Origin of the sequence: Mycobacterium sp. UNC410CL29Cvi84 (assembly GCF_000686745.1) — a bacterium.
GTDB classification, from domain to species: Bacteria; Actinomycetota; Actinomycetes; order Mycobacteriales; family Mycobacteriaceae; genus Mycobacterium; species Mycobacterium mucogenicum_B.
The window spans coordinates 1-55,614 of the sequence record NZ_JMLM01000025.1; the positions used below are offsets into that span (position 1 = coordinate 1).

Genomic DNA, 55,614 nt, shown 5'->3' on the forward strand with positions numbered 1-55,614 from the left:
CCGCGATGGCCTGCTCCTTGACCTCATCACCAAGTGTCGACGGACTCGACTTCGGTCGCCGGGTCCTCGGTTCAAGCACCGCAGCCTGACCATCTGTCACGGCCCGTTTACGTAACGCGTAGAACGACTTTCGAGAAATTCCATGCTCGACGCAGAACGTCGAGACCGCCCCACGAGGCGCGTCATCGGGCCACTGCGCGATCGCCAGACGGACACGAGGATCGATGGGTTCATTGACAGCCACCGCCCGAGCCTGGTGGCAGAAGTGTCACCACCAAGACCACCGGAACTGTCACCGATGTCCTGATGCAGAACTGTCACCGATGTCTTGAGACATAACACCCCCGACAAGTGCCACCGCCACGATCGGTTTCCCGAATCGTTGACCACATTGAACAAATTTCGTTAATGTGTGCAAATGCCCGCAAAGCCGCCGACACCGCGCACCATCTCGCCGGCACTACTGGAAGCCACCGCGGAGACGCTCCATCGTTTGGGCCCAAGGCAATTCAGCCTCACGGCCGTGGCCGAGGCCGCCGGCGTCTCCCGCGGCACCGTCTACAACGCGCTCGGCGGTCGTGACCACGCCATCAGCGTCGCGCTGGACCATCTGGCCTCGACGTTCGTCGACGGCATGGCCGCCGAGATCGACAAGCAGTCCACACTGGCCGACCAGGTCGCCGCCGCGGCCGTCCTGATCTGCGCGCACCGGCAGAGCTCGCCCTCAGCGCCACAGAAGGGCATCAACGAGGGCATCGTCGTCCTGCTGCTGCGCAACATCGGTGAAGACCTGATGAAGCGCGCCGTCGAGCTCTGGAAGCCACGCGTCAAGGCCGCGCAACGCGACGGTGAGATCGGCCCAGGCGTCGACCCGGCGCGCGCCGGCGAGTGGATCGTCCGCGTGCTGCTGAGTTTCGAACTGCTCCCGCCCATCGGCGTCAATCTCGACAATCCCCGCGCCATCCGGCGCTTCGTCACCGACCACATCATCAATGGACTCAACGGAGAGGCACCATGACCGCACCCGACCACGAAGTGGTCATCATCGGCGCTGGGCCCGGCGGCATCGCCTCGGCTCACCTGTTGCAGCAGAAAGGGATTCACGACTTCGCCATCGTCGACCGCGGCGACGACTTCGGTGGCACCTGGCGCGACAACCACTACCCCGGGCTCGCCGTCGACATCCCCTCGCTGTGGTACCAGCTGTCGTTCGCGCCCAACCCCCACTGGTCCCGATTCTTCGCGCCCGGCCCGGAGATCTACGCCTACCTGCGCGACACCGCCGACAAGCTCGGCCTGCGGCCGCACCTGCGCGCGAACTCCGAGGTGCTGCGCCAACAGTGGGACGACGACGCCGGCCTGTGGCGGCTGTCCATCCGCAACCAGCCGGATGTGACGGCCCGGTTCCTGATCAGCTCGGTCGGTGGATATGTCAACGCCAAGAACGTCATCGACATCGACGGCATCGAAGACTTCCAAGGCACCATCCTGCGCCCCAACGACTGGGACGACGACTATGACGTCCGCGGCAAGCGCGTCGCGGTGATCGGTACCGGCTCCAGCGGCGTGCAGATCACCGGGGCACTGTCCGGGGTCGCCGCCAATCTCGATGTGTACCAACGCACTCCGGCCTGGGTACTGCCCAAGATCGACTTCGACATCCCGCCGTGGATGCAGCGGCTGCTCAAGGTGCCCGGTGTGGTCAGCGCCGCCAACGCATTCGGTCGGCTGCTGATGGACGTGACGATGGTCGTGCCGATCGTCCACGTCTTCTCCCGGCTGCCCCGCAAGGTGCTGACCAGGCTCATGCCCCTCTACGACGGCAACAGCCGCAATCTCTACCGGTTGCTGCTGCGGTCGACCGTGCAGGACCCGACGACCCGCAAGGCGCTGCTCCCCCGGTACGGCATCATGGCCAAACGGCCGGTGATCTCCAGCGATTTCCTGCCGGCGCTCAACCACCCCGACACGCACCTGATCACCACGCCCATCGCGCGGATCACCCACGACGGCGTCCGCACCGTCGACGGCGTGGACCACCCGGCCGACCTGCTGGTCACCGCCACCGGCTATGAGTTGTGGATCGATCCGGAGACCTACCGGCCCGGAACCATCCTGGGCTCCCATGGTTTCGATCTCGCCGAGTACTACCGCGCCCACGGACTGCATGCCTACGCCGGTACGGCGCACCCCCGGCTGCCGAACCGCTGGGAGATCGTCGGCCCGCTCGGGTTCGTCGGGTTCGCGTGGATGGACTACGTCGAAACCGTTGCCGCCCATGCGGTTCGGCTCATCGCAGAAGCCCGGCGCCGCGCCGGTGCCCCCGTCGTCGCAGTGAGCAACGATGCGTTCCACAAGTGGAACGCCCTGATGGAGCGGCGCGGCCGGACCGCGCACACCTACTACACCCGTAAATCGGAGCTGCGGACGTACTTCGTCAACTCTCAGCACGAAACGCCCTACTACCGACCGCAAACCATCACCGGCGCAAGGATTTTCGCGCGGCGATCGCCGCTGACGGACTACGAGTTCAGCAATGTGCAGGCCGCCACGATGAGTGAGGAGCTCAGCGCATGATCGATCAACCACTGGCCGGCAAGGTCGCCTATGTCACCGGGGCGGCGCGCGGACAGGGCCGTTCGCACTGTGTGCGGCTGGCGCGAGCCGGAGCCGACATCGTCGCCATCGACGCCTGCGCGCCCGTCGCGGAAGCCAACGGGTACGAGCCGGCGACTCCCGCGGATCTGGCCGAGACGGTGAACCTCGTCGAAGGCGAAGGTCGCAAGATCTACGCCAAGCAGGTCGACGTCCGGGATGCCGAAGGCCAGCAGCGCGTGGTCGCCGAGACCATCGAGCAGTTCGGGCGGCTGGACATCGTGGTGGCCAACGCGGGCGTGCTCAACTGGGGACGGCTCTGGGAGATTTCCCCACAGCAGTGGCAGGACACCCTGGACATCAACCTGACCGGCGTGTGGCACACCATCCGGGCTGTCGTGCCGGCCATGATCGAGGCCGGCAACGGTGGGTCGATCATCGCCACCAGCTCGGCGGCCGGCATCAAGGCGGTGCCGGGTTGCGGGCACTACTGCGCTAGCAAGTTCGGTGTCGTGGGCATGGTCAACGCGCTGGCCGTCGAGCTGGGCGAGTTCGGCATCCGCGTGAATTCGGTACACCCGTACGGCACCGACACCCCGATGGGCAACGACGTGTCGATGTACCAGGTCCTGCAGGATCATCCGCAGTACATCCACAGCTTCTCCCCCGGCGCGCTGCCGACGGATTCACTCATCAAGCCGGACCAGATCTCGGACATCGTGGTGTGGTTGGCGAGCGACGCATCATCGTTGGTGACGGCGGCGCAAATCCCGGCAGACAAGGGTTATCTCAAGATCTGACCGGGTAACCTCAGTCGCCATGGCGAAGTCGAACGCCGAGGTGGCAAACAACAGTCTCGACGCGCAGGCGCGCGCCACACAGTTCATGCGCTCGGCCCTCGACATCCTCGGTGAGACCGGCCGCACGGAGTTCACGGTGCTCCAGGTCGTGGAGCGCTCGAAGACGTCGTTGCGGGCCTTCTATCAGCACTTCGCCACCAAGGACGAGCTGGTGCTGGCGCTGATCGACGCGATGCTGACCGAGTTCACCACGACATGGCAGGCCGAGGCGGCCGAGCTGAGCCCCGCGGACGCGCTGCGTGAGCTTGTCGACCGCATCTGCGTGCCGCCCGCGTCGAGCACCCAGGACCGCATCAATCGCGGGCTGACCTTCTACCACGACCGCCTGGCCGAAACGATGCCGGACGACTACGGCCGGGTGCTCACACCGTTGCACGCGCTCATCGTCAACATCGTCGAACGCGGAATGACCGATGGCACCTTTGCTTCCGGCCTCGACGTCGAAGCCACGGCGGCGCTGGTCATGCAGACCATCTTCGGCGCCCTGCGACTGCGTGCACTGGGGCCGGGCCTGGACCTCACGCCGATCGGCAGCGAGCGCATCTACGCGTTCTGCCTGCGCGCGTTGGAAAACTGATGACTTCTGGCCCTGTCTGAGCCGCTTCGCGGCGGGGCAATGTGAGCACATGATGAAAACCGCCGTTGCGCTTGGGGAGATCGAGGACGCAGTTCATTCGGCCTGCCGGGCACCGTCGTTCCACAACAGCCAGCCGTGGATCTGGGTGCTCGAATCGACAACCTTGCGGCTTTTCCTCGATCCCGATCAGTTGGTGGACACCGACAGCTCCGGCCGTCAGGCCTTGCTGAGCTGCGGCGCGGCCCTGGACCATCTGCGCGTGGTCATGGCCGCGCGCGGCTGGGAGATCCTGGTGGACCGTTTTCCAAATCCGAACAACCGCCACCACCTGGCAGATATCGAGTTCCGCCAGTCGGCCGGCGTCACAACTGCCCAGCGCCGGGACGCCGACGCCATAGCGCGTCGACGTTCGGACCGGCTGCCCTACGACCCCGTCGAGAACCTGGCGGCGTTCGAGATGCTCCTGCGACTGGCCGTCGAGGACCGACCCACTCACGTCGACCTGATCACGCCGCAGCAGCGGGACAAAGTAGCCGAGGCCTCCCATCTCGCCGAGGCGCTGCGCATGTACGACACGTCATACCATGCTGAATTGGCTTGGTGGACAGCTCCTTTCGGGGCAACCACCGGAATTCCGCACAGCGCACTGGTTTCGGCCGCGGAATCGGATCGGGTCGAGGTCGGACGGACCTTCCCGGTGACGCATACCAAAGAAAGACGGCAGCACAGCGGCGACGATCAGGCCACCATCGTGGTGATCTCGGCGTTCGACGACACCCCGCAGAGCATCCTGGCCTGTGGCGAGACGTTGTCGGCGGTGCTCATCGAAGCCACCGCCGCCGGGCTGGCGAGTTGCACCCTGACCCATGTGACCGAGCACCCTGCCACCCGCGACATCATCGGTACGCTCACGGGCCATCCGCTACCGCAGGCGCTGGTCCGGATCGGCGTCGCGCCCGAATTCGACGATGTGCCACCGCCGACACCGCGCCGCCCCTTGTCGGACGTCTTTCACGTCCGGGCCGGTTGACCCCGACGTAGGCTGGGTTCATGCGCGCATGGCGAGTGCGTGAGCCCGCGCCGATAGCGCGCGGTCCACTCGAATTCGACTCCGTCGATGTCCCCGCGCCCGGTGACGGTGAAGTGCTCATCGCCGTGCGGGCGTGCGGTGTGTGTCGCACCGACTTACACATCGCCGAGGGTGACCTGCCGGTGCACCGACCGCTCGTCATCCCGGGCCACGAAGTGGTGGGCGAGGTGGTGGCGGTCGGCGAACACGCCCATCCGCAGCTCGCCGTCGGTGATCGGGTCGGGGTGGCCTGGCTCCGCCACACCTGCGGCAGCTGCCGATTCTGCCTCCGCGGCGCCGAGAACCTGTGCCCGCATTCCCGCTACACCGGCTGGGACGCCGACGGCGGCTACGCCGAATTCATCACGGCACCAGCCGATTACGTCCACCGGCTGCCCACGGGATACACCGACGCCGAACTGGCACCGCTGCTGTGTGCCGGCATCATCGGCTATCGGTCGCTGCTTCGGGCCGACCTACCCGCCGGTGGCCGGCTCGGAATCTATGGCTTCGGCGGCAGTGCCCACATCACCGCGCAGGTGGCGCTCGCCCAGGGCGCCGAGGTGCACGTCATGACCCGCGGCGAGGCTGCCCAGCAACTCGCGCTCGCCCTCGGTGCCGCCTCGGCCCAGGGCGCCACGGCGCGGCCACCGGTCGCCTTGGACGCCGCGATCCTGTTCGCGCCCGTGGGTGATCTGGTGTTGCCGGCGCTCGAAGCCCTCGATCGTGGCGGCACCCTGGCGATTGCCGGCATTCATCTCAGTGACATCCCCGAACTGAATTACCAGCGCCATCTGTTCCAGGAACGCCAGGTGCGGTCGGTGGCATCGAACACGCGCGCCGATGCCTGGGAATTCCTCGCCTTCGCCGGCACCCACCACATCGATGTCACGGCCCCGATCTACCCTCTCGACCAGGCAGACCGTGCCCTGGGCGATCTGGCCGCCGGACGTATCTCGGGCGCCGCGGTCCTCCACGTCGGCTGACTCAGAACAACGCAGGCTGCACCGCCCCGGCGGACACTGCCGCCGGGGCGGTACGCACGGTGTCAAGTCTGTTCGCCCGGCCGCCGAGGCCGTATCGCGCGACCAGTGGCGCGGCCCGATTACGCAACCGTTCGCGGTACTCCGGTCCGAGATACGCACCGCGCCCGTACAATTCGCGATACTTGGGCAGCAGTTCGGGATACGTCGAGCCCAGCCACGCCAGGAACCAGCCACGCGTCGCGCCGCGAAGATGCAGTCCGAAGACCGTCACACCCGTGGCACCGGCCGCCGCGATGCGCGACAGCAACGCCTCCAGATGCGCCTCCGAGTCGGTCAGGTACGGCAGCACCGGCGCCACCATCACGTGGCAGTCGAGCCCGGCCGCCGTGATGGCCGAGATGAGCTCCAATCGTGCGGCCGGCGTGGGGGTCCCGGGTTCGACCGACCGGTGCAGATCGGGGTCGAGCATCGCCAGCGACACCGAGACGCTGACCCCCACGCGGGTGCCCGCGTCGACGATCAGTGGCAGGTCGCGGCGCAGCAGCGTGCCCTTGGTCAGGATCGAGAACGGCGTTCCCGAATCCGTCAGCGCCGCGATGATTCCCGGCATCAGCGCGTACCGGCCCTCGGCGCGTTGATAGGGATCGGTATTGGTACCGAGTGCGACGGCGTCACGCGTCCACGACCGCCGAAAGAGCTCCCGCCGCAACACTTCCGCGACATTCGTCTTCACGACGAGTTCCCGGTCGAAGTCATTTCCGGAGTCGAAGTCCAGATACTCGTGCGTGGGCCTGGCGAAGCAGTACCGGCACGCGTGCGAGCAGCCACGGTAGGCGTTGACGGTGTACCGGAACGGCAGATTCGACGCTTCCGGCACTTTGTTCAGCGCCGACTTGCAGAGCACCTCATGGAACGTGATGCCGTCGAATTTGGGAACCCGGACGCTGCGCACCAGACCGAGCCGTTCCAGGCCGGGTAGCGCGCCGTCCGCCTCGGCCCGCGCCACCGTCTGCCCGTCCCACCGCACACTTCATTCGAACAATTGTTCGACGCTTTGTCAAGCCTCGCTGGGTCCGTCGACTAGCAACAGATGGTCGATCGCGCTGACGGTGTCAGGGGCGAGTCCTTCGCGAATGACGGCGTCCAACAACCGGGCCGCGACGGTCCTGAGCTTCACCTGGGTGGCTTGCGAGCGCCATTTCAGAATCTCGAAGGCACGGTCGGCGTCGATGCCGTACGCCGCCATGAGGACGCCCTTGGCCTGGTCGATCACGGCGCGCGACTCCACCACCGAGGCCATGGCCGTGGTGAGGTCGGACTGGATGCCGGCGGTGACATCGATGTAGTAGCCGTGCGTGCCGGTGACCTCACCGTCGTCGTCGGTCATCCGGTCACTGACCACCACCACCCAGTGGATCCTCCCGTCGGCGTCGACGATGCGGTGCCGGCTGCTGAACAACCCACCCGTCTGCACCCGCTCGAGAATCTCGGCGACCTTGGCCCGGTCGTCTGGATGCTTGTGACTCAACAGCAATTCGGTGGTGGGCTCCACTTCCCCCAGCGCGTAGCCGTGCATGCGGGCCACCTCTTCAGACCACACCCACCGTTGTTCGGCGAGATTGAACTGAAAGCTGCCGACATGCTGCTCAGCGCCGCCGCTGAACACGGCGGCGACGTCCCAGGACTCGGACTCGGCGATTTCGCCGTCGGTTTCACTCATGTCGTTATGTGGTGGCAGGTGGCCGTAATCATCGTAACTCCCTAGCGGGATTGTCCGCCTCACTTGCCGGGTACGCGGCCCACATGACGCATATCGGTTACTTCCTCTGCTGTGAACAGTTCAATCCCCACGACCTGATCGCTCAGGCCAGACGAGCCGAGGAAGCCGGATTCCACGCGCTGTGGGTATCAGACCACTTCCACCCGTGGAACGACGAACAGGGCCAAAGCCCCTTCGTCTGGGGCATTCTGGGCGCGCTGTCCGAGGTGACGGCACTACCCGTGACGACCGCCGTCACGTGCCCGACGTTCCGGATACATCCCGCGATCATCGCGCAGGCCGCCGCGACAGCCGCCGTGCAGCTGCGCGGCGGCTTCCGGCTCGGAGTCGGCAGCGGAGAGGCGCTGAACGAGCACATCCTCGGCGACCCGTGGCCCTCGGCCGGTGAACGGCTGGACCGACTCGCCGAAGCGGTCTCGCTCATCAGGGCTCTGCACCGCGGCGAAGAACTGAACCACGACGGCCGCTACTTCCACGTCCAGGACGCGCGCATCTACACGCTGCCGGACCACCGCATACCGATCTATATTTCGGGTTTCGGCCCGCAGGCAACCCGGCTGGCAGGGCGGATCGGTGACGGCTACTGCATCACCATGCCCGACGCCGATCGCGTTGCGCTGTTCCGCGAGGCCGGCGGCGGCCGCAAGCCGGTGCAGGCCGGGATGAAGGTCTGCTGGGACCTGGACCCGGAATTCGCGGCCGACACGGCGCACCGTTTGTGGGCCACCGAGCAGCTACCGGGACAACTCAACCAGATTCTGCCCAGGCCAACGGATTTCGCGTCCGCCGCGAGCCTGGTGACGCGCGAGGCCGTCACCGACGCGATCGTCTGCGGACCCGACATCGACGCCCATGTCGCCCAGTTGCGCAAGTACGTCGACGCCGGCGTCGACGAAATCTACGTCCAACAGATCGGCCCGGACGTGGACGGCTTCTTCGACGCCTGGGGGCGCGATGTACTACCGGAATTCCAGGAGTCGGCTTACGCCTGAGCCGCGGCCTGGCGCTCGGTGTGCGCACCGCCGGTGGCCAGCTCGCCGCCGGCGGATTCCAGGTGGGCGCGGACGAACCACTGGAACTTCTCCAGTTCGGCGACCTGACCGATCAGCATGTCCTGCGTGACCAGATCGAGCTCGTCCAGTTCTTCGATCGACTTACGCGCGTCCTTGATGACGCCGTCGTAGACCAGGTCGAGCGCCGCGAGGTGCGCTTGCGCGGTGTCACGGCCGATCGAGTAGTCGTCCCAGGTGCGATGTTTGAGAATCGCCCCCGGCGTACCGTCGGGCGACGCGCCGAGCGCCGCGACGCGTTCGGCTGTCTGATCGGCGTAACCCCGCACCAGCTCGACCTGCGGATCGATCATCTCGTGCACGCCAATGAAATTGGGGCCCACAACATTCCAATGCACGTGCTTGAGCGTGAGATGCAGGTCGTTGTACGTGCTCAGTTGGATTTGCAGCAGTTCTCGGATCCGGCTGCTCTGCTCTTCGGAAAGCCCTGGAATGGTGAATTCGCTCATTGGTTGCCTCTACCCCTACGGCATCGGGGGCAAACACCGTTTAGTACCAGGGCGACCCGGGTACCGCCCCGGGGTGACTGCTGTCGAAGTGCCGTTGACGCCGCAGCGGCCGTTCCCGGCGCGCCGCAAGAGTTTGGGCGCTGTCCTGTACGGACTCGTCAGCACGACCGATCACAAGCTGATCGGCCAGATGTACCTGGCGGCGTCGTTCGCGTTCTTCTTCAGCGCCGGGATCATGGCATTGCTGATGCGCACCGAGCTCGCCACGCCCGGTCTGCAGTTCTTGTCCAACGAGCAGTACAACCAGCTGTTCACCGTGCACGGCACCTTGATGCTGCTGCTGTACGCGACCCCCGTCGTGTTCGGTTTCGCGAATCTCGTGCTGCCCCTGCAGATCGGCGCACCGGACGTCGCCTTCCCCCGCCTCAACGCGCTGTCGTTCTGGCTGTTCCTGTTCGGTGGGCTGATGGTGCTGGCCGGATTCGTCGTGCCCGGCGGCGCAGCGGATTTCGGGTGGACGGGGTACACCCCGTTGTCCGACGCTGCCCATTCGCCGGGGTCCGGTGGGGACCTGTGGGCCGTGGGCCTGATCGTGTCCGGACTCGGCACCATCCTCGGTGCGGTCAACATGATCACCACCGTGGTCTGCATGCGCTGCCCCGGCATGACCATGTTCCGCATGCCCATCTTCACCTGGAACATCGTGGCCACCGGCGTGCTGATCCTCCTCGCCTTCCCGATCCTGACCGCGGCGCTGTTCGGTCTGCTCGCGCAGCGTCACCTGGGGGCGCACATCTACGACGCGGCCAATGGCGGCACGATCCTGTGGCAACACCTGTTCTGGTTCTTCGGGCACCCTGAGGTGTACATCGTCGCGCTGCCGTTCTTCGGCATCGTCACCGAGATCATTCCGGTGTTCTCGCGCAAACCGATATTCGGTTACACCACACTGATTTACGCTACGTGGGCCATCACCGTGCTGTCGGTCGCGGTGTGGGCGCACCACATGTTCGCCACGGGTGCCGTGCTGCTGCCGTTCTTCTCGTTCATGACGTTCCTGATCGCGGTCCCCACCGGCATCAAATTCTGGAATTGGATCGGCACCATGTGGAAGGGGCAGTTGACCTTCGAGACGCCGATGCTGTTCTCGGTCGGTTTCCTCGTCACCTTCCTCTTGGGCGGACTCTCCGGCGTGCTGCTGGCCAGCCCGCCGCTCGACTTCCACGTCACGGACTCGTATTTCGTTGTGGCGCACTTCCATTACGTGCTGTTCGGCACCATCGTGTTCGCCACCTATGCCGGCATCTACTTCTGGTTCCCGAAGATGTGCGGACGGCTGCTCGACGAGCGCCTCGGCAAGCTGCACTTCTGGTTGACCTTCATCGGCTTCCACACCACGTTCCTCGTGCAGCACTGGCTGGGCGATGCGGGCATGCCCCGCCGCTATGCGGACTACCTGCCCGGCGACGGCTTCGACGCCCTCAACCTGGTCTCCACCATCGGGTCCTTCATCCTTGCGCTGTCGGTGCTGCCGTTCGTCTGGAACGTGTTCAAGAGCTGGCGCTACGGCGAGCCCGTCGTCGTCGAGGACCCCTGGGGCCACGGCAACTCGCTCGAGTGGGCCACGACCTGCCCGCCGCCGCGGCACAACTTCACCGAGCTGCCCCGAATCCGTTCGGAGCGGCCGGCTTTCGAGCTGCACTACCCCCACATGACAGAACGGATGCGTAACGAGTCGCACGTCGGCCGGTGACGGTCACCGTCAGCCGGTGCTTTCGCGTTCTTCGAGACCGACGGCCTCCCGCAGTTCTTTCTCGTCGTCGCGAATGCTGTCGTTCTCGTCGCCCAGGTGGTGCATCAAATCTGCCAGGGCGTCGGCGACGGCGTTGAGCTTGTGCTGAATCGCGTCATCGGAACGCCGCTGGGTGTTCTGCAGCAGGGCGACCAACAGGAACGTGATGATCGTCGTGATCGTGTTGATGACCAGCTGCCAGGTGTCGACGGTCATGAGGGCGAACGTCGGCGCCCAGACGATCACCAGCAGCACGCAGGCCAGGAAGAACCAGGCCCGGGAAACGATTTCGGCCGTGCTGGTGGCGAATCGGTCGAACGGGGACACCTTGCCGGTGACACCGGACGGCATCACGTCAGCGACGGCATTATCGGAGGCGGTCATGGCGCGTCCTTTCCTGAGCACCGTTGTTTACCCCGGAAGGTTCGGAGACAAACTCACCAGGAACTCCACCAACATGGCCATTCGACTTGGCATGGGACGCATCGGATTCGAATGCACCCAGCGATCGTCGGTCAGCGGGCGCTCGAGATCACGTCCCGTACCCGGTCCAGCATGGCTGCAAACGGCCCGACGATGAGGTTCGCGACCGGGGACTCCACACCGGGGTGTGGCCTGGTCGGTGCGACCGCTTCGGCGAGTTTGGCGATTTCACCCATGCGCTGAAGTTCCGTCTGCGACAGCTCGGTTCCGAGCTTGGCGAACTCCTCGGCCTCCTCGTGCTCGGCGTGCGCGATCACCGCGTCGCGGAGTTTCGTCAGCTTGGTGGTGAACTCCTTGCTATCGACATCGAGCGATTCCAATTCGGCGAGAAGCTTTTTCGCCTCGTGCTCCTCTTCGAGCCTGGCGTCGACAACCTTCTCGCCACCGGGCAGCTTCTGCTTCGCGCGCGGATGGACGATCTCCTCCTCTGCAGTCTCGTGCACCGCGAGGAGCCGGCGCAGATCCCGGAACGACCTCGCTCTCTCGTCGCCGGTCAGCACCAGGGTCTCGGTGAACAGTGACTTGATCTGCTCGTGCTGATCAGTGAGGAGATCGATCACATCAGACGGGGATTTGAGGGCGTGAGAAGCCATATTTCCTCCTGTGGGAACGTCTTACGCGCCCGGGCTGTGAGCGCGTCCCCCACCGGTTACCCGGTGCGCCGGAGGTCAAACGGGCCAGTGGTGCAGCGACGGGCACCCCGCCGCCCAGCTGGACAGCATGTGATCGGCGAGCCGTCCCTCGATCGCGTCGAAGGCCCGGATGCCGAACACGATGTCCAGTTCCAGGCCCGGCTCACGCGACAGCAGGTCTGCCACGACGTCCTTGCGGACCACCTGTTCGTGAACCGCGTCGGCCTCGACATGCTCGCGATAGAAGTCGACGCACGGCCGCGGGGCGCCAAGTCGCCTGAGGCCCTTGACTATTCGCTGCGATGCCGGCGACGAGGTCAGTTCGGTCGCGGCGAAATGGCCGACGGCCGCGCCGCGCAGGTGACGATGCAGACCGAACATCGACATGAGGTTCACCGCGGCCAGCGTGCTGCCCGTCGCGTTGCCGAGGTAGTGCAGGTAGTCGCTGCGCAGATCCGCGGCGTCGAGCAGATCGGCGAACAGGCGCTGGTGCATGGTCGCGTAGCCGCCCCGACCGCCGTATTCGTCGTATTCCACTGCCACCAGCGCGGCTTTCGCGCGTCCGGTCAACCGCGGAATGATCCACGACTGCGGGTCGGCTTCCTTCAGGTGGTACAGCGACCGGTGGACGAAGTACTCCTGCATCTGCGGCCACGTCGCCTGATCTTGCAGGTACACAGACAGACTCGAGTCATCGACAGGTTCGGTGTCACAGCGATTCAGCTCGGCGTGCGCCGTACTGTCGGGGCTGATGTCACCGACGAGCTCCCGGACGGCGGCGAGGAATCGCTCCTCGAGACGATGGCGAACATCGAGGAGCGCGGGGTTCCATTCCCACTTCTCGTCGGTGCCGGTGAAGCCCCGGTAATGCAGCTCGTAGCAGACATAGAGCGCCAACTGGAGGTCGAGTCCGAAGGGATCGGTGTTCGCGAGTAGTGGTAGCTGTATCCGCGCCAAATACTGCGTGGGCAGTCGCTCCCCCAGCAGTCCGGTCACCACACTCGACAATGGACCGCGCGGATCCGGCAGCAAAGGCTGAACAAGTTCTTCTGTGCACATGAGACCTCCCCGATACCCGCAGGCACGGGCAGCTAAACCCGCTGGCACTGCGGCTCACGGGGTGTAGGCGTCGGCACGGCGGGTGTAGAACCGCGCTGCGCCGGGCATTAGAACGTCGAGGACTTATCCCCAGGAGGCATCCCATGAAAGACCCCGTCGACCATGCTCGCACCACCCGGCCGCATGCCGGCGAATCCTTCAAGGACGGCACGAATGCTCCGGGTCTGGTGGCTCTTGCCCTCGCAGTTGCCACCCTGGTCGTGAGCCTGTACTTCTTCGCCGAGGCTCAACCGGACACAGGTGGAGTGACGCTGGCAATCGCGGCCGTGCTGGCTGTGGTGGGTGGCGCGTGGCTCTTCACGCGGCACCGCCGCATCCGGCGCCGTGAGCTCGACTATCTCCACTCGCATCCTGGTGAGCCGCGGACGCCGCCGACGAGCTGACTCGGAGCCGGGATATCTCCCCTTGCCGCGCAGTCGATCTCGCCCGGCCCCTTGAACACGAAGTGTTTTCCGGCGGGCGGGCCGGGTATCTGCTCTGTCATGACACCACAACAGTTCCCGGACGCAGTTCCCGACGCGGACGCCGTCGAGCAGTCGCGTGACGTCCACGAACAGGTCCTCGACGATGAAGCAGCGGTCACCGGCAGCGACAACCCACCGACGGAGGCCGCCCCGCACGATTGGGTGGAGCAGACCACGGACGTCGAAATAGACGCCGATGAAGACGATTTCGGACGCGACGCCTGAGATGGACACGCCGCTCGCCTATCCCGCGCCAGGATGATGTTTGGGCGCAAGCCGCACGGGAAATCCCTGCTCCATGATCATTCGTAGGATCGCCCGCCCGCTTCTTGCCACCGCGTTCATCGGACAGGGCGTCGAAACCCTGTTGAACACCGACTCCGGCGCCGAGGCCGTACAGCCGGCGCTCGACGGCCTGAAGGACATGCCGGATCCCGTGGCACGCAACGTGCCGTCCAACGCCGTCGCCGTGGCGCAGGCGACCGCGGCCGCCCAGGTCGCCGGTGGGCTGCTGCTGGCCACCGGACGCATCCCACGCGTGGCGTCGGCGGTACTCGCCGCGACGGTGATTCCGGCAAACCTGGGGCACCACATGTTCTGGACCGAGAACGATCCCGAGGCGAAGGCCGCCAAGCGCCGCGGCTTCCTGGCCGACCTCAGCCTGCTCGGCGGTCTGATCCTCGCCTCGGCGGATACCGCCGGAAAGCCGTCGCTGGGCTGGCGGGGACGGCGGGCCGCGCAACGGGCAGCCGAGGCCCTCTCATCGACCGTCCCATCGCGGACGGAAGTCGCGCTCGAGCACGGCCGTGAACTCGCCGGCGTCGCGCGCGAGAAATTGGAGGACGGACTGGAAAAGGCTGCCCCCTATGCGGAATCGGCCTACCGGAAAGCCAGCGCACGTGCTTCTGAATTGGCCGACACCCTAGGAGACGGCTTGGAAAAGGCTGCCCCGTATGCGGAATCGGCCTACCGGAAGGCCAGCGCGCGTGCTTCGGAGCTGGCCGACACCGCAGTCACTACCGCGAAGAAGGCGAAAGCCCGGGCCTGAGGCCCGGGCTTTCGCCCCCTCGCGTTGTGTCAATACCAGTAACGGCGTCCGGCGACGGCGTGACCGGCCGCCCCGAGGAGCCAGAAGACCGCGCCCACCACGACGAGCACGATGCCCAGGACCCACAGCAGATACACGTTGAAGACGAAGCCCAGGATGAGCAGGACTACTCCCAAAGCAATCATGATGATCGTTTCCTTATCTCAGACGCGGCTTACCGCATCGCACTTGGTTGTGGCAGTCGGCAATCGACGACCTTCGGATTGACCCCGGCGTAGTTCAACGGCCCGGCGACCACGGTCAGCGCGATACGCCCTGCCGAGCCGCAGCTGGTGTCGCCGCCGCGGAAATAGTCGCGCTGCCAAGCTGCCAATACACCGATCAGCAGCCAGACCACCACGATGACGCCCACGCTTCCTCGCAACATGGCTCCTCCTACACAGACTTCTCTGGTCTCATGAAAAGAAGTACCCATGGGCGCGTGATGGCAAACTAACGCGCGGGAAAGCCGTCACTGGTCCAGCCGAAGACGTGTCGCCAGCTCAAGGAACGCCATGGCGAAGTCGTTCCCGGCCACCAGCTCTCGAATGCGCGGCCAGTCGAGCTGCTCACGGACGGCGCGCACCGCCGGCAGCAGCGGCGCGAAGTCACAGTGATGCTCATTGAGGGTCAGCAGCTTCTGAGTGATCACCGCATCGGGGGTCAGCACCGGCATCGAAATGGCCAGCACTTCACGCACCACGGCGCCGGAGAGCAGGGCGGAGTCCACCGGCACACCGTTGAGCCGGTGCAGGACGTCGACGAGGACGCCGTCGACGTGCGCCTTGAACAGCCAATCCTCAGGTGTCCGCTCGATGTCGAAGCCGTTCTGCCCCAGGATTTTCACCGCCGACTCGGTGTCCTCCTCAGGCACGACGAAGTCGACATCGTGATCGGGCTCCGGGGCGCCGTGGACCCACAGGGCGTAGCTGCCGGCAAGGGCGAAGCTCTGGGCATTGGCCTTGAAGGCACTCGCCGCGGCGCGCAGTGCATCTCGCAGTTGGGTGCGCTCAGGACACATGACGGACCGCGCGATCAAAGCCGGTATTCGCGGGTATCGAGACATCATGACTTCGATGCGCCTCGCGACCTTCAACATCCTGCACGGCCGCACCGTCGGCGACGGCGTCCACCTCGACAGGCTGCGCCGCAGTATCAGCATTCTCGACCCGGACATCCTGGCGCTGCAGGAAGTGGATTTCGACCAATCGCGTTCCGGCCGAGCGGATCTGACCGCCATCGCGGCTGAAGTGATGAACGCGGTCTCGCACCGGTTCGTCGCCGCCATCACCGGAACGCCGGGCGCCACCTGGATCGCGGCCACCGGCGAGGAACATCCGGAATCGGCGGCATACGGCATCTCGCTGCTCTCGCGCTATCCGGCGACCAGCTGGCAGGTACTGCGGCTGCCGCGGATACCGACCCGCTTTCCGATGTATCTGCCGGTCCCCGGAAAAGTGATGATCGTGCACGAGGAGCCCCGGGCGGCGGTGCTCGCACGGCTCGATACGCCGTTGGGCGCCATGACGATCGCCGGTACGCACTTGTCGTTCGTGCCCGGCTGGAATCGGCATCAACTGCGGCAGCTGGCCCGTACCGTTCGCGCCCTGCCGGGGCCGCACATCATCGCCGGCGACTTGAACATGGCGACGGGGCCGGCGGTGCGCTGGACGGGCATGCGCCCGCTCGCGTGTGCCGACACCTTCCCGGCCGAAGAACCGACTCAGCAGCTCGACCACCTTCTCACCGACGACCGGCAGCTGACCGTGCTCCGACATGCCACCCCGCGGGTGGAACTCTCGGATCACCGTCCCTTGGCTGTCACCGTGACCCGGCATTGACGGTAGTTACCCGTTCCGGCGGCATCAAAACCGTTCACCTCGAGCCGCGTTACCGATTCGATGCGTTTGCCGATACAACTTCGCGGCTATATCGGAGAGGTTGAATCCAGAGAGGAAGCCCGATGCTGAGCTCCGAAATCTCCCGCGAGTGCGCAAACGTATATCTGCCGCAACATGATTCGCGACTGCTGATCGATACCATGCACCGCTGCTGCCACCCGGCGGGTATGCGCGTCGCGGACCTGTGTACGGGAAGCGGGGTGGCAGCGATTGCTGCGTCCGGTGCCGGAGCAGACAGCGTCGTCGCCTTCGATACGTCACGCGCCGCCATCGCGGCGGCCCGCGCCAATGCTCGACTCGCCCAATCCCCGATCGATGCGCGGCTCGGTTCCTGGTCGGCGGCGCTGGAACTCGAGCCGTTCGACCTGGTGCTGTGCAACCCGCCGTACGTGCCGGAGCCCGCCAGCCGGGAGCCGGTGATCGTCGGCGCCGGCGGCCCGCCCACATCGTTCAATGCCGGTCCCGACGGCCGACTCATCCTCGATCCGCTCTGCGCCGCGGCACCCGCACTGCTCAAGCGCGGTGGCACACTGCTCATCGTTCAGTCCGAGTTCGCCGGTGTCGCGAGCAGCGTCACCGCCTTGCGGGACGGCGGACTTCAGGCCGCTGTGGTGGCGCGCCGGACCATCCCGTTCGGGCCCGTGATGACCGCACGGGCACGCTGGCTGGAAGACACCGGTCGCTTGACGCCCGGACGACGCACCGAAGAACTGGCCGCCATCAAGGCGGTGAAGCCATGAGCCCCAGCCGAAGAACCGTGCGCATCGTCCCCCGCGGCCCGATGTTGATCCAGGGACCGGTCGAGGTCGAACTGGAAGACGGCACCCGGGTCTGCTCCGACAGATTCATGGTCGCCATCTGCTGCTGCCAGCGCAGCAAAACCTATCCGTGGTGCGACACCAGCCATCGGCGACAGAACCGTTCTGCCGCCGATGGCCGAAAGTCCGGCGTCGATCAGGCGCAACCCACTTGAGCTCGCAAATCGCGCAAGGTGCGGTCCAGTATCCGTGACACATGCATCTGGGAAACGCCGATCGAGTCGGCGATCTGACGCTGCGTCATGGCACCGAAGTACCGCAGATAAAGCACCTTCTGCTCGCGTCGAGGCAGCGCCGCCAGCAGGGACCGTACCGATTCGCGATCCGTCACTCGGTCGAAGCCGGCGTCCATCTCACCGAGCGAGTCACCCAGCGCCTGCGCGCGCGCATCGTCGTCGCTGACGTTCACGTCGAGCGACTGGGGCTGATACGCCTTGGCTGCCACGATGCTCTCGACGACCTGGTCACGGTCTATCTCCAGTTCCTTGGCGAGCTCCTCGATACTCGGCGCCCTTCTCAGGTCACTCGTCAGATATGCAGTAGCACAGGCAATATCGTGCTGCCGATCGCGAATTCGCCTGGGTACGTGCACTTTCCAGCCATAGTCACGGAAGTACCGGCGCAACTCCCCCATCATCGTGGGAAGGGCGAACGCGACGAATCGTGATCCCCGCGCGGGATCGAACCGGTTGACCGCCTGCAGCAACCCCACCCGGGCCACCTGGATCAGGTCTTCGAGGTTCTCGCCTCGGCGGTCGAAGTGGCGGGCCACCCGGTCCGCCAGCGGGCAGCACCGCAGCACGATCCGTTCGAGTTGACGCGCGTAGGCGTCCGAGTCGGGCGGTAATTGACGGAGCACCGCGACCATCGCGACCACGTCCGCGTATTCGTCAGGACTTTGATCCGAGCCCGCCTCAACCGGCTCGCTCGTTTCGCGAAAGTCGTTTTCCAACACAGAAACTGACATGCAGCACCCCTTCCAGGGTGTGACAGCACGCACGACACCACCGATTGACGGCATACACAATTACGGGGTCCGCGACGTGCTGGCTTCCGCCGTGGAGGCGGAACGGCAATCTGCCGAAGTCGAGCCCGACCGCAACCGGCGAATCCTGAGAATGGAGGCCCCGCTCTGGACCGGATTCACGCGCCGAGCTGCAGTCTCTCGACCGACGCCGCTTTTGGCTAAGCGGCCACGCTGTACAACAGCGTCGTGCTTCTCACACTACACGGGGCTACCCGGCGCCACCACCAGAACGGGCGATGTATTCCTGCGCCTTGGTCTTCATCCCCTGATACACCAGGTGCCAGCCGTTGGGATCGCCCTTGAGAATCGCGGCCGTCAGATCTTTGATCTGTTCGTAGGTGGCGTGCGGCGGGATCGGCGGCACTTCGGGGTCGCACCGCACGTCCAGCACCACGGGGTGGTCGGCACCCAGCGCCCGATCCCAGGCCTCGCCGAGCCGCTCGGGGTTGTCAACCGCGATGCCATCCAGCCCCATGGCACAGGCGATTTCGGCATACGAGACGTCCGGTAGCGATTGTGACGGCACGAACTTGGGCGCTCCTCCCATTGCCCGCAACTCCCAGGTGACCTGATTGAGGTCACCGTTGTGGAAGACACACACCACCAGGCGCGGGTCGGACCATTGCTCGGCGTAGCGCTTGATGGTCAGCAGCTCGGCCATACCATTCATCTGCATCGCGCCGTCTCCGACGAGCGCCACCACGGGACGGTCCGGATGCGCGAACTTCGCACCGATCGCGTATGGCACCCCGGGTCCCATGGTGGCGAGCGTGCCCGATAGCGAACCCCGAATCTCACCACGGAACTTCAGACACCGCGCGTACCAATTGGTGGACGAACCGGAGTCGGCCGTCACGATGGCGGTCGACGGTATCCGCCGCGAAAGTTCCCACGCGATCCGCATCGGGTTCACCGGTCGGGCCGACAACATGCACTGACGCTCGATGGTGTCCCACCAGCGAGAGACGTTGTGCTCGATGGTATCTCGCCATGTCCGGTCGGTTTTCGGCTCCACCAGCGGCAGGAGCGCACCGAGCGCGGCACCCGCGTCGGCGACGATGTTCACCTCCGTCGGGTAGCGCATACCGATCGCGGTTCCGTCGATGTCGATCTGAATCCCCCTGGCCTGGCCGAACTTCGGCAGGAACTGGCTGTACGGAAAATTCGATCCGACGATCAGCAGGGTGTCGCAGTCGCGCATCATCTCGTAGCTCGGCCGCGACCCGAGGAGCCCGATGGATCCGGTGACATACGGCAGGTCGTCCGGCAGCACGTCCTTGCCCAGCAGCGCCTTGGCGACCCCGGCGCCTGTCTTGTCGGCGAGTTCGCGCACCTGGTCGGCGGCCCGGCGGGCACCCTGACCGACCAGAATCGCCACGCGCTCACCGGCATTGAGTACATCGGCGGCCTTGCGGACCTGTTCGTTCTGCGGATACACCGCGGGTGGCACGTACTCCGGATCGCTCGACGGCACCTGCTTGAACTCGTGTTGCGGCGGTTCGTACGGCTGCTCCTGCAGGTCCGACGGGATCACCAGGGCCGTCGGCGCCTGCCTCGCCAGCGCGATGCGGATCGCCCGGTCGAGCGCGTTGGGCAGCTGGTTGGCGACATTGACCTCGACCAGATAGTCACTGGCGACATCCTTGTAGAGACTGTGCAGGTCGACTTCCTGCTGATAACTACCGCCCATCGCGCTGCGCGCCGTCTGGCCCACGATTGCCACCACCGGAACGCGGTCGAGCTTCGCGTCGTACAGCCCGTTCAAGAGGTGGATGGCGCCCGGACCCGACGTCGCCATACAGACACCGACACCCCCGCCGAATTTGGCGTACCCCGTGGCGCCGAACGCTGCCATCTCTTCGTGGCGGGTCTGAATGAATTGCGGCTCATCGTCACTGCGGCCGAATGCGGCGACGATCCCGTTGATACCGTCGCCCGGATAGGCGAACACGTGACGCACATGCCATTGCCTCAGCCGCTCGAGCAGGTAATCCCCAACAGTCATCGTCATCCCGGCGTGGTACCCCTGAGGTACCGGACGAAACAGGCGTTTCGCGGTTCGGCCGCCCGGGTACGCCCCCAGCAGGACAGTACGAAGGAAGCCGCTACCACCCGGGAGGTGTCGATGTCTGAGGTCCAGGCCGGGGCGATCGCGCAACACGATGCAGACGCACAGGAAGCCGGACACCGGCGACGCACCGTCATCAACTGGGTGCTGGCCGGCCTCACCGTGCCAGGCGCCTTCGCGATCATCCTGTATCAGTACGCCCAGGTCCTCGCGACCGCGGGCTGTTCCGAACGGACCTGCGCCAAGCCGGGCCCGAGCCCGTTCGTGTTCGGCCTCATCGAGTACGGCGCGCCGGTGGTCGCTGTGCTGGCCATCGCACTGTCCTTCGTGACGGCGCGCACGCGACGCGGCATCGTGGTACCGCTGGTCGCCTGGGCCTTGTTGATCGCCGGATTCATCGTCCTCACGTTCACCTTCGAAACCCCCTGAAAATCAAGGGGTTCCGATGACCATTGATACCAACATCGAAGCCGTCCGACCTGCGGACGTGACGAAGGGTGACATCATCGAGGACCCGGCCGGTGGCCGGTGGCTCACCGTCCGTGAGATCCGGGTGGACTCCTCGCGCTACCGAGACGTCTTCAGTTTTTACGGTTCGGGGCCCGACGACCGCGTCATCGTCGTCGACACGGAAAAGGTTCGACGCAAGAGCGATGTATCCGATGACGGACGAGCACGGTGACCTGGGACCGTCCGACCAGAGGTGGGACCGGATAGCCCGTCACGAGACCGAAACTCAACGGCTGGACCGCAATTGGTCGAGTCTGTTGCAGGAACTGCGTGTCGCACAGACCGGAGTACAGCTGCTCACCGGTTTCCTGCTGACCCTGCCGTTCCAACAGCGGTTCAGCACGCTGGATGACCAGAGCCAGACCGTCTACCTCGCGACCGTCGGCTTCTCGGTCGCGTCGACGATTCTGCTGATCGCCCCAGTCGGCATGCACCGCATCCTGTTTCGGCAACGGCGCATGCCGCTGATCGTCGCCGCGGCACATCGATGCGCCTTCTACGGCCTGTTGTTGCTCGGGATCGCCCTGACCGGCGTGACCGAGTTGATCTTCGGCACCGTCGCGGGCCAGGTGGCGGGCTGGGTCGCCGGCGGCATCGGGCTGGCCGGCTTCTGCACGTTCTGGGTATTGGTGCCGTTGGCGATGCAGAACAGCAGACGCAGCGATACCGCTCGCGCACAATAGTTTTCGAACACGAAGCGGCCCGGCCTCCCCACGGTTGAAGGAGGCCGGGCCGTTCTGGCTTACTGGTTCTGCTGCTGGCGCTTCTCAGCGGCCGCCGCGCCGGCACGGGCCGACTCAGCTTCCGCCTCACGCTTGGCCGCATCGCGTTCGGCGTCGGCCTTGTCCTGCTGTGCCTGTCCCTCACGGACCAGGTCATCCCGGCCGACGACGCTGCCTGCGGCTTCCTTCAGCTTGCCCTTGACACCCTCGACGGTGCCCTTGATGCCCTCTTCGGGACCACTCTTGTGCTCTCCCACTGCATTTCCTCCTTATATTGCGGCTCTTGATCTCCGGCACTACCGACATACCTGGTCTGTACCCATCGGAAACCTCCTCTGACGCAACGTTTCACCAAAATCTGGCACGGGTACCCGAGTGTCCAGGAGTTGATCACCATGCGAAATACCCGGCGTGACCAGGGAGTACGGCATCACCATCGCCGACGCAGTCCGCAATCTCAGGCGATCGGCGCCGTCTGTCGGGTGTTCGTGAAGAACGTGGTGCGGATGTGGGCCCTGCAACCGAATCTGCATTGGCCCTTCAGTTCCATCGATCAGGTCGCCGCGCTGGCCCCCCTGCCGAGATCGACGACTGTGCAACGGGTCCGCCTGCCGTCCTGTCCGGCCGAATTGATCGGCACCGCAGGCTCGTCGGCGCGTCGCGCCATCCTCTATCTGCACGGTGGGGCGTTCCTCACCTGCGGCCTCAACACGCACCGATCCCTGGTGGCGCGGCTGGCCCGCAGCGCTGAGGCCGAGGTGCTCAACGTCGGCTACCGCATGCTGCCCGACCACGGGCTGTCGGCGGCGCTGGCCGACGCGGCCGACGGGCTCCGCTGGCTGCTGCACCGCGGCTACCGCTGGTCCGAGATCGTGGTGGCCGGGGACTCCGCGGGCGGCTACCTCGCGCTGCAGACCGCTGCGGAACTGCTTCGGCACGGTCACCCGCCGACCGCCGGCGTGGCGGCCATCTCTCCCCTGACGACGCTGAACCCGCGCGACAAATCCCCCGGTGGCAAGGACCGCTGCGCCATGTTCACCGCGCGTGCGATGACATCGTTCATGCGCTACGTCGCCACGCACGGTGAGAAGAGCCAGTCCGGGCAACCCATCGCCTCACCCGTCGACGCGGACCTGCACCAGATGCCGCCGGTGTCGATCCACGTGAGCAGCGACGAGTTCCTCCGGCCTGACGCGGAACTGATGTACGAACGCCTGACCGCAGCGGGGGCGCAGTGCGAACTTCATATGTGGGACGGGCAGATTCACGATTTCCCACTCGCCGCCGCCGTCCTGCCCGAAGGACGCCGGGCTATCCGCTACATCGGCGACTTCGTCAAGGAGGTCACCCCCGTGGCGGACAGCGACACACCGGAATATCCGTCGGCCGCCTCGCTGTGAACCAGGGCCGCCAACCGCCGCGTTTGTTGGCCATCGCCTTGGGTAACCAGACACGGTGGACGAAACATCGAATGCGAAGCACGAGCAGCTCGACGCCGCGCGGGTCGACAACAACGCGGGGTACCTGACCACCCAACAGGGCGTGCGGGTTCCGCACACCGACGACGCCCTCACCGCAGGTGAGCGCGGTCCGACCCTGCTGGAGGATTTCCATGCGCGGGAGAAGATCACACACTTCGACCACGAACGCATTCCGGAGCGCGTCGTGCACGCGCGCGGCGCAGGGGCCTACGGTTACTTCGAGCCCTACGACGACTCGCTGGCCGACTTCACCACGGCGAAATTCCTGACCACGCCGGGCCTGCGCACGCCGGTGTTCGTGCGCTTCTCCACCGTCGCCGGCTCCCGCGGCTCCGCCGACACCGTGCGTGACGTACGCGGCTTCGCCACCAAGTTCTACACCGAGCAAGGCAACTACGACCTCGTCGGCAACAACTTCCCCGTCTTCTTCATCCAGGACGGCATCAAGTTCCCCGACTTCGTGCACGCGGTGAAGCCGGAGCCGCACAACGAGATTCCGCAAGCCGCGTCCGCCCACAACACGCTGTGGGACTTCGTGTCGCTGCAGCCGGAAACGCTGCACACGATCATGTGGCTGATGTCCGATCGCGCCCTGCCACGCAGCTACCGGATGATGCAGGGCTTCGGTGTGCACACCTTCCGGTTGGTGAACGCCGCCGGCCAGGGCGTCTTCGTGAAATTCCACTGGACGCCGAAACTCGGGGTGCACTCACTGCTGTGGGAGGAATGCCAGCAGATCGCCGGTAAGGATCCGGACTTCAATCGCCGTGACCTGTGGGACGCCATCGAGGCCGGCCAGTTCCCCGAGTGGGAGCTGGGTGTACAGCTGATCCCCGAGTCCGATGAGTTCGCCTTCCCGTTCGATCTGCTCGATGCGACCAAACTCGTTCCCGAGGAACGGGTTCCGGTGATACCCGTCGGCCGGATGGTGCTCGACCGCAACCCCGACAACTTCTTCGCCGAGACCGAACAGGTCGCCTTCCACACCGCCAATCTGGTACCCGGTATCGACTTCACCAATGATCCCCTGCTGCAGCTCCGTAATTTCTCGTACCTCGACACCCAGCTGATCCGCCTGGGTGGGCCCAATTTCGCGCAACTGCCGGTCAACCGGCCGATCGCGGCAGTCACCAACAATCAGCGGGATGGCTACGGCCAGCACACCATTGCCCAGGGGACCACGAGTTACCTCAAGAACAACCTCGGCGGTGGCTGTCCGGCGCTGGCGGATGCGGACGCCTACCGGCACTACACCGAACGCGTCGACGGTCAGAAGATCCGTAGCCGCGCAGAGAGTTTCAAAGACCACTACAGCCAGGCCCGGATGTTCTGGCTCAGTATGTCGACCGTCGAGAAGGACCACATCGTCGCCGCGTTCTCGTTCGAACTCGGCAAGGTCGGACCCGAGACCGGCATCCGGCCCCGAGTCATCGCACAGCTCAACATGATCGATCACGAGCTCGCCGAGCGGGTCGCCGCCAAGCTCGGACTGCTTGCGCCTGACGAGGTCGCCGTGCCCGACCACGTGACGCCGTCGCCGGCACTGTCGCAGATGAATACCGCGACCGATTCCATTGTCAGCCGCCGAATCGCCGTCCTGGCCGCCGACGGCGTGGACCTGCGCGGCACCGAGCGGACTGCCGCCGCGCTCAGGGAGCAGGGCGCCACCGTCGACGTCGTCGGCCTCATCGGGGGCGGCACCATCACGACCGACACCGGCCAGGAACTCGGCGTGGATCTCGGGCTCAACACCACGTCGTCGACGCTCTACGATGCCGTGCTGGTTCCGGGGGCGCTGGACTCCGTCGAGCTGCTCGCCCAGGACGGTTCGGCGATCCATTTCGTCGCCGAGGCCTACAAGCACCTGAAGCCCATCGCCGCGTTCGGTGCGGGCGTCGGCCTGCTGCGCGCCGCGGGCATCAATCCCGAATCCGCCGGGCTCACCGAAACCCACACGGACAGAGGCGTTGTCACCACGACCTCACACGGCGGCGCGCTTGACGCGCTGTTCATCGAGGCCTTCATCGACACGATCCGGCGGCACCGGACCTGGAACCGGGCGACGGAGGCGGTGCCGGCCTGATGTCTACGCCCCGCGACCGAGTCGTTCTTTCCCGTCGTGGACGACGATTCGGACACCAATCAACCACCGTGAGGAGGAGTGGCATGCCGAAGACCACGAAGCAGGGGCAAGCCACTCGGCCGCCGAGGAATACGGCGAAGGTGAACGTGCCCACCGGGTCGCGTACTCAGCCCTGAAGCACAGCTATGAGAAGGTCGGCGACCACTGGGAGAAGAAAGACCACAAGGGCCCGTCCGACGAGCGGGCGCGCAGCGGCGGGCCCAACGCCCGCGGCAAGTCCGCCGAGGGCGTGGATACCCAGGCCACCAAGAAACACCTCATGGACGTCGCGCGCCGGCTCGACATCCGGGGCCGGTCGACCATGAACAAGGGCGAGCTGGTCGAGGCGATCGAGAAGGCCAACCGGCGGGCGAGCCGCCGCTAGCGAACTACCACTGACCGAGCTGGCACTGCACGTTGTACGGCGCGGTCTGGTGTGCTGCCGACTGCCCGTCGACCGCGATGTCGCACGTCGAGTCCGGGGCGGCCTGGCCACCGTGCGTGGTGCTGCTGACGGTGAAGATGGCCCACTGCGGGTCGGCGAGCGTCGTGGTGAACACCCACGGGGCGTCCGGTCCGACGGTGACCGTCTCGCGCTTGAGGTAGGCGTAGGCGTCGGCGTTGTACGCGGCCTTGTTCGCCGGCTGATTGACCAGGTAGAGCAGGTCGAAGGTGGCAGGGCCGCCGACCGACAGCGTGTACCGGACCTCGTGGCCGGCCGGGGCGGCAGACGCCACCGGCGCCATCAGCCCAGCGGCCGCCACTGCTGCCGCGCCACACACCACTGACAACTTGACTGTCGCTTTACGCATGCCGGTCATATCGACTGACCGTACCGGACCGTTACACCCTGCATCAGCCGTATCACCCCGCCTGCAGCTCCAGCAACACCGTCACCGGCCCGTCGTTGACCAGTTCGACGTGCATGTGGGCGCCGAACTGCCCGGTGGCGACCTCGGCCCCCAGCGCCCGCAGCGCCGCCGCGAACTCGTCGACGAGTGGCTCGGCAACCGGACCGGGCGCCGCGGCATTCCAGGACGGCCGGCGCCCCTTGGCGGTGTCGGCGTAGAGGGTGAACTGACTGACGACGAGGATCGGAGCGCTCGCATCGGCGGCGCTCAGCTCGCCGTCCAGGATGCGCAGCCGCCACAGCTTGTCGGCCATCTTGCGCACCACCGCGGCGTCGTCGGTGTGGGTGAGACCGACGAGCGCCACCAGGCCCTGAGGGTTCGGGGTGATCTCACCGACGGTCCGCCCGTCGACCGTCACCCGCGCCGACGTCACCCGCTGCACCAATACCCGCACATTCGCAGATGCTGCCACAGCAGTTTCGTGGTACCTCTGGTGGTCATGGACGGCCCATCCTGGCGCGGTACTCCCCTGACCCGGCGTTCGATCCTGGTCGGCCTCGGCGCCGTCGGGGCGTTCCTCGCCGTGGACCTCGGACTGGTCGCGTACACCAGCCGCGCCGGGACGCTGACCCGCCAGACGTTCCTGGACGGCTTCCGGAGCGTCTTCGGCGCTCACCCCGGATTCCGGAAGAACCATGCCAAAGGCGTCTCGGTGGTCGGCCACTTCATGAGCAACGGCAACGCGGCCGCCCTGTCCCGTGCCGCGGTCTTCGGGCCGGGTGAGACGCCCGTCGCAGGTCGCTTCTCTCTGGCCGGTGGGGACCCAACGGTCGCCGACACCCCGGGCGCAGCGCGCGGGCTCGGGCTGGCCATCGGCTTCCCGGGCGCCGGCCAATGGCGTACCGCGATGCTGAACCTTCCGGTGTTCGTCGACAATTCACCGCAGGGCTTCTATGACCGACTATTGGCGTCCAAGCCGGTGGCCGGCACGGGGAAGCCCGACCCGCAGCTGATGGCCGACTTCCTCAGCCGGCATCCCGAGACCGCGGCGGCGACTGCACTGGTCAAGAAGAGCCCGCCCACACCGGGTTTCGCCGACAGTACGTTCGCGGGTCTGCACAAGTTCTATCTGGTGAACCATTCCGGTGTCCGCACGCCGGTCCGGTGGTCGTTCGTGCCGCAGCAGACGGCGCTGCCACCGAAGTCCGACGATCCCAACGCGTTGTTCGACGCGCTGATCATTCAGTTGAAAAAGACTCCGCTGCAATGGAATCTGCGACTGACGGTCGGGCGCGACGGCGACCCGACCGACCCGACGCTGCCCTGGCCGGCCGACCGGCAGGTCATCGACGCCGGCGTCCTGACCCTCACCGAAGCCCAGACCGACGCCGCCGGCAACGCTCGCGACATCAACTTCGATCCGCTGGTCCTGCCCGACGGCATCGAGCCGTCCGACGATCCGCTGCTCAGCGCCCGGTCGGCGGTGTACGCCGGGTCGTACCGGGCCCGGACAATCGAACCGAAAACCGCTCCGGCCGTTCAGGTTCAGGAGGTCAAGCCGTGACCGACCGCTTCCCCATCCGCACCCGCGTGTTGCACTGGCTGACCGCGGTCGCCGTGTTCGCCGCGCTGCTGATCGGCTTCACCATGACCGACCGGATCGGCTCCCACGGCGCCCTGGTCGCCGTCCACATGACGCTGGGCATCAGCATCCTGGTCATCGTGATCGTCCGGGCGGCAAACAGATTCACCCACAAGCCGCCGAAATGGCCAGACACCGTGGGGCCGCTGGAGGGCAAACTGGTCGCCGCGTCCGAACTGGGGATGTACGCCATGCTGCTGGCGCAGCCACTGGTCGGCTGGGCCATGGTGTCGGCTTCGGGCAGCCCGGTGCGGGCGTTCGGTTTGACGCTCCCCAGCCTCGTCCCCTTCGACGGTGACCTGTACGGCATTCTGCGGCAGGCACATTCGGTGGTGGCCTACCTGTTGGTGGCCGCCATCGCCGCGCACGTCAGCGCCATCCTGCTCCACACCCTGACACTGCGCGACGGCATGCTGCGCCGCATGACGGGCTAACGCAATCCCCCGAGCCGGCCTGGGGGTACCTCCCGCTTGCGGGGGAGTTTGTACACCGAAACGCCGTGTGGGATGTGCATTTTGGGGCCGCCCAGCGCTGACGAGCGGCCCCAAAACGCCGAGGATGGGCGGCGTGTCGCGTACAGACACGGCCGCTCGCGGTTAATGAAGTAGGGCGACGACCTGGGTGACGACGTCGGCGATGGGCACGTCGACCTGCTCGCCGTTCGACAGGTCCTTGACGCCGACGGTGCCGGCCTCGATGTCGCGGTCGCCGGCCACCAGGGCCACCTTGGCGCCCGAGCGGTCGGCGGCCTTCATCGCACCCTTGAGGCCACGGTCGCCGTAGCACATGTCGGTGCGGACACCCGAACCACGCAGGGCCGCAACGATCTTCGCCAGTTCCAGCTTGGCCGGTGCGCCCAACGGCACGGCGTACACGTCGACGGCCGCGGGAGAGGCCACCGTCTTGCCCTCGGCCTTCAGCGCCAGCACCGTGCGGTCCACGCCGAGGCCGAAGCCGATCCCGGACAGGTCCTGCCCGCCCAACTGCTTCATCAGGCCGTCGTAGCGGCCACCGCCACCGATGCCCGACTGGGCGCCGAGGCCGTCGTGCACGAACTCGAACGTGGTCTTGGTGTAGTAGTCCAGGCCGCGGACCATGCGCGGGTTGATCACGTACGGCACGCCCAGCGCGTCCAGGTGCGCCAGCACGGTGTCGAAGTGTTCCTTGGCGGCTTCCGACAGGTGATCGAGCATCACCGGGGCGTCCGCCGTCATCTCCTTGACGTGCGGCCGCTTGTCGTCGAGCACCCGCAGCGGGTTGATCTCGGCGCGGCGCCGGGTGTCTTCGTCGAGGTCGAGCTTGAACAGGAAGTCCTGCAACAGCTTCCGGTACTGGGGCCGGCAGGTGTCGTCACCCAGCGAAGTGATCTCCAGGCGGAAACCGTCGAGGCCCAGCGAGCGGAAGCCGGCGTCGGCGACGGCGATCACCTCGGCGTCCAGTGCCGGATCGTCGATGCCGATGGCCTCCACACCCACCTGCTGCAGCTGGCGGTAGCGGCCGGCCTGCGGCCGCTCGTACCGGAAGAACGGTCCGGAGTACCGCAGCTTGGCCGGCAGCGCGCCGCGGTCCAGCCCGTGTTCGATGACGGCCCGCATGACGCCGGCGGTGCCTTCCGGCCGCAGCGTGACAGAGCGGTCACCGCGGTCGGCGAAGGTGTACATCTCCTTGGACACCACATCGGTGGACTCACCCACACCGCGGGCGAACAGCGCGGTGTCCTCGAACACCGGCAGCTCGATGTGGCCATACCCGGCCAGCCGCGCGACGTTCAGCAGTCCGTCGCGTACCGCGACGAATTCCGCCGAGTCCGGGGGCAGGTAATCCGGGACGCCCTTGGGCGCCTGAAAATCGCTCAACTTGATAAGCCTTCGAGGAATGGGTTGGTGCGGCGTTCGGCGCCGATCGTGGTCTGTGGGCCGTGCCCAGGTAGTACCACGGTGTCGTCGTCGAGCACCAACAGTTTTGTCACGATCGAGTTCAGCAGGTCCCGGCCGCTGCCGCCCGGGAGATCGGTGCGGCCCACCGACTGCTTGAACAAGGTGTCGCCGGTGAACGCCAGCTCGGCGGGACCGTCGCTCACGCGGAACACCACCGAGCCCCGGGTGTGCCCCGGAGTGTGGTCCACCGTCACGGTGATGCCGCCCAGGTAGAGCTTGTCACCGTCGCGGTCGAGTTCGGCGACCTGCTTGGGCTCGGAGAACAGCACCCCGAACGCCAGCTGGGCCAGCCGCGGACCGAACCCCTTGATGGGATCGGTCAGCATGAACCGGTCCTCGGGGTGGATGTACACCGGACAGCCGTAGGTGTCCGCCACCTTCTGCGCCGACCAGATGTGGTCGACGTGGCCGTGGGTGAGCAGCACCGCCGACGGGGTGAGCCGGTTCTCATCCAGAATCTCGCGGATGCGGCCCATGGCCCGCTGGCCCGGGTCGACGATGATGGCGTCCGACCCGGCGCGCGCCGCGAGGACGTAGCAGTTGCACTGCAACATCCCGGCCGGAAACCCCGTCAACAACACGCAGCCATTTTCCCACGTGGGAAACTGCCTCCATGACGCAGCCAGGACCCTGGGGACCCCCGCCGCCCGACCAGCCCCAGTACTACGGTGCGCCGCAATACGTTCCGGGCTTTCCGCCGCCGAAGAAGTCCCGCACCGGCTGGGTGATGTTCGCCGTGATCGCCGTCATCGCGCTGGTCGCGGCCGGCGTCGCCGCCGTCATCGTGCTTCGGCACAAGAACGTGCCCGTGGGTGGGGCCGCCGAGACGTCATCCGCCGACGCCGGCCCGACGCCGCTGCGCTCGATCCGGCTGGCCGCGCCCAACGTGGCCACCAAACCGGGCAGCTCCGAGCCGAAGGCCACACTGACGGTCTACGAGGACTTCCTGTGCCCGTTCTGCGGCCGGTTCGAGCAGGTCTACGGCGCGACCATCGGCAAGCTGATCACCGACGGCCGCGTCGCCGTGGACTACACCATGGTGTCGATCCTCGGCCGCGGCGACCTGACGTCGTACTCGGTCCGGGCCGGCGCGGCGGCGTACTGCGTGGCCGACGCCGACACCGCGGCGTTCCAGCGGTTCCACGCCGCGCTGTTCGCGCATCAGCCCGACGAATCGGCGCAGACCTTCCCGTCCGACGACGAGCTGGTCGCACAGGCCGAGAAGGCCGGCGCCCCGGATTCGGTCGCCGATTGCATCACCGGTGGCAAGTACCGGGCCATGGTCAACAACGCGGTGAAGAGCGCGGGCATCAATTCGACGCCGACGGTTCTGCTCAACGGCACCGACATCGGGGACGCCGTGCTGCTGCATCCCGATCCGCAGGCGCTGCTGGACCAGCTCAAGACCGTCTCAGGGTGACCTGGCACACTCGGTGCCGACCATAAGTCGGGGCACTTCGCCCCGACCGTGACGAGGAGGGCTTCGGCGGTGCCGACGAATGAACAACGGCGGGAGACCGCCAAGCGCAAGCTGGAACGGCAGTTGGAGCGCCGGGCCGAGAAGGCCCGCAAGCAGCGCATCATGACCATCGCCGCGTCGGTGGTCGCGGTGCTCGCGGTGATCGGCGGCGCCGTCTTCGGTGTCATCTATCTCAACAAGGACTCCAAGTCCTCGTCGGCGACCGCCTCGGCGTCGACCGAGAGCTCGACCGCCCCGGCGCAGAACCCGCCCGCCGACGGCAAGCTGCCACCGTTCGTGGCGCCCGCCGGCCTCGGCGAGAACTGCCAGTACCCGGCGTCGTCGGAGCAGGCCAGCAAGAAGGTCAACCCGCCGCGCACCGGCAAGATCCCCACCACCCCGCCGACGGTGACGGCCAGCATGAGCACCAACCAGGGCAACCTCGGGCTGACCCTGGACAACGCCAAGGCCCCGTGCACCGTCAACAGCTTCGCCAGCCTGGCACAGCAGGGCTACTTCAACGACACGCCCTGCCACCGGCTGACCAAGGGCGGCCTGGACGTCCTGCAGTGCGGTGACCCGACGGGCTCCGGCATGGGCGGCCCCGGCTACCAGTTCGCCAACGAGTACCCGACCAACCAGTACCAGCCCGACAGCCCGGCGCTGAGCCAGCCGGTCGTCTACCCGCGCGGCACGCTCGCGATGGCCAACGCCGGCCCGAACACCAACGGCAGCCAGTTCTTCCTGGTCTATCAGGACTCGCAGCTGCCGCCGGGCTACACCGCGTTCGGCACCGTCGACGCCACCGGCCTGGCCACCCTGGACAAGATCGCCCAGAACGGCATCGAGGGCGGCGCCGGCGACGGCAAGCCCGCGCAGCCGGTCACGGTGAAGTACATCCAGCTGGACTGACAGTCCACGAGCAAGGCCCGGTCACCACGGTGACCGGGCCTTGTTCGTGTTAGGCCCTGCGCGGACCCGGCAGCGGTGGAATCATGCGCATCGTGGCGAACACCAAACCGCAGACCATCTCGTACCCGGCGCCCGGCTCCCGGCCGAACCGCCACGACGATGTCGCCGTCGACCCACACGTGATCGTGCTGTTCGGCGCGACCGGCGACCTCGCCAAACGCAAACTGCTGCCGGGCCTGGCCTATCTGGACCAGTCCGAACTCGCGCCCGACATCCAGATCGTCGGGACCTCGCTGGAGGACCTGAGCATCGAGGAGTTTCGGGAGCTCGCCAAGGCCGCGATCGATGAATTCGGCAGCCATCACCTGACCGACGAACAGTGGGAACGATTCGCCGCGACGCTCACCTACGTCCCGCAGAGCGCCGGGCCGTCCGGGCTCGCGGCTGCGGTCGCCGCTGCCGAGAAGAAGCTGGGCCCGAATGTGCGCCGCCTGCACTATCTTTCGGTGCCGCCGAAGGCCGCGCGCGCCGTCATCGCGACGCTGGACGAGGCCGGCCTGGTCGAGCGCTCCCGGGTCGTCATGGAGAAGCCGTTCGGGACCGACCTGGCCAGTGCGGTCGAACTCAACAACTTCGTCCACGAAACCTTCGACGAGGCACAGATTTTCCGGATCGACCACTTTCTGGGCAAGGAAGCCGCGCAGAACATCCTGGCGTTCCGGTTCGCCAACGGCCTGTTCGAGCCGATCTGGAATCGCAACTTCATCGACCACATCCAGATCGACATTCCCGAGATGCTCGGCCTGGACGCCCGCGCCAACTTCTACGAGAGCACCGGCGCCTACAAGGACATGGTGGTCACCCACCTGTTCCAGGTGATGGCCTTCGTGGTGATGGAGCCGCCGACGGCACTGGAACCGCGCGCCATCAGCGAGGAGAAGAACAAGGTCTTCCGGTCCATGCTGCCGGTGAAGGTGTCCGATGTCGTCCGCGGGCAGTTCACCGGCTACCGCGAACTCGAGGGCGTGGCAAGGGATTCCGATACGGAGACGTTCATCGCCCTGAAGGTCGGCATCGACAACTGGCGTTGGGCCGGGGTGCCGATCTATCTGCGCACCGGCAAGAAGATGGCCGAGGGCATGCGCATCATCTCGATCGCCTTCAAGGAGGCACCGCGCACCATGTTCCCGTCGGGTTCGGGCGTCGGGTCTCAAGGGCCCGACCACCTGACCTTCGACCTGGCCGACAACTCGAAGGTGTCGCTGTCGTTCTACGGCAAGCGGCCCGGGCCGGGAATGAAGCTCGAGAAGCTCTCGATGCAGTTCTCGGCCACCGAGGCCGACGGCGCCGATCAGGTACTGGAGGCCTACGAGCGGTTGATCCTCGATGCCATGCGCGGCGACCACACGCTGTTCACCACTGCCGAGGGCATCGAGTCGCTGTGGGCGAATTCGGCTGCGCTGCTGGCGGATCCGCCGCCAGTCAAGAACTACCAGCCCGGCACCTGGGGCCCCAACGCCATCCACCAACTGATCGCGCCCAACGCCTGGCGGCTGCCGTTCGAACGGGGTTGGCGGGAGGCCAAGAAGAAGTAGGTTCTACGGCCGTGGCGCCGCGGTCGCCTGCTCGAGCTGCAGGATGGCCGCGTCGACCATGGTCTGAATGATTTCGCAGGTGCTGAAGTCGCTCATCCACAGGTGCGGGGTGTCGGTGCGGTGCAGCATCGCGACACCGTGCAGCGCGACCGACAGCGCCGCGGCGACGCGCTTCGCGTCGGGTCCCGGCTCGGAGTCGGGGTCCATACCGCCGGCGGCCAGCAGGCCGCGCGTCACCACCTCGAGCGCCTGGCGCGCCGACGGGGTGATCTCGTCCACCTTGACCATCAACACATAACGCAACGGAAAGCGTTGGGCGAACGCGACATACGCGCGGCAGCCGAGCAGCAGACGCTCGCGCCGCGTCTTGCCGCTCGGCACCTGCTCGGCGATGTCCTGGTTCACCTGATCCCAGCTCAGCTCCGCCACAGCCGCCAGCACGTCCTCGCGACTGTCGAAATGGGCGTACACCGACATGTTGGAGATACCGGCCTCGCGCGCGATGCTGCGCAACGACACCTCGTTCGTGGACTCGGACGAGTCGACCACCCGGATCGCAGCGGCGAGGATTTCATCGCGCAACAGCGCGCCTTGCCCCCGCACATTCCGCTGCCGTGTCGAGCCCGCCATGCCTTCACCCTAATAGCCGTCGTGACGAGGTGTGATGGTCGCCACCGCACCGTAACTATACATGCGTATATATACAGTCGTATGGTGCTCGTCATGAACTGGTTGCTCAAGACCGCGCAGCGCGGCTGGGTGCTGCTGACGGTGGTCGGGGTCGTCACGGTCGGCGGTTTCGTCATCGACCGCTTCCACGGCGTCTTCGGCAGCCAGCACTCCGCCGAAACCCGCACGGACAACATCGTTTCGACGATCCCGAAGTACGTGACCTACGAAGTCGACGGACCCTCCGACACCACGGGGATGATCAGCTACGTCGATGAGCGGGCCCAGCCGCGACGGGAGCGCTTCACCTCCCTGCCCTGGTCGAAGACCCTGACCACCACGGTGCCGAGCGTCTTCGCCAACCTCGTCGCCCAAGGTGACAGCAGCCGGCTGACCTGCCGCATCACGGTCAACGGCGAACTGCGCGACCACCAGTCGTCCGACGGCGCCTCGGCGACCACGTTCTGCCTGGTGAAGGCGGCATGAGCGGCCAGCACAGCAGCCGGGGCGGCTATCCCCGGCTGATACGGATCCTGTCGGTGCCGATCATCCTGATCTGGCTGGCAGCCACCGCGGCCACCAACCTGCTGGTGCCCAAACTCGAGGTCGTCGGCGCGAACAACGCCGTGTCACTCTCCCCGCAGGACGCGCCGTCGGTCATCGCGACCAAGCACATCGGCACCACGTTCGGCGAATTCGACTCCGACAGCGTGCTGATGATCATCATCGAGTCGGATCAGGCGCTCGGCGACACCGCACGGCAGTACTACGGCGATCTGGTGCATCAGCTCGAGCAGGACACCGCACACATCGAGCACGTGCAGGACTTCTGGGGCGACCGCATCACCTCGGCGGGCTCCGAGAGCGAAGACCACAAGGCGGCCTACGTCCAGGTCAACCTGCGCGGCGACCAAGGGTCCACCGAGGGCGTCGAATCCGTCGACGCGGTGCGGCACATCGTCGACCGCAGCCATCCGCCGGCCGGGGTGAGGGCGTTCGTCACCGGCCAGGCCGCCCTCGTCGCCGACACCAACGAGGCCGGCGACAAGAGCATGGTCAAGATGACGGTGGTGACACTCGTCGTCATCGCGGCGATGCTGCTGGTCGTATACCGCTCCATCGCAACGACATTCATCGCTCTGCTGGTCGTGCTGACCGAGATGAGCATGGCGCGCGGGCTGGTCGCCGTCCTCGGCAACGCCCAATTGATCAGCCTGTCCACGTTCGCCGTGAGTGTGCTGACCGCCCTCGCGATCGCCGCGGGCACCGACTACTGGATCTTCCTGGTCGGCCGCTATCACGAGGCCCGTAGCGCCGGCGAGGACCGGGAAACCGCCTACTATTCAACGTTTTCCAGCGTCTACCACGTTATCCTCGGCTCGGGCCTGACCATCGCCGGCGCCATGATGTGCCTGCTGTTCACCCGGCTGAACTACTTCAACACCCTGGCACTGCCGTGCGCGACGGCGATGACCGTCATCCTGGTCATGGCGCTGACCTTCGCACCCGCGGTGATGGTCGTCAGCACCCACTTCGGACTACTCGACCCCAAGCGCGCCAACAAGACCCGCGGCTGGCGTCGAGTCGGTACCGCCGTGGTCCGGTGGCCCGGACCCATCCTGGTCGCAGCCACCGCCGCCGCGTTGGTCGGAGTGCTGGCGCTGCCCGGCTACCGCACCAACTACGACAATCGCTTCTACGTACCGAAAGACGTGCCGTCCAACATCGGCTACGCGGCCGCCGAAGAGCACTTCACCTCCGCGCGCATGAACCCGGACATGCTGATGGTCGAGGCCGACCACGACCTGCGGAACTCCCGGGACATGCTGGTGCTGGACCGGATCGCCAAGAACATCTTCCGGGTACCGGGTATCGCCCGGGTGCAGAGCATCACGCGGCCCCTCGGCCCGCCGATGGAACACGGCTCGGTGCCGTTCCAGATCAGCGCGCAAGCCGTCTCGATGAACGAGAACCTGCAATTCATGAAGGCCCGCCTCGGCGACATCCAGACCATGACCGACCACCTCACCTCGATGATCGGCATCATGCGGCACATGCACGACCTCAGCGTGCAGCTGGCCGATGCCACACATGCCGGAGATGTTGCCGCGCAGGACATGTCGGCCACCACCGCCGAGCTGCGCGACCAGATCGCCGATTTCGACGACTTCTTCCGGCCGCTGCGGAACTACTTCTACTGGGAGCCGCACTGCTTCGACATTCCGGTCTGTCACGCCATGCGCTCGGTGTTCGACGCCACCGACGGCTTCGACCGGCTGGCCGACAACACCAAAGCGCTGTCCGACGCGATGGGCAAGCTCGACGTGGTGACGCCGCAGATCGCTGCCCAGCTGCCACCGCTGATCAGCCTGTCGACCGACGTCCGCAACCTGATGCAGACCATGCGCAGCACCTTCGACGGCATGGTCACCCAGATGGAACGCATGACCGACACCGCCGCGGCCATGGGCCAGACGTTCGACGACGCGAAGAACGACGACATGTTCTACCTACCGCCAGAAGCGTTCAGCAGCCCCGACTTTCAGCGCGGCATGGAGCTGATGCTCTCCCCCGATGGCAAGGCGGCCCGCTTCATCGTCACTCATGATGTCGATCCCGCAACCCTGGAAGGCATTTCGCACGTCGACGCCGAACTGCAGGCCGCCAAGGAGGCGGTCAAGGGCACGCCGCTCGCCGGCGCGAAGTTCTATCTGGGCGGTACCGCCGCGACCTACAAGGACATCCAGCAGGGCGCGCACTACGACCTGCTGATCGCTGCCCTGGCCGCCATCATCCTGATCTTCGTGGTGATGCTGCTGATCACCAGGGCGCTGGTCGCGTCGATCGTGATCGTCGGCACCGTGGTGCTGTCCCTTGCCGCGTCGTTCGGGCTGTCGGTGCTGATCTGGCAGTACTTCCTGGGCATCGAGTTGCAGTGGCTGGTGATCGCCATGTCCGTCATCGTGCTGCTGGCCGTCGGCTCCGACTACAACCTGCTGGTGGTGTCCCGCTTCAAGGAAGAGATCGGCGCGGGGCTGCGCACCGGGCTGATCCGCGCCACCGGCGCCACCGGTGGCGTCGTCACCGCCGCCGGTCTGGTGTTCGCGTTCACCATGATCTCGATGATCGCGAGCGACCTGCGGTCGGTCGGCCAGATCGGCACCACGATCGGACTGGGTCTGCTGTTCGACACCTTCGTGGTGCGCTCCTTGATCACCCCGTCGATCGCGGCGCTGCTCGGGCGCTGGTTCTGGTGGCCGCTGAAGGTCCGGAGCCGTCCCGCCCGCGCCGCGGAAACCGCAAGCACAACACCGGAACTGGAGATGGCATGACACTTCGTCCCTTCACCGATCTGACCACCGTCACCGCGATCGATTCCGGCGTGTTCAGCGCCACCATCGACGGCAGGTGGACCATCGGCCCCAAAGTGCACGGGGGCTGCATGATGGCGCTGTGCGCCGCCGCCGCTCGACAGAGTGTTCCCGACGCCGCCAACCTGGCACCGATCGTGCTGAGCGCCAACTACCTCAACGCGCCCGATCCCGGCGAGGTCCAGCTGAGCACCACGATCCGCAAGCGCGGCCGGCAGGTGAACCTGGTTGAGGTGGAGCTGTCGCAACGCGGCCGGGTCGCTGTCACGTGCTCGGTCACGCTGGGCCGACTCGACGCCAAGCCGCCGCGCCACCAGGTGCCGCTGGACGTGACCGCGATGACGGTCGAGCCACCGCCTGATGCGGTACCGGTGACCGCCGACCATCCGCTCGGGCAGGTCGTCCACATCGCGCAGGGCTGCGACATGCGTCTGGACGCCGCGACGCCATTCCTCACCGGCGCCGAAGGCGACCCCGTCACCCGGATCTGGTTGCGTCCCTTCGCCTCCGATGAAGCCGATCCGGATGCGGCCCTGCTCTTCGCACTGATGGCCGGGGACATCACACCGCCGGTCACGATGAACCGCGGCCACTTCGGGTGGACGCCGACGGTCCAGCTGACCACCTACCTGCGCCGCCGCCCCGCACCGGGCTGGCTGCGGGTCATGGCGAGCTCAACCGTCATCGGCGACACCTGGTTCGAGGAGGACCACCTCATCGTCGACGCCAACGGCCAGGTGGTCGTACAGAGTCGCCAGATGGCGATGCTGCCGCTGGGGTCCTGACGGTCAGTACGCGGACACCGCGTTGTCTGCGACCCAACGCTTTTCGGCGTCGGAGCCCATGGACGGCGGAATCAAGCCGTTGATCATCCAGAGGTCCTCGCTCGTCTCGTCGACGTGGAATTCCCAGTGCGGGTTGTCATGCGCTTCGAGATACGGACTGAGGATCGACTTGATCCAGTGCGCGATGCGATGGCGATGGTCTTTGTCTGCGGCGCGGCGGGCGATGTGGTCGATGACCACCCGCAGCGCGGTGTCGGTCTGCTCACCACCGACATACAGGTCACCCGAACGGGTTTCGTTGAAGATGACCACGACATAGAACCGCGGCAGCCCGGCCTTCTCGTAGTGATCGGTGATGCTGCGCGCCAGCTCACGCTTGCCCTCGGCGGTAAAAAAGCCCGGCGTGTGGTGAATGGTCCACAGCGGCATGCTTGTCAGACCGCCAACGCGAAGGTCAGGTTCTCCACGGGACCGGACAACGCAGACTTCACGCCCACCGACACCTCATCGGCCAGGACCTCGACCGCGCCCGCTTCCAGTCCGTCGATGATGCGCGTCGCGATGTCCACCGCCGTCGTCTTCGGGCCGGGGATGTCCGCGACCATGTCGGTCTCGATCAGTCCGGCGTGCACGCCGACCACCTGTGTGCCTTGCCCGGCGAGCTCGCCGCGCAGCGAGTTGGTGACCGACCAGATCGCGGCCTTCGAGGCGCCATACGCCGCGCTTCCGGCCACCCAGGACAGCACCGAGTGCATGTTGACCACGGCGCCGCCGCCATTGGCGGCCAGAATCGGGGCGAAGGCCCGCGCCACCCGCAGCGGCCCGAAGACGTTGATGTCGAAGGTCGCCTCGATATCGTCGAAGCCGCCGGTCAGCAGCGAGCCGGGCAGCAGGATACCCGCGTTGTTGAAGATGATCTCGGCGTCCGGTGCGAGCGCGGCGAACGCGGAAACCGATGCCTCCGAACGGACTTCGAGTTCAACCGGGACCACCTCGGGGCGTTCATCGGTGAACGACGACCGGCCCGTCGAATAGACCTTGCGCGCTCCCCTGGCCAGAAGCTCGTCGACGAGCGCGGCGCCCAGACCCCGCCGTCCGCCGGTCACCACGACCACCTTGCCTGCCACTGCGACCATCTGAAGCTCCCTTGCTGAATAACGATGACGTTACTAAGATGGAATCACGGATATCTGAGTAACGCAAGCGTTATCCAAAAGAGGGTGTGATGGAGTTCGAGGAAAGACTGCGCGACCGCCAGTGGTCGATCAAGGACGGCTGCTCAGTGGCCAAGCTGCTGGACCTACTCAGCACCAAGACGGTTTTTCTTGCTGTCCGCGAAAGCCTCTTCGGCACAACACGATTCGAGGACTTCGTCGAGCGGATCGGAACGTCGGCGCCCGCGGTGTCACGCGCACTCAAACAACTCGAGGCCGCCGAGCTGATGGTGCGGGTGCCCTATCAGGAGCCCGGCAAACGGGCCCGGGACGAATACCGGCTGACCGAGGCCGGCGAAGACCTGCTGCCGGTGTACCTGGCGATGAGCCAGTGGGGCGACAAGCATCTACAGAAGGGCGGCCGCGGTCCGCTGTGCTTCGTCGACCGGGAGTCGGGCAACCGGGTTGGCGTGATCGTGACCGATGATCCAAATGCTGCCACCGTTTCCGCAGGTGACATCGAGATCCGGCTGAATCGGTCGTGAGCTTTGCCCATTCCGGAATCAGCAACCATCGCGCCACCGTTGGAGATGAAATGATTGCGCACCCCTTCACGGACCTCGTCACCGTCACCGCGGTCGGCGACGGCACCTTCACCGCCACCATCGACCCGGTGTGGACGATCGGCCCGAAGGTGCACGGGGGCTGCATGATGGCGGTGTGTGCCGCCGCCGCGCAGCAGGCCATCGGTGCAGAATCCGACCTGGCGCCCGTCGCCGTGACCGCCAACTACCTGAATGCGCCCGACCCCGGCGAGGTGCAGCTGACGACGACGGTCCGCAAGCATGGGCGACAGGTCGCCCTTGTTGATGTCCAGCTGTCGCAGAACGGCCGGGCTGCGGTCAGCTGTGCAGTCACCCTCGGGCCGCTGGACGCCAAGCCGCCGCGCCATCAGGAATCTCTCGAGGTTTCGTACCTGCCGGTGGAGCCACCTGCGGATGCCGTGCCGGTGACCGGTAGCCATCCGGTTGGTTCGATTGTCCACGTGGCGCAGGGGTGCGAGTTCCTGCTCGATGCAGCGACACCATTCCTCTCCGGTGAGGAGGGCGACCCCGTCAACCGAATGTGGTTGCGGCCCTTCGCCGATGACGAGGCAAACCCCGACACCGCGCTGCTGTTCGCGCTGATGGCAGGCGACATCACTCCCCCGGTCACCATGAATCAGGGGCACTTCGGCTGGACTCCCACCGTGCAGCTCACCACCTATGTGCGACGGCGGCCGGCGCCGGGCTGGCTGCGGGTGCAGGCCAGTTCGACCGTGGTCGGCCAGACGTGGTTCGAGGAGGACCACGTCATCGTCGACTCCACCGGTGAGGTGGTCGTGCAGAGCCGACAGCTCGCGCTGCTGCCCAAGGGCGTGTAGGCCGGGTTAGGCGCCCAGCTCCACCAGCTGGGCGTCACCCTGGATCGTCGAGAACTGTTGCCACCACACCCAATCGGTGATCGCGGCCCGAAGGTCGGCCGCATACGGCGCGGTGTAGGCCCGGTACAGCGCCGCCGACTCCTGCAGCCGGCCGTAGGCGGCAAGCTTCTCCAGGTGCGCCGTGCGGTAGGTCTCGCCCGTCGTCTGCATTAGCGGACGGATCGATTCCATCCACGCCTTGCCAATGGCCGCGGGATCCGGCGGGAGCAGTTGAACGGGCTGCGGCGGCAACGCTTCATGCAGCTGCGCGTCCGGCCACTCGGCGAGCTTCGCGGCGGCCTCGGGTGCGATGACCTCCAAGCGGGTGCGACCCTTCATCAGGCCGTCCGTCGGAATATCCTCGGGCGGAATGACTTTCGTCTGCAGGCTGCCGGCGAACGGCTGCACTTCCTGCTGGGTGCCGATGACCACCTTGAGCGTCTTCTCATGGAAAGTGCACCACGCCTGCAGCGCGACGAACGGCTCACGCACCCACCGGCCGCGCTGGCCGGCCGGGATGCGCTCGTCAGCGCTCACGAAGATCACCTGCGACGGTAGGCACATGCCGTCCGGAATGAACGACACCCCATAGGAATTCGCGGCGATGATCTCGCCGTCGGTCGTCACGCCGACCGCCCACACGAAGTTCCACGCCATCGGCGGGACCGACGGTGGCGCGTGCAACGCCGCCGCGATTCGCTCGGCGAACTGCACATCCGCGTCCCCTGCCGACTTGCGCACCAGACCGGCCCGCGCCGCGGCAGCCATCGCGTCGCGCTCCGCGCGCGCCGCCGTGACCGGGATCGGCGTCGCGGCGGCGGCGTTCTGCTGCTGGTTGGTCGACATCGGCGCGACGCCCGGACCACCCGGACCACCGGCACCTGCGCCGGGCTGAGCGACCGGCGCAGCCGGTGACGGCGTCGGAGCAGGGCCCAACGGGGCAGCCGGTGCGGCGCCGGCCGGTGTACCGGTCGGCGCGGCGGCACTTGCCGCGCCCGCTGCCTGGGTCACTGGTGCCGCACCCGCACTCCCGCCAGTGCCTGTCGCCGCGCCACTGGCAGCAGCTGGGGTGCCCGACGCGGCACCCGTCTGGGTGGCGGGTTCGGGCGTCGCGAGCGAGGCGGCGGTCGCTGCTGCAGCCAACGGCTGTGCGTTCGGGAGTTGGCCGAACGGGTTCTTTGGTGCCGCCGAATCCTGCTGACCGGCTTGTTGTCCGGGGCCTTGCTGGCCGGTGCCTGGGGTGCTCGGAGAACCCGACGGACTGCCCGGCGAACTTGGGGAAGAAGACGCGGTCGTACTCGTAGGTGCGGAACCTGGAGTATTCGAGCGGGTCGCGGTCGCCGCTGACACGACCGAGCCGGGGGTGCCAGCGGCCTGCGTTGTTCCAGGGACAGTCGTACCTGAAGTCGATCCACTCGCTTGGGTCTGTCCGGGACGCTGTTCACTTATATGGCTCCCTGCGCCGTCCAGCACCTGACCTTGGACTTTCCCCGGTTCTGGATTTGCATTTGCAGGCGGCTCCGCCGGCTTCTGCTGGCTCTCGTGGCTCGCGCCGCCGCCCAATACCTGTCCCTGACCTTCAGCCGGAGGGTTCTTCGGCAGATCTCTCCGCTCCGGCTGAACGACGTGGTTGCCGCCACCACCCAATAGATCACCTTGACCGCCGCCCCCGCCCGGGGTACCAGGACCACCACCCGGTGCGCCCGGTACCGGCGGCGGAACTGGCGTAGCGGGGTTTTGAATCGGTGGTGGCGGAGGCGGCATTTCGCCCTTCGCTCCAGGAGTACCGGGCGGGACACCCAACTCTTGCGCTAGGCCAGAAGCACACGCCGCGACCGCTGCGGTGTTCTCGGCGAGACCCGCAGCCACCAATGACTGGATCGACTTCATGAACGTCACACCGGTGTTGAAGAATGCATTGGCTGCGACCGCATCCCCTGACTGTGCCGCCGCGCAACCGGCCGCGAGCATTTGAAGGGCGGCCTTCGCGAATACCTGGCAAACCTGCTCAGTTGTCTCCGCAGTACGGTTCACCGCGTTTTTGGTTTGAACCACCGCAGATTCGGCGCGGAACACCTTCCGAGCTGCTGCATACACCGCCTCGCACGCATCTCCGTACGAACCAAGAACTCCCTTAGCCGCGGCCTCAGCTAGCCGACCAGCCTCGCCCTCCCAGTCCGATAACTGCATCCGCTGGTGAGCATGATGCGGAATCACCTCACCGTCGAGGCGATCCCCCAAAGACATCAGGCGGACGGCGATATCGTTGAGTGCATTCTCATCGATATCCGGAAATGCTGGACCTTCGACAGTCTTTGGACCGTAGTCACCTGGATGAAATCGCTCAATCGTCATATTGGATCGTCCTTCGACCAGACCCGCTCAGGATCGCCCAATAGCGGGGGTCGACAATGCCGACTCGACTCCCTACGGGAACCAACGAACCGATCTCAAGCATTGATGTACCGATTCTCAACCCGCAGCGTAATTACACGCCATCCGCACGACCGCAGCCGCTCCCTGACCAGCGGAGTAAATCGTGTGATCATTCGGCTGATAAGTCGACAGCGCCTCAACGTACGTACGTTGGTATTGGACGCCCAAAAGGATGAAATCCTTGACGATAGGGTTCGAACTCGCAGCAGCCAACTTCTCCAGCGCATCTGACATCGATTTCATCGCCGGTATGACCGCGTCGGTGAGCGACTGCTGCTCTGGCGACCAATTGCTCGCAGGAATTTGAGGATCGGTGGCCATCCAACTCTTGAATGCTGGGTTCTGCGCCAACTCATCAAGAGTCATGCCCAAGTTCGAGCAAATCGGATCGGGAGTTTCGAATATTCGGGCGGGGTGCGCGGAATCTCCGATAGGTGCAACCACGGTCGGCGCTTTTTGTGCAGGAACCAGCGATGCTCGCGCTGCCGCCGAACCCGACGAAATCGCGTCGCAAATGTATGTGATAACAAGCCCTGCCGTCGCTGCCGTGCGCGCCAAGCTGTCATCGATCTGCTTGTATGCAGAAATGCTATCCGCATAGGCTCGCATATATACGATGGACTGCTCATAGAATTCGCGCATTGCGCGATGCGGAGTCATCTTCGCCAGCGGCACGATCTGATCGGCAGCCTTGCGCCACGCCTTTCCGACAGCCTCGTACTGCGCACGAATCTCAGGTGTCCACGATGCCGCAGGGATTGACGGATCGCGATCCCGCCACCCCTTACTTTCAACGCCTGCCAAGGTATTGGTGATAGGCCCCCACGGTGCGCACGACGGGTCCTCGGTGATTATGCCGACCGGGCCCTTGTCGTTAGCACTCGCAACATCCGACGGCGCGGCCGAAGTCTCGGTGCCACCGCCTTTGCCGTCACCACTGTTCTTGGTGCACGACACTGCAACCACGGCCGTCACCGCGATCACCGCAACCAACGACACCGCCCCGATGGCCCACTTAGCGGCACCGCCCTTCTTCGGCGGAACCGGAGCCGGCCACGGCTGCTGCGGACCCCACTGCCCACCCGGTCCTGGCTGGCCCGGCCAACCACCCGGCTGCTGCGGCGGGGGCGCACCCCACGTCGGCGGTTGCGTCACAGATCGCCCTCCCTCAGAAACTCACAACGCAAAACAGTCAAGACCGAAAATTACACATCGACCGCAGGATTTGCGGCGTGGCGCCCCGACCGCGGCGCAGTCGTGGAAGGCGGCACCGGTGCGGCCGGGCCGCTGCTGGGCCCGGCAGCCGCGTGCTTCTTGTCGGCCTCGGGGTCCTTCTTTTCCTCGGGCTTCTCGTCCCGCTTCTCCTCGCGGGCCTTCTCGTCGCCGGGCTTGCGCTCCTCCGGCTTGAGCTGCTGACCGGCGGCACCACCGACTCCCCCGGCACCTGCGTCTCCCGGCTTGGCCCCGTCTTTACCGGCCTGTCCGGCGAGCTGCTGGACCTGCTGCCCGATCTGCTGGGCCGCCTGCATCGCGGTCTGCGGAACCGATCCGAGCGCCTGCATGGCCTGGGCCGGCGCCTGGAAGGCCTGCATCGCCATGCCCATCATCTGGCCGAACTGGCCCATTCCACCGTCAGCGCCGCCGCCAGCCTTGCCGGCGGCGGACGCAGGATCAAGACTCTCGCCGGCTTTCTGGATCGTCTGTCCGCCCGCTTCGTCCCCACTCTGATAGGCGCTCCGAGCCGACGAGACCTTGCCCGCGAACGCCTGATCTTCCGCCTGCGCTGCGGCGACCTTCTCGTTGGCGCCGTCGACCAATTCTGGGATGTACGACGAGAGCATCAAGCTGACCGGATCGCCGTGCGCAGGAAGATGCACCCAACCCAGCGGCGGCACCGAAGCCGCAGACCACGACATGGTCTCCAGGTCGACCTTCAACTCACCGCTCAACGCGTCCACCCCCACTTCTGGACAGTCCCGCATCCGAGATTACCCGCACCACCAACCCCAGTCCTGCACCAATCTTGCGCAGCGTTGAGTACGGGTTTGCTCAAATCACGAGCGACAGCGGAAAAACAGCGCCTAAGCGGCCGAAGTCACCCGGTAGACGTCGTACACGCCCTCGACGTTGCGGACCACGTTCAGTACGTGACCGAGGTGCTTCGGGTCGCCCATTTCAAAAGTGAAGCGGCTGATCGCAACTCGATCATTGGACGTGGTGACCGACGCCGACAGGATGTTGACCTTCTCGTCGGCCAGCACCCGGGTGACGTCGGACAGCAGGCGGTGCCGGTCCAATGCCTCGACCTGAATGGCCACCAGGAACACCGACGACGGCGACGGCGCCCACTTCACGTCGATGATGCGCTCGGCCTGCTGCTGCAGCGACGCGGCGTTGGTGCAGTCGGTCCGGTGCACGCTGACGCCACCGCCACGGGTCACGAAGCCCATGATGTTGTCTCCGGGCACCGGCGTGCAGCACTTGGCAAGCTTGCACAGCACCCCAGGCGCACCCGGAACCGCCACGCCGACATCGTCATTCGTGCGGCGGCGCACCGGCATGGTGGCCGGCGTCGACCGTTCGGCGATTTCGTCGGCAGCGTCGTCGTCACCGCCGAGCGTGGCCACCAGTCGCTGCACGACGTGCCGCGCCGAGACATGTCCCTCACCGACGGCGGTGTACAGCGCCGAGACGTCCGCGTAGCGCAGTTCGCGCGCGAGTGCGGCCATCAGTTCGGCGTTCATCAACCGCTGCAACGGCATTCCGCCGCGGCGCACCTCGCGGGCGATCGCGTCCTTGCCGGTCTCCAGCGCCTCTTCACGCCGCTCTTTGGCGAACCACTGCCGAATCTTGGCCTTGGCCCGCGGCGACACCACGAACGTCTGCCAGTCGCGCGACGGACCGGCGTTCTGCGCCTTGGAGGTGAAAACCTCGACCACTTCACCGTTTTCGAGCTTGCGCTCGAGCGCCACCAGGCGACCGTTGACACGGGCGCCGATGCAGCGGTGCCCGACCTCGGTGTGGACCGCATACGCGAAGTCGACGGGCGTGGAGCCGGCCGGCAGCGTGATCACGTCGCCCTTGGGCGTGAACACGAAGATCTCCTGCACGGCAAGGTCGTACCGCAGCGACTCGAGGAACTCGCCCGGGTCCGCGGCCTCACGCTGCCAGTCGAGCAGCTGGCGCATCCACGCCATGTCGTCGATCTCCGTGGCGTGACCGCCCGCCGGTAAGCCGTTGCGGCCCTTGGCTTCCTTGTACCGCCAGTGCGCGGCGATGCCGTACTCGGCGGTGCGGTGCATGTCGATGGTGCGGATCTGCACCTCCAGCGGCTTGCCCTCCGGGCCGACGACCGTCGTGTGCAGCGACTGGTAGACGCCGAACCGCGGCTGCGCGATGTAGTCCTTGAACCGCCCGGCCATCGGCTGCCACAACGAGTGCACGACACCGACGGCGGCGTAACAGTCCCGGATTTCGTCACAGAGGATGCGGACACCGACCAGGTCGTGGATGTCGTCGAAGTCGCGGCCTTTGACGATCATCTTCTGGTAGATGGACCAGTAGTGCTTGGGCCGGCCTTCGACCGTCGCGTTGATCTTCATAGCGAGCAGCGAATTGGCGATCTCGGCGCGCACCTTGGCCAGATAGGTGTCGCGCGACGGCGCCCGGTCGGCGACCAGGCGCACGATCTCCTCGTACCGCTTGGGGTGCAGGATCGCGAAGGACAGGTCCTCGAGCTCCCATTTGACGGTGGCCATACCGAGCCGATGAGCAAGCGGCGCAATGACTTCCAGCGTCTCGCGGGCCTTGCGGGCCTGCTTCTCCGGCGGCAGGAACCGCATGGTGCGCATGTTGTGCAGCCGGTCGGCGACCTTGATCACCAGCACGCGGGGATCGCGCGCCATGGCGATGATCATCTTGCGGATGGTCTCTGCCTCGGCCGCCGAGCCCAGCACCACCTTGTCCAGCTTGGTGACGCCGTCGACCAGGTGGCCGACCTCAGTGCCGAACTCTGCGGTGAGCGCCTCGAGCGTGTAGCCGGTGTCCTCAACGGTGTCGTGCAACAGCGCCGCGACGAGCGTCGTGGTGTCCATGCCGAGCTCGGCCAGGATGTTGGCGACGGCCAGCGGATGGGTGATGTACGGATCACCGGACTTGCGCAGCTGCGGCGCGTGCCGCTCTTCGGCGATCTCGTAGGCACGCTGCAGGATCGCCAGGTCGGCCTTGGGGTAGTACTCGCGGTGGACCGCGACCAACGGCTCGAGGACCGGGTTGACCAGGCTGCGCTGCGCGGTCATCCGGCGGGCGAGCCGGGCACGGACACGGCGGGACGCGCTGACGGTGCCCTTGGCCGCTTCCAATGACGCCGCCTGCGGCGGCTCGGGCGGCGCCGACTGGACCTGCGTCACCTTGTCGTCAGCCAACGCCGCACACCTCCTACACCTGGTTTGTCGAGGATAGCCCCTCAGACCACGTACAGGCTGGTGACCTGTAGGGGTTCCAGCACAGCGCGTCCACCGAGGCCGTTCAGCTCCAACACGACCGCCGCCGCGGTCACCGTCGCACCTGCGGCCTGCAGCAGCCGGACCGTCGCAGCAACCGTTCCACCGGTAGCGAGTACGTCGTCTATTACGACAACGCGACGGCCGGTCAGATCGATCCCATCGGCGGGAATCTCCAGCGTGGCACTGCCGTACTCCAGCGCGTAGGACTGGCTGTGCACCGGCGGCGGCAACTTGCCGCCCTTGCGGACCGCGAGCACCCCGGTACCCAACCGGGTCGCGACGGCGGCGCCCAGCAGGAACCCGCGGGCATCGATGCCGGCGACCAGATCGACACCGTCGGCCACCTCGGCCAGCGCGGCCGTGACCGCCGCCAGCCCGCGGCCGTCGGCGAGCAGCGGCGTCAGATCCTTGAACTGGATGCCGGGCTCCGGGAAGTCCGGCACCTCACGGACCAATTCGGTGAAGAGGGCGTTCAGATCGGTCACTTGCTCCCCCAGCGGTCCATGTTCCAGCCGGCGCCCCACCGCGTGGGGTTGGCGCGCACGAGCGTCAGGTCGTTCGTCACCAGCAGAGTCCGCTGCTGACGGTACAGCGGCAGAGTCGGCACGTCGCCCCACAGCACCCCCGCTCCCTCACCGAGCAGGCGCGCCTGCTCCTTGGGGTCGGTGGTCACGGCCAGGGCGGCGATGACGCCATCGACGCGTTCGTTCGCGTAGCCGGACAGATTGTTGCCGTTGCCGCCGTGCAGCGCATAGGAATCCGCCACCGACGATCCACTGGATCCGCTGCCGGCCGCTCCCCCGCCACCGGACAGGAGGACGTCGATGTCGTTGGCGCGCAGGCTTTGTGCGCCCACCGTCGGCGAGGCGACTTCCTGCACGGTGATGCCCGCGGCGGCGCACGACTTGGTGATCGCGGCGACCACCGCGGCCAGTCGGGCATCCGGCCCGCGATATCCCATCCGCACGGTCAGGGGCTGGCCGTTGACGGCGGCGCGCGCCCCGTCCACGTCGGCGGCTGCGAACTGTCCAGTCGCGTCGACGTTTTCGGCCACCGCCAGGGAATCGTCCGACGCCGTGTTCAGCCGCGCATTGCTGACATAGACGCCGACCGCGGCCGCGATCGCGTCCCGCGGCGTACACAGCGCGACGGCACGGCGCGCGGCCGGATCGGCCAGCACACCCTGGGCCGCGAAGATCAACTGCTGAATGTCGTCGGACGCGCTGTCCCTGCGCACGTAGCTCGACGGCACGTCATCCTTGCCGACGACGCCGGCGGCGATGTCGACGACCTCGACCTTGCCGGACTTGATCCGGCTCGCGATGTCGGCGCCCCGCGGCGACACGGTGATCTTGCCGATCACCGGCTTGGCGCCCCACCATTTGTCGTTGGCCGCCAACGTGATCGAGCCGTCCTTGGCCACCGACGCGAGCTTGTAGGGCCCGGCCGACGGGAACTTCTTGAGGTCGGCGTCGGGCTTCAGGTCCCAGGTGGTGTTCCAGGCGTCGGCGATCTTGTCGATGGTCGGCGCGTCACCGCTCTGGATTGCCTTCGTCACGCCGCCGTCGCCGAGCCCGAGCGCGTCGTCGAGCACGTGCGCCGGCAGCAGCGACGTCGCGGCGAACAACTGGCCGTAGTCGGTGATGTCGCGGTCGCGGATGAAGGTGACCCGGGCGCGCTTCTGGCCCGGGGTGCAGTCGACGACCGCGACATCGCTGTACCCGGCGCGGCTGGCCGCGTCGAACGCCGGGAACTGCCCCGACTGCGCGGCCCAGGCCAGCACCATGTCGTCACACGTGACCGGCTTGCCGTCGGAGTAGACGGCGCTGTCGTTGATCTTGTAGTCGAGCGTCAGTGGAGCCCGGCCCATCACCGAAACGGTGCCGAAGTCGCGGTCGGCGACCACCTGCCCGTCGGGCCCGCGAAAGTTGAATCCCGTCTGCACCCGCGAAAACGCTTGCGGCGCACCCGAAGCCGCGCCGACAACCGACGCGGTGTTGTAGGTGGGCAGGGCACCGTCGACGATGTAGTCGACGGTGTCAGCCGAGCTGTCACAACCGGACAGGCCGAAACCGGCCACCAACATCGCCGCACCGGCCAAGGCGGTTCGGCGGAACCGGGCGGGCATCGAGGGCTAGCCCCGGGTGTTTCGCTTACCCGACGGCTTACCGGTGGGCCGCAACGGCTTGGCCCCCGGCGCCGGCTTTTCCGGCGCGTTCACCGCACCGACGGCCACCTCGTCGCCCCCGGTGACACCGCGCTCGGTCGACGACTTGCGACGGTTGAGCACCCGGCGGGTGTGGTTCTTCACCAGATCGGTGCGCTCGCGCATCGAGACCAGCAACGGGGTGGCGAAGAAGATCGACGAGTAGGTGCCCACGATGACACCGACCAGCTGCACCAGCGCCAGATCCTTGAGCGTGCCCACACCCAGCAGCCACACCGCGACCACCATCAGCGAGATGATCGGCAGCGCCGAGATGAGGCTGGTGTTGATGGACCGCATGAAGGTCTGGTTGACCGCCAGGTTGGCCTGCTCGGCGAACGTCCGCCGGGTGGTGTGCTCGAAGCCGTGGGTGTTCTCCTCGACCTTGTCGAACACGATCACGGTGTCGTAGAGCGAGAAGCCGAGGATCGTCAACAGACCGATGACGGTGGCCGGCGTGACCTCGAACCCGACGAGCGAGTACACACCCGCGGTGCTGATCAGGTCGAACGCCAACGAGGCCAGCGCCGCCAGCGCCATGTAGCGCTCGTAGCGGATGGTGATGTAGATCGAGACGATGACGATGAACACCACCAGCGCGATCAGCGCCTTCTTGGTGATCTGATCACCCCAGGTCGACGACACCGCCGAATCGCTGATCACCGCCTTGGACGCCTTGCCGTCCTCGCCCTTCGGCTGGAACGCGTCGAACAACGCGTTGCGCACCTTGTCGGTGTCCGCCGTCGACAGGGTCTCGGTGCGGATCTGGAGGGTGGCCGAGTCGCCGTTGCCGACGCGCACCACCGACTCCGGAGCATGGCCGAGCGTCTTGTTGAAGACGTCCTCGACGGCCTGCGGAGTGGCGGTGGTGGAAACGCCCGCCACCGGCATCGCGATCTTGGTTCCGCCCTCGAAGTCGATACCGAAGTTGAAACCACGCACCAGGATGCTGGCGATCATGACCAGTATGATCACGCCGCTGATCGCGTACCACATGCGGCGCTTGCCGATGACCTCGAAAGCACCGGTACCGGTGTAGAGCCGGACGAAGAATCCGTGCTGCGGCAGGTTGCCGCCCTGCTCGGTGGCAGCGGTCTCCTCGATCTCGGTGGCCGAATCTTCTTCGGCCGCAGCCGATTCGGTCAGCTCCAGGTCGGTGTCGTCAGTTGAATGCTTCGACATGTCGGTGTTACCCCTGTCCCGTCAGGCTGGCCGCTCGCCGCTCGCGCGCAATCTGCTGCACGGCGCCGAGACCGTTGTACGCAGGCTTGGCCATCCGCGCCGACTTGGACGCCAGGAAGACCAGCGGCCACGTCACCAGGAACACCACCACGATGTCGAGGATCGTGGTCAGGCCCAGGGTGAACGCGAAGCCCTTCACCTGGCCGACGGCCAGGATGTACAGCACCAGGGCGGCCAGGAATGTGACCGCGTTACCCGAGACGATGGTCTTGCGAGCGCGCGCCCAACCGCGTGGCACGGCCGAGCGGAAACTGCGTCCCTCGCGAATCTCGTCCTTGATGCGTTCGAAGAACACCACGAACGAGTCGGCCGTCGTACCGATACCGATGATCAGACCCGCGATACCCGCCAGGTCCAGCGTGTAGTTGATGTACCTGCCCAGGAGCACAAGGATCGCGAACACCATGGCGCCCGACGCGACCAGCGACAGCGCGGTGAGGATGCCGAGGACGCGGTAGTAGGCCAGCGAGTACAGCAGCACCAGACCGAGGCCGATCAGACCCGCCCACAGGCCGGCGCGCAGCGACGTCAGGCCCAGCGTGGCCGACACCGTCTCCGCCTCGGACGACTCGAACGACAGCGGCAGCGAGCCGTACTTCAGCACGTTGGCCAGGTCTTTCGCCGTCGAGGCGTTGAAGTGGCCGGTGATCTGCGTGCGTCCGCCCGGGATCGCCTCCTGGATGGCCGGCGCGCTGACCACCTGCGAGTCGAGCACGAAGGCGGTCTGGGTGCCGATGTTGGCGGCGGTGAAGGTGGCCCAGACGTCGGCGGCCTTCTCCTTGAACGTGACGTCGACGACGTACTCGCCCTGCTGCTGATTCAGACCGGACGACGCGTCCTTGATCTCGTCACCGCTGATGATCGACTTGTCCAGCAGGTAGACCTCTTTGTGGTCCTTGGAGCAGGTCACCAGCGGCAGGTTCGGGTCGTCGTTGCCGGCCAGCACGTCCTGCTGATCGCAGCGGGTGGCCTGGAACTGCAGGGCCAGCAGCTGGATCTGCGGCTGCGTGCTCTGACGCAGTGCCTTCTCGTCGGCGATGCGCTGGGCCAGTTCGGCCTTGGGCCCGTGTGGTCCCGGCGCGGGCGCGGGGGCACCTGGGGCCGGGGCCGGCGCGGCGGGGGCACCCGGTTCAGGCGCACCCGGAGCGGCGGGGGCCGGCGGCGCCGGGTTGGCCGAAGTGTCTGACGGCGCCGGGGTCGGCTCCTCCGGGAAGGGCCGCGGCTGCGGGGCCGGGGCGGGGGCCGGCTCGGTGGATGCCGGGTGCGCCGGCATACCCGGCGTCGGCGGGACGACCGGGGCCTCGGGCTCGGCCGGGGCGATCAGCGGCGGCATGCCGGGCAGACCAGGCAGGCCGCCGGCGGGTCCGCCGGGGATGCCACCGGGAGCCGGAGCAGCCGGCGCGGCGGGCTTCGCGGGCTGCGCCCCCTGCGCCGGGATGACATGCACGACGGGCCGGATGTACAGCCGCGCGGTCTGGCCCAGGTTGCGGGCCTCGCTGCCGTCCTGACCGGGCACGGTGATGATCAGGTTGGAACCGTCGATCACAACCTCGGAACCCGAGACACCGAGGCCGTTCACACGGGCACCGATGATCTCCTGCGCCTGGATCAGCGCCTCGCGCGTCGGGGTCGAGCCGTCAGGGGTACGTGCAGTCAGGGTGACCCGGGTACCGCCCTGCAGGTCGATGCCCAGCTTGGGCTTGGCCTGCTTGTCGCCGGTGAGAAACACCAGAAGATAGGCGCCGATCAGCAGCGCCAGGAACAACGACAAATAGCGGTATGGGTGCACCGGCGCCGAAGACGATGCCACGGTTCTAGGGTCTCCTTGAGATCGGTACGTCAGCCCCGCAAAGGGTACGTGTTGGAGCGGGAATGTCAGCCTTCGGTCTTCGGCGTGCCCTCTTCGGCGGTAGCCGAGGTCAGGTCGTCAGCGGCCTCGGTCTCGGGCTCGATGCGGTCACGCACGGCGAGCTTCATCCAGGTGGTGACGACGCCGGGAGCGATCTCCAGATCCACGTTGTCGTCGTCGATCCGGGCGATGGTGCCCTGCAGACCCGACGTGGTGTGCACGCGGTCGCCGACCTGCAGCGAGTTGTGCAGGTCGATCGTGGCCTGCATCTGCTTCCGCTGCCGCCGCGATGCGAAGAACATGAAGGCACCCATGACCAGGAGCAGCGGCAGGAAGACGACCAAATCCATGACAGCGAAAATCTTTCGTTCTGTTGAGTCTGTGAACAGGCAAGCGAGCCGGACCAGCCGTACGCCGTGCCGCGGTAGTGACCAGTGTGCCATCTAGGGCGTCAACGCCGACCACCCATACCGCGGGCGATTCCCCGGCCCACCGAGCGAGACAAGACACTAGCAATTATTTTCGCGAAAGTAAGATGGGAATTTCATGCGGATAAGCCACTACGCCGTGCAACTCAGTTAACGACGCGCTAGCTTTTCTCGGGGGCGAGGGAGGTTCGGGACGTTGGCCTGGCAGCGAATTCGGTATTGGTGGCACCGGCCCGACCACTATGAATGGCTGTCCGCATACATCGAGAACCGCGGACTCCAGCCCTATACCCGCATCATCGTCGGCCTGGTCGTTCTCGCCGGTGGCGCGGTCGGCCTCGCGACGATCTGGAGTCCGTCCGGTCCGGCGACCGTCTTCTGGGTTGCGGTGCCGGTCGTCGCCGGCGTCGTCTCCATCGGGTGCTCGCTCGTCTGGCTGACGCGCTGGCCGCGGCGCCGCCAATCAACCGTGATCGTGATCCTGCTTCAGTTCTGTATCGCCGGCGTGTGTCTGGTGCAGCGCGATCCCAAGGCGGCGGCCCTGGGCGGCTTCGTGTTCGCGCTGTTGGCCGCGTATGTGGCGTCATTCCATACGCCGAAATATCTGGCGTCGGTGGCGTCGACCGCCATCCTGACCGCGGCGGTCTGCAGCTTCCGGCTGGCGGAGCAGGGCGATCCCCAACTGGCGGTCGCGGTGTTCGTCGGACTCGTCTCCAACACGCTGTTACTCCCCCTCGCCGTGCATGTGCTGGTGATGCTGCTGGGCGACGACTCCGCCGTGGCCCACCTCGATCCGCTGACGCAATTGCCGAATCGCCGCGGGTTCGATCAGGCGATCCGACCGCTGCTCGCCGGCACCCAGGCCGAATCCGAGATCAGCGTCATCCTCCTGGACCTGGACGACTTCAAACGCATCAACGACACCCTCGGGCACGCCGCCGGCGACCGGGTTCTGATGAACGTCGCCGGGGTCATCATGAATGCCCTGCCCAAAGGTGCGGTCGCAGCGCGGATCGGCGGCGAGGAGTTCGTCATCGCCATCCGCGGCAATCAGGCCACTGCCCTTCGATTCTCCGAACGGCTACGCCGGGACATCGCCACGAAACCGTCGTACATGACGGCGAGTTTCGGGATCGCCCACGCGCCGGCCGGCAGCCGACCGGTCATGGATCAGCTCCTGGCGTCGGCCGATCACGCCATGTATGTCGCCAAACGTGCCGGCGGCGACCAGGTGAGCACGCACCTGGTGTCACATCACTGAGGACTAGGCCGGGTAGCCGACGGGCAGCAGCACGTCGCCCGACGTGGTCCGGAAGTAGACCTGCCATTGGTAGTAGCCCGCGAACGCGGCGGGATCGGCGGCCAGCACCGCGGCATAGTCGTTGACGGCACGGACATACGCGCCGGAATGGTTGTAGTGGTGCAGGGCGCCGTCATGATCGGTGGCGAAACCGTTGGCCGCCAGGTAGCGGCCGGCCGCGAGAATCGAATCCCGCGGC

The 55,614-nt window shown here is 66.4% G+C and carries 60 protein-coding genes and 1 pseudogene (1 of these 61 only partly in view); 31 read left to right on the forward strand and 30 right to left on the reverse strand.

Features of this window, described 5'->3' with window-relative positions; genetic code table 11:
- Positions 1-226: pseudogene (locus BR47_RS33895) on the reverse strand (IS481 family transposase); the annotation flags it as partial.
- Positions 227-418: 192 nt separating this feature from the next.
- Between BR47_RS33895 and BR47_RS0125595 the strand changes: the two are divergent.
- Genes BR47_RS0125595 through BR47_RS0125620 form a run of 6 tightly spaced genes read left to right on the forward strand, consistent with a single transcriptional unit; the run spans position 419 to position 6,087 of the window.
- Positions 419-1,018: a TetR/AcrR family transcriptional regulator gene (locus BR47_RS0125595; protein WP_020101702.1), complete on the forward strand. Its 600-nt coding sequence runs from the start codon at positions 419-421 to the stop codon at positions 1,016-1,018.
- Positions 1,015-2,577 carry a flavin-containing monooxygenase gene (locus BR47_RS31485; RefSeq protein WP_036427775.1) on the forward strand — a complete coding sequence of 521 codons (1,563 nt, stop codon included), beginning with the start codon at positions 1,015-1,017 and terminating at the stop codon, positions 2,575-2,577. The genes BR47_RS0125595 and BR47_RS31485 overlap by 4 nt, the downstream gene beginning before the upstream one ends.
- Positions 2,574-3,395 (forward strand): mycofactocin-coupled SDR family oxidoreductase, encoded by an 822-nt coding sequence (locus BR47_RS0125605; protein ID WP_029121232.1) that lies wholly within the window; start codon positions 2,574-2,576, stop codon positions 3,393-3,395. The genes BR47_RS31485 and BR47_RS0125605 overlap by 4 nt, the downstream gene beginning before the upstream one ends.
- 19 nt (positions 3,396-3,414) lie before the next feature.
- Positions 3,415-4,032, forward strand: a complete 618-nt coding sequence (locus BR47_RS0125610; protein WP_029121233.1) for a TetR/AcrR family transcriptional regulator — start codon at positions 3,415-3,417, stop codon at positions 4,030-4,032.
- 49 nt (positions 4,033-4,081) lie between these two features.
- Positions 4,082-5,062 (forward strand): Acg family FMN-binding oxidoreductase, encoded by a 981-nt coding sequence (locus BR47_RS0125615; protein ID WP_020101706.1) that lies wholly within the window; start codon positions 4,082-4,084, stop codon positions 5,060-5,062.
- A 20-nt stretch (positions 5,063-5,082) separates the two neighbouring features.
- Entirely contained in the window at positions 5,083-6,087 is a 1,005-nt protein-coding gene (locus BR47_RS0125620; protein ID WP_029121234.1) for a zinc-binding alcohol dehydrogenase family protein, read from the forward strand.
- Between the two features lies 1 nt (position 6,088).
- On the opposite strand, the gene BR47_RS0125625 is transcribed toward BR47_RS0125620, so the two are convergent.
- Together BR47_RS0125625 and BR47_RS0125630 are read right to left on the reverse strand one after the other, a co-directional pair.
- Positions 6,089-7,114, reverse strand: a complete 1,026-nt coding sequence (locus BR47_RS0125625; RefSeq protein ID WP_029121235.1) for an Rv2578c family radical SAM protein — start codon at positions 7,112-7,114, stop codon at positions 6,089-6,091.
- Positions 7,115-7,144: 30 nt separating this feature from the next.
- On the reverse strand, positions 7,145-7,807 hold the full coding sequence (locus tag BR47_RS0125630; RefSeq protein ID WP_081831402.1) for a PAS and ANTAR domain-containing protein: 663 nt from the start codon (positions 7,805-7,807) through the stop codon (positions 7,145-7,147).
- An 83-nt stretch (positions 7,808-7,890) separates the two neighbouring features.
- Here BR47_RS0125630 and BR47_RS0125635 point away from each other — a divergent pair, with 83 nt between their 5' ends.
- On the forward strand, positions 7,891-8,859 hold the full coding sequence (locus tag BR47_RS0125635; RefSeq protein WP_029121237.1) for a TIGR03557 family F420-dependent LLM class oxidoreductase: 969 nt from the start codon (positions 7,891-7,893) through the stop codon (positions 8,857-8,859).
- Here BR47_RS0125635 and BR47_RS0125640 read toward each other — a convergent pair.
- Positions 8,850-9,386: a Dps family protein gene (locus BR47_RS0125640; protein WP_020101712.1), complete on the reverse strand. Its 537-nt coding sequence runs from the start codon at positions 9,384-9,386 to the stop codon at positions 8,850-8,852. The two genes, BR47_RS0125635 and BR47_RS0125640, sit on opposite strands and share 10 nt — an antisense overlap.
- Positions 9,387-9,459: 73 nt before the next feature.
- Here BR47_RS0125640 and ctaD point away from each other — a divergent pair, with 73 nt between their 5' ends.
- Positions 9,460-11,139, forward strand: coding sequence for an aa3-type cytochrome oxidase subunit I (ctaD, locus tag BR47_RS0125645; RefSeq protein ID WP_029121238.1), 1,680 nt, complete (start codon positions 9,460-9,462; stop codon positions 11,137-11,139).
- A 9-nt stretch (positions 11,140-11,148) separates the two neighbouring features.
- Here the strand turns inward: ctaD and BR47_RS0125650 are convergent, their stop codons facing one another.
- The 3 genes from BR47_RS0125650 to BR47_RS0125660 form a co-directional block, all read right to left on the reverse strand.
- The gene (locus BR47_RS0125650; protein WP_020101714.1) at positions 11,149-11,562 is read right to left on the reverse strand and encodes a low affinity iron permease family protein; all 414 of its coding nucleotides are present in this window, start codon (positions 11,560-11,562) and stop codon (positions 11,149-11,151) included.
- A 131-nt stretch (positions 11,563-11,693) separates the two neighbouring features.
- On the reverse strand, positions 11,694-12,254 hold the full coding sequence (locus BR47_RS0125655) for a hemerythrin domain-containing protein (protein ID WP_029121239.1): 561 nt from the start codon (positions 12,252-12,254) through the stop codon (positions 11,694-11,696).
- Between the two features lie 75 nt (positions 12,255-12,329).
- Positions 12,330-13,352, reverse strand: coding sequence for an iron-containing redox enzyme family protein (locus tag BR47_RS0125660; protein ID WP_036427778.1), 1,023 nt, complete (start codon positions 13,350-13,352; stop codon positions 12,330-12,332).
- A 143-nt stretch (positions 13,353-13,495) separates the two neighbouring features.
- Here BR47_RS0125660 and BR47_RS0125665 point away from each other — a divergent pair, with 143 nt between their 5' ends.
- The 3 genes from BR47_RS0125665 to BR47_RS34220 all read left to right on the forward strand — a co-directional run bounded on the left by BR47_RS0125665 (position 13,496) and on the right by BR47_RS34220 (position 14,924).
- Positions 13,496-13,795, forward strand: a complete 300-nt coding sequence (locus tag BR47_RS0125665; RefSeq protein WP_020101717.1) for a hypothetical protein — start codon at positions 13,496-13,498, stop codon at positions 13,793-13,795.
- A 99-nt stretch (positions 13,796-13,894) separates the two neighbouring features.
- Positions 13,895-14,101, forward strand: a complete 207-nt coding sequence (locus tag BR47_RS0125670) for an Rv3202a family protein (RefSeq protein WP_020101718.1) — start codon at positions 13,895-13,897, stop codon at positions 14,099-14,101.
- 73 nt (positions 14,102-14,174) lie between these two features.
- The gene (locus tag BR47_RS34220) at positions 14,175-14,924 is read left to right on the forward strand and encodes a DoxX family protein (protein WP_020101719.1); all 750 of its coding nucleotides are present in this window, start codon (positions 14,175-14,177) and stop codon (positions 14,922-14,924) included.
- Positions 14,925-14,953: 29 nt separating this feature from the next.
- Here the strand turns inward: BR47_RS34220 and BR47_RS33615 are convergent, their stop codons facing one another.
- The 3 genes from BR47_RS33615 to BR47_RS0125690 all read right to left on the reverse strand — a co-directional run bounded on the left by BR47_RS33615 (position 14,954) and on the right by BR47_RS0125690 (position 15,984).
- On the reverse strand, positions 14,954-15,109 hold the full coding sequence (locus BR47_RS33615) for a DUF6131 family protein (RefSeq protein WP_020101720.1): 156 nt from the start codon (positions 15,107-15,109) through the stop codon (positions 14,954-14,956).
- A 29-nt stretch (positions 15,110-15,138) separates the two neighbouring features.
- Positions 15,139-15,351: a hypothetical protein gene (locus tag BR47_RS0125685; protein ID WP_090562272.1), complete on the reverse strand. Its 213-nt coding sequence runs from the start codon at positions 15,349-15,351 to the stop codon at positions 15,139-15,141.
- Positions 15,352-15,435: 84 nt separating this feature from the next.
- On the reverse strand, positions 15,436-15,984 hold the full coding sequence (locus tag BR47_RS0125690) for a nucleotidyltransferase family protein (protein WP_029121241.1): 549 nt from the start codon (positions 15,982-15,984) through the stop codon (positions 15,436-15,438).
- Between the two features lie 55 nt (positions 15,985-16,039).
- Between BR47_RS0125690 and BR47_RS0125695 the strand changes: the two genes are divergently transcribed.
- From BR47_RS0125695 to BR47_RS31495, 3 genes are all read left to right on the forward strand, one after another.
- The gene (locus BR47_RS0125695) at positions 16,040-16,804 is read left to right on the forward strand and encodes an endonuclease/exonuclease/phosphatase family protein (RefSeq protein ID WP_029105290.1); all 765 of its coding nucleotides are present in this window, start codon (positions 16,040-16,042) and stop codon (positions 16,802-16,804) included.
- Between the two features lie 122 nt (positions 16,805-16,926).
- A complete protein-coding gene (locus tag BR47_RS0125700; RefSeq protein WP_051635005.1) occupies positions 16,927-17,604 on the forward strand; it encodes a methyltransferase in 678 nt (225 codons plus the stop codon).
- Positions 17,601-17,837: a CDGSH iron-sulfur domain-containing protein gene (locus tag BR47_RS31495; protein ID WP_081633426.1), complete on the forward strand. Its 237-nt coding sequence runs from the start codon at positions 17,601-17,603 to the stop codon at positions 17,835-17,837. The genes BR47_RS0125700 and BR47_RS31495 overlap by 4 nt, the downstream gene beginning before the upstream one ends.
- Here the strand turns inward: BR47_RS31495 and BR47_RS0125710 are convergent.
- Both BR47_RS0125710 and BR47_RS0125715 read right to left on the reverse strand, forming a co-directional pair.
- A complete protein-coding gene (locus tag BR47_RS0125710) occupies positions 17,819-18,550 on the reverse strand; it encodes a SigB/SigF/SigG family RNA polymerase sigma factor (RefSeq protein ID WP_081633444.1) in 732 nt (243 codons plus the stop codon). The genes BR47_RS31495 and BR47_RS0125710 overlap by 19 nt on opposite strands.
- A gap of 367 nt (positions 18,551-18,917) precedes the next feature.
- Positions 18,918-20,720 carry a thiamine pyrophosphate-requiring protein gene (locus tag BR47_RS0125715; protein WP_029121243.1) on the reverse strand — a complete coding sequence of 601 codons (1,803 nt, stop codon included), beginning with the start codon at positions 20,718-20,720 and terminating at the stop codon, positions 18,918-18,920.
- A 114-nt stretch (positions 20,721-20,834) separates the two neighbouring features.
- On the opposite strand from BR47_RS0125715, the gene BR47_RS0125720 reads away from it, so the two are divergent.
- The 3 genes from BR47_RS0125720 to BR47_RS0125730 are packed head-to-tail and all read left to right on the forward strand — an operon-like array spanning position 20,835 to position 21,970.
- The gene (locus tag BR47_RS0125720) at positions 20,835-21,206 is read left to right on the forward strand and encodes a hypothetical protein (protein ID WP_231506784.1); all 372 of its coding nucleotides are present in this window, start codon (positions 20,835-20,837) and stop codon (positions 21,204-21,206) included.
- A gap of 16 nt (positions 21,207-21,222) precedes the next feature.
- Positions 21,223-21,459, forward strand: a complete 237-nt coding sequence (locus BR47_RS0125725) for a hypothetical protein (RefSeq protein ID WP_020101731.1) — start codon at positions 21,223-21,225, stop codon at positions 21,457-21,459.
- Positions 21,440-21,970 carry a DUF6328 family protein gene (locus BR47_RS0125730; protein ID WP_029121245.1) on the forward strand — a complete coding sequence of 177 codons (531 nt, stop codon included), beginning with the start codon at positions 21,440-21,442 and terminating at the stop codon, positions 21,968-21,970. The genes BR47_RS0125725 and BR47_RS0125730 overlap by 20 nt, the downstream gene beginning before the upstream one ends.
- Before the next feature lie 59 nt (positions 21,971-22,029).
- On the opposite strand, the gene mbp1 is transcribed toward BR47_RS0125730, so the two are convergent.
- On the reverse strand, positions 22,030-22,266 hold the full coding sequence (mbp1, locus tag BR47_RS0125735; protein ID WP_020101733.1) for a microaggregate-binding protein 1: 237 nt from the start codon (positions 22,264-22,266) through the stop codon (positions 22,030-22,032).
- Between the two features lie 225 nt (positions 22,267-22,491).
- Between mbp1 and BR47_RS0125740 the strand changes: the two genes are divergently transcribed.
- Genes BR47_RS0125740 through BR47_RS31500 form a run of 3 tightly spaced genes read left to right on the forward strand, consistent with a single transcriptional unit; the run spans position 22,492 to position 25,997 of the window.
- On the forward strand, positions 22,492-23,409 hold the full coding sequence (locus tag BR47_RS0125740) for an alpha/beta hydrolase (RefSeq protein ID WP_036427780.1): 918 nt from the start codon (positions 22,492-22,494) through the stop codon (positions 23,407-23,409).
- Positions 23,410-23,464: 55 nt separating this feature from the next.
- Positions 23,465-25,573 carry a catalase gene (locus tag BR47_RS0125745; protein ID WP_029121247.1) on the forward strand — a complete coding sequence of 703 codons (2,109 nt, stop codon included), beginning with the start codon at positions 23,465-23,467 and terminating at the stop codon, positions 25,571-25,573.
- 46 nt (positions 25,574-25,619) lie between these two features.
- Positions 25,620-25,997 carry a ChaB family protein gene (locus tag BR47_RS31500; RefSeq protein WP_051635010.1) on the forward strand — a complete coding sequence of 126 codons (378 nt, stop codon included), beginning with the start codon at positions 25,620-25,622 and terminating at the stop codon, positions 25,995-25,997.
- A 4-nt stretch (positions 25,998-26,001) separates the two neighbouring features.
- On the opposite strand, the gene BR47_RS0125755 is transcribed toward BR47_RS31500, so the two are convergent.
- A complete protein-coding gene (locus BR47_RS0125755) occupies positions 26,002-26,433 on the reverse strand; it encodes an Rv2576c family protein (RefSeq protein WP_020101738.1) in 432 nt (143 codons plus the stop codon).
- Positions 26,434-26,476: 43 nt separating this feature from the next.
- Complete coding sequence (gene dtd, locus BR47_RS0125760) at positions 26,477-26,917, reverse strand: D-aminoacyl-tRNA deacylase (protein ID WP_029121248.1); 441 nt, start codon at positions 26,915-26,917, stop codon at positions 26,477-26,479.
- 45 nt (positions 26,918-26,962) lie between these two features.
- Here dtd and BR47_RS0125765 point away from each other — a divergent pair, with 45 nt between their 5' ends.
- Both BR47_RS0125765 and BR47_RS0125770 read left to right on the forward strand, forming a co-directional pair.
- On the forward strand, positions 26,963-28,027 hold the full coding sequence (locus tag BR47_RS0125765; protein ID WP_029121249.1) for a catalase family peroxidase: 1,065 nt from the start codon (positions 26,963-26,965) through the stop codon (positions 28,025-28,027).
- A complete protein-coding gene (locus tag BR47_RS0125770) occupies positions 28,024-28,539 on the forward strand; it encodes a cytochrome b (RefSeq protein ID WP_029121250.1) in 516 nt (171 codons plus the stop codon). The genes BR47_RS0125765 and BR47_RS0125770 overlap by 4 nt, the downstream gene beginning before the upstream one ends.
- A gap of 162 nt (positions 28,540-28,701) precedes the next feature.
- Here BR47_RS0125770 and hisS read toward each other — a convergent pair whose 3' ends face one another.
- A complete protein-coding gene (gene hisS, locus BR47_RS0125775; RefSeq protein ID WP_029121251.1) occupies positions 28,702-29,961 on the reverse strand; it encodes a histidine--tRNA ligase in 1,260 nt (419 codons plus the stop codon).
- A complete protein-coding gene (locus tag BR47_RS0125780) occupies positions 29,958-30,623 on the reverse strand; it encodes an MBL fold metallo-hydrolase (RefSeq protein ID WP_029121252.1) in 666 nt (221 codons plus the stop codon). The genes hisS and BR47_RS0125780 overlap by 4 nt, the downstream gene beginning before the upstream one ends.
- 32 nt (positions 30,624-30,655) lie before the next feature.
- On the opposite strand from BR47_RS0125780, the gene BR47_RS31505 reads away from it, so the two are divergent.
- The 3 genes from BR47_RS31505 (at position 30,656) to zwf (ending at position 34,008) form a co-directional block, all read left to right on the forward strand.
- Positions 30,656-31,462: a DsbA family protein gene (locus BR47_RS31505; RefSeq protein ID WP_051635006.1), complete on the forward strand. Its 807-nt coding sequence runs from the start codon at positions 30,656-30,658 to the stop codon at positions 31,460-31,462.
- Positions 31,463-31,531: 69 nt separating this feature from the next.
- Positions 31,532-32,413 (forward strand): peptidylprolyl isomerase, encoded by an 882-nt coding sequence (locus tag BR47_RS0125790; RefSeq protein WP_029121253.1) that lies wholly within the window; start codon positions 31,532-31,534, stop codon positions 32,411-32,413.
- A gap of 92 nt (positions 32,414-32,505) precedes the next feature.
- Positions 32,506-34,008 (forward strand): glucose-6-phosphate dehydrogenase, encoded by a 1,503-nt coding sequence (gene zwf, locus BR47_RS0125795; protein ID WP_029105297.1) that lies wholly within the window; start codon positions 32,506-32,508, stop codon positions 34,006-34,008.
- A 3-nt stretch (positions 34,009-34,011) separates the two neighbouring features.
- Here zwf and BR47_RS0125800 read toward each other — a convergent pair whose 3' ends face one another.
- A complete protein-coding gene (locus BR47_RS0125800; RefSeq protein ID WP_225433664.1) occupies positions 34,012-34,638 on the reverse strand; it encodes a TetR/AcrR family transcriptional regulator in 627 nt (208 codons plus the stop codon).
- Between the two features lie 93 nt (positions 34,639-34,731).
- Here BR47_RS0125800 and BR47_RS0125805 point away from each other — a divergent pair, with 93 nt between their 5' ends.
- From BR47_RS0125805 to BR47_RS0125815, 3 genes are read left to right on the forward strand one after another with little or no spacing between them, the layout of a single operon-like run.
- Positions 34,732-35,163 carry an MmpS family transport accessory protein gene (locus BR47_RS0125805; RefSeq protein ID WP_029121254.1) on the forward strand — a complete coding sequence of 144 codons (432 nt, stop codon included), beginning with the start codon at positions 34,732-34,734 and terminating at the stop codon, positions 35,161-35,163.
- Complete coding sequence (locus tag BR47_RS0125810; protein WP_029121255.1) at positions 35,160-38,009, forward strand: MMPL/RND family transporter; 2,850 nt, start codon at positions 35,160-35,162, stop codon at positions 38,007-38,009. The genes BR47_RS0125805 and BR47_RS0125810 overlap by 4 nt, the downstream gene beginning before the upstream one ends.
- Positions 38,006-38,833, forward strand: coding sequence for a thioesterase family protein (locus BR47_RS0125815; protein ID WP_029121256.1), 828 nt, complete (start codon positions 38,006-38,008; stop codon positions 38,831-38,833). Before BR47_RS0125810 ends, BR47_RS0125815 begins: the two co-directional genes overlap by 4 nt.
- 3 nt (positions 38,834-38,836) lie before the next feature.
- Here BR47_RS0125815 and BR47_RS0125820 read toward each other — a convergent pair whose 3' ends face one another.
- Together BR47_RS0125820 and BR47_RS0125825 are read right to left on the reverse strand one after the other, a co-directional pair.
- Positions 38,837-39,262 carry a tautomerase family protein gene (locus tag BR47_RS0125820; RefSeq protein WP_029121257.1) on the reverse strand — a complete coding sequence of 142 codons (426 nt, stop codon included), beginning with the start codon at positions 39,260-39,262 and terminating at the stop codon, positions 38,837-38,839.
- Positions 39,263-39,267: 5 nt separating this feature from the next.
- Positions 39,268-39,969: an SDR family oxidoreductase gene (locus BR47_RS0125825; protein ID WP_029121258.1), complete on the reverse strand. Its 702-nt coding sequence runs from the start codon at positions 39,967-39,969 to the stop codon at positions 39,268-39,270.
- A gap of 89 nt (positions 39,970-40,058) precedes the next feature.
- Here BR47_RS0125825 and BR47_RS0125830 point away from each other — a divergent pair, with 89 nt between their 5' ends.
- Together BR47_RS0125830 and BR47_RS0125835 are read left to right on the forward strand one after the other, a co-directional pair.
- Complete coding sequence (locus BR47_RS0125830; protein WP_020101753.1) at positions 40,059-40,532, forward strand: winged helix-turn-helix transcriptional regulator; 474 nt, start codon at positions 40,059-40,061, stop codon at positions 40,530-40,532.
- A 50-nt stretch (positions 40,533-40,582) separates the two neighbouring features.
- Positions 40,583-41,410: a thioesterase family protein gene (locus BR47_RS0125835; RefSeq protein WP_029121259.1), complete on the forward strand. Its 828-nt coding sequence runs from the start codon at positions 40,583-40,585 to the stop codon at positions 41,408-41,410.
- 6 nt (positions 41,411-41,416) lie between these two features.
- Here the strand turns inward: BR47_RS0125835 and BR47_RS0125840 are convergent, their stop codons facing one another.
- The 9 genes from BR47_RS0125840 to yajC form a co-directional block, all read right to left on the reverse strand.
- Positions 41,417-42,460, reverse strand: a complete 1,044-nt coding sequence (locus tag BR47_RS0125840) for an EspK C-terminal domain-containing protein (RefSeq protein WP_051635007.1) — start codon at positions 42,458-42,460, stop codon at positions 41,417-41,419.
- A gap of 1,461 nt (positions 42,461-43,921) precedes the next feature.
- Complete coding sequence (locus BR47_RS33355; RefSeq protein ID WP_141772133.1) at positions 43,922-44,884, reverse strand: ESX-1 system-associated protein; 963 nt, start codon at positions 44,882-44,884, stop codon at positions 43,922-43,924.
- Between the two features lie 206 nt (positions 44,885-45,090).
- A complete protein-coding gene (locus tag BR47_RS32310; protein ID WP_051635008.1) occupies positions 45,091-45,843 on the reverse strand; it encodes a hypothetical protein in 753 nt (250 codons plus the stop codon).
- A 123-nt stretch (positions 45,844-45,966) separates the two neighbouring features.
- The gene (locus tag BR47_RS0125860) at positions 45,967-48,309 is read right to left on the reverse strand and encodes a RelA/SpoT family protein (protein ID WP_020101758.1); all 2,343 of its coding nucleotides are present in this window, start codon (positions 48,307-48,309) and stop codon (positions 45,967-45,969) included.
- A 41-nt stretch (positions 48,310-48,350) separates the two neighbouring features.
- On the reverse strand, positions 48,351-48,875 hold the full coding sequence (locus tag BR47_RS0125865) for an adenine phosphoribosyltransferase (protein ID WP_029121263.1): 525 nt from the start codon (positions 48,873-48,875) through the stop codon (positions 48,351-48,353).
- Positions 48,872-50,518, reverse strand: coding sequence for an ABC transporter substrate-binding protein (locus BR47_RS0125870; RefSeq protein ID WP_029121264.1), 1,647 nt, complete (start codon positions 50,516-50,518; stop codon positions 48,872-48,874). Before BR47_RS0125870 ends, BR47_RS0125865 begins: the two co-directional genes overlap by 4 nt.
- 6 nt (positions 50,519-50,524) lie before the next feature.
- Positions 50,525-51,778 (reverse strand): protein translocase subunit SecF, encoded by a 1,254-nt coding sequence (gene secF / locus BR47_RS0125875; RefSeq protein WP_036427782.1) that lies wholly within the window; start codon positions 51,776-51,778, stop codon positions 50,525-50,527.
- Positions 51,779-51,785: 7 nt separating this feature from the next.
- Positions 51,786-53,648, reverse strand: coding sequence for a protein translocase subunit SecD (gene secD / locus BR47_RS0125880; RefSeq protein ID WP_029121266.1), 1,863 nt, complete (start codon positions 53,646-53,648; stop codon positions 51,786-51,788).
- A 65-nt stretch (positions 53,649-53,713) separates the two neighbouring features.
- Positions 53,714-54,037: a preprotein translocase subunit YajC gene (gene yajC, locus BR47_RS0125885; RefSeq protein WP_029121267.1), complete on the reverse strand. Its 324-nt coding sequence runs from the start codon at positions 54,035-54,037 to the stop codon at positions 53,714-53,716.
- 274 nt (positions 54,038-54,311) lie between these two features.
- On the opposite strand from yajC, the gene BR47_RS31520 reads away from it, so the two are divergent.
- Positions 54,312-55,376, forward strand: coding sequence for a GGDEF domain-containing protein (locus BR47_RS31520; protein WP_036427784.1), 1,065 nt, complete (start codon positions 54,312-54,314; stop codon positions 55,374-55,376).
- 3 nt (positions 55,377-55,379) lie between these two features.
- On the opposite strand, the gene BR47_RS0125895 is transcribed toward BR47_RS31520, so the two are convergent.
- On the reverse strand, positions 55,380-55,614 hold the 3' end of the coding sequence (locus BR47_RS0125895) for a lytic transglycosylase domain-containing protein (RefSeq protein ID WP_029121268.1). The gene runs 515 nt beyond the window's last position; only the last 235 of its 750 coding nucleotides appear in the window; the start codon falls outside the window, past its right edge; the stop codon is at positions 55,380-55,382.

Bases quoted from the DNA above. Each gene is read 5' to 3' on its own strand.
- BR47_RS0125595 (WP_020101702.1), top strand. From the start codon at position 419: ATGCCCGCAAAGCCGCCGACACCGCGCACCATCTCGCCGGCACTACTG.
- BR47_RS31485 (WP_036427775.1), top strand. From the start codon at position 1,015: ATGACCGCACCCGACCACGAAGTGGTCATCATCGGCGCTGGGCCCGGC.
- BR47_RS0125605 (WP_029121232.1), top strand. From the start codon at position 2,574: ATGATCGATCAACCACTGGCCGGCAAGGTCGCCTATGTCACCGGGGCG.
- BR47_RS0125610 (WP_029121233.1), top strand. From the start codon at position 3,415: ATGGCGAAGTCGAACGCCGAGGTGGCAAACAACAGTCTCGACGCGCAG.
- BR47_RS0125615 (WP_020101706.1), top strand. From the start codon at position 4,082: ATGATGAAAACCGCCGTTGCGCTTGGGGAGATCGAGGACGCAGTTCAT.
- BR47_RS0125620 (WP_029121234.1), top strand. From the start codon at position 5,083: ATGCGCGCATGGCGAGTGCGTGAGCCCGCGCCGATAGCGCGCGGTCCA.
- BR47_RS0125630 (WP_081831402.1), bottom strand. From the start codon at position 7,807: ATGAGTGAAACCGACGGCGAAATCGCCGAGTCCGAGTCCTGGGACGTC.
- BR47_RS0125635 (WP_029121237.1), top strand. From the start codon at position 7,891: ATGACGCATATCGGTTACTTCCTCTGCTGTGAACAGTTCAATCCCCAC.
- BR47_RS0125640 (WP_020101712.1), bottom strand. From the start codon at position 9,386: ATGAGCGAATTCACCATTCCAGGGCTTTCCGAAGAGCAGAGCAGCCGG.
- BR47_RS0125650 (WP_020101714.1), bottom strand. From the start codon at position 11,562: ATGACCGCCTCCGATAATGCCGTCGCTGACGTGATGCCGTCCGGTGTC.
- BR47_RS0125655 (WP_029121239.1), bottom strand. From the start codon at position 12,254: ATGGCTTCTCACGCCCTCAAATCCCCGTCTGATGTGATCGATCTCCTC.
- BR47_RS0125660 (WP_036427778.1), bottom strand. From the start codon at position 13,352: ATGTGCACAGAAGAACTTGTTCAGCCTTTGCTGCCGGATCCGCGCGGT.
- BR47_RS0125665 (WP_020101717.1), top strand. From the start codon at position 13,496: ATGAAAGACCCCGTCGACCATGCTCGCACCACCCGGCCGCATGCCGGC.
- BR47_RS0125670 (WP_020101718.1), top strand. From the start codon at position 13,895: ATGACACCACAACAGTTCCCGGACGCAGTTCCCGACGCGGACGCCGTC.
- BR47_RS34220 (WP_020101719.1), top strand. From the start codon at position 14,175: ATGATCATTCGTAGGATCGCCCGCCCGCTTCTTGCCACCGCGTTCATC.
- BR47_RS33615 (WP_020101720.1), bottom strand. From the start codon at position 15,109: ATGATTGCTTTGGGAGTAGTCCTGCTCATCCTGGGCTTCGTCTTCAAC.
- BR47_RS0125685 (WP_090562272.1), bottom strand. From the start codon at position 15,351: ATGTTGCGAGGAAGCGTGGGCGTCATCGTGGTGGTCTGGCTGCTGATC.
- BR47_RS0125690 (WP_029121241.1), bottom strand. From the start codon at position 15,984: ATGTGTCCTGAGCGCACCCAACTGCGAGATGCACTGCGCGCCGCGGCG.
- BR47_RS0125695 (WP_029105290.1), top strand. From the start codon at position 16,040: ATGCGCCTCGCGACCTTCAACATCCTGCACGGCCGCACCGTCGGCGAC.
- BR47_RS0125700 (WP_051635005.1), top strand. From the start codon at position 16,927: ATGCTGAGCTCCGAAATCTCCCGCGAGTGCGCAAACGTATATCTGCCG.
- BR47_RS31495 (WP_081633426.1), top strand. From the start codon at position 17,601: ATGAGCCCCAGCCGAAGAACCGTGCGCATCGTCCCCCGCGGCCCGATG.
- BR47_RS0125710 (WP_081633444.1), bottom strand. From the start codon at position 18,550: ATGGTCGCGGTGCTCCGTCAATTACCGCCCGACTCGGACGCCTACGCG.
- BR47_RS0125715 (WP_029121243.1), bottom strand. From the start codon at position 20,720: ATGACGATGACTGTTGGGGATTACCTGCTCGAGCGGCTGAGGCAATGG.
- BR47_RS0125720 (WP_231506784.1), top strand. From the start codon at position 20,835: ATGTCTGAGGTCCAGGCCGGGGCGATCGCGCAACACGATGCAGACGCA.
- BR47_RS0125725 (WP_020101731.1), top strand. From the start codon at position 21,223: ATGACCATTGATACCAACATCGAAGCCGTCCGACCTGCGGACGTGACG.
- BR47_RS0125730 (WP_029121245.1), top strand. From the start codon at position 21,440: ATGACGGACGAGCACGGTGACCTGGGACCGTCCGACCAGAGGTGGGAC.
- BR47_RS0125755 (WP_020101738.1), bottom strand. From the start codon at position 26,433: ATGACCGGCATGCGTAAAGCGACAGTCAAGTTGTCAGTGGTGTGTGGC.
- BR47_RS0125765 (WP_029121249.1), top strand. From the start codon at position 26,963: ATGGACGGCCCATCCTGGCGCGGTACTCCCCTGACCCGGCGTTCGATC.
- BR47_RS31505 (WP_051635006.1), top strand. From the start codon at position 30,656: ATGACGCAGCCAGGACCCTGGGGACCCCCGCCGCCCGACCAGCCCCAG.
- BR47_RS0125800 (WP_225433664.1), bottom strand. From the start codon at position 34,638: ATGGCGGGCTCGACACGGCAGCGGAATGTGCGGGGGCAAGGCGCGCTG.
- BR47_RS0125805 (WP_029121254.1), top strand. From the start codon at position 34,732: ATGAACTGGTTGCTCAAGACCGCGCAGCGCGGCTGGGTGCTGCTGACG.
- BR47_RS0125810 (WP_029121255.1), top strand. From the start codon at position 35,160: ATGAGCGGCCAGCACAGCAGCCGGGGCGGCTATCCCCGGCTGATACGG.
- BR47_RS0125815 (WP_029121256.1), top strand. From the start codon at position 38,006: ATGACACTTCGTCCCTTCACCGATCTGACCACCGTCACCGCGATCGAT.
- BR47_RS0125820 (WP_029121257.1), bottom strand. From the start codon at position 39,262: ATGCCGCTGTGGACCATTCACCACACGCCGGGCTTTTTTACCGCCGAG.
- BR47_RS0125825 (WP_029121258.1), bottom strand. From the start codon at position 39,969: ATGGTCGCAGTGGCAGGCAAGGTGGTCGTGGTGACCGGCGGACGGCGG.
- BR47_RS0125830 (WP_020101753.1), top strand. From the start codon at position 40,059: ATGGAGTTCGAGGAAAGACTGCGCGACCGCCAGTGGTCGATCAAGGAC.
- BR47_RS0125835 (WP_029121259.1), top strand. From the start codon at position 40,583: ATGATTGCGCACCCCTTCACGGACCTCGTCACCGTCACCGCGGTCGGC.
- BR47_RS0125870 (WP_029121264.1), bottom strand. From the start codon at position 50,518: ATGCCCGCCCGGTTCCGCCGAACCGCCTTGGCCGGTGCGGCGATGTTG.
- secF (WP_036427782.1), bottom strand. From the start codon at position 51,778: ATGTCGAAGCATTCAACTGACGACACCGACCTGGAGCTGACCGAATCG.
- yajC (WP_029121267.1), bottom strand. From the start codon at position 54,037: ATGGATTTGGTCGTCTTCCTGCCGCTGCTCCTGGTCATGGGTGCCTTC.